The 57,671-nt window shown below is 62.8% G+C and carries 46 protein-coding genes and 1 pseudogene; 32 read left to right on the forward strand and 15 right to left on the reverse strand.

Annotated features, from left to right (window positions below; all coding sequences use genetic code 11):
- Positions 1-5 precede the first annotated feature (5 nt).
- The 5 genes from ABCR88_RS07880 to ABCR88_RS07900 all read left to right on the forward strand — a co-directional run bounded on the left by ABCR88_RS07880 (position 6) and on the right by ABCR88_RS07900 (position 4,614).
- Positions 6-515 carry a phage major tail tube protein gene (locus tag ABCR88_RS07880; protein ID WP_350404360.1) on the forward strand — a complete coding sequence of 170 codons (510 nt, stop codon included), beginning with the start codon at positions 6-8 and terminating at the stop codon, positions 513-515.
- An 11-nt stretch (positions 516-526) separates the two neighbouring features.
- On the forward strand, positions 527-829 hold the full coding sequence (locus ABCR88_RS07885) for a phage tail assembly protein (RefSeq protein WP_058435501.1): 303 nt from the start codon (positions 527-529) through the stop codon (positions 827-829).
- A 136-nt stretch (positions 830-965) separates the two neighbouring features.
- Positions 966-3,578, forward strand: a complete 2,613-nt coding sequence (locus tag ABCR88_RS07890) for a phage tail tape measure protein (protein WP_350404361.1) — start codon at positions 966-968, stop codon at positions 3,576-3,578.
- Between the two features lie 9 nt (positions 3,579-3,587).
- The gene (locus ABCR88_RS07895) at positions 3,588-4,433 is read left to right on the forward strand and encodes a phage tail protein (protein ID WP_058435499.1); all 846 of its coding nucleotides are present in this window, start codon (positions 3,588-3,590) and stop codon (positions 4,431-4,433) included.
- Complete coding sequence (locus tag ABCR88_RS07900) at positions 4,408-4,614, forward strand: tail protein X (protein ID WP_058435498.1); 207 nt, start codon at positions 4,408-4,410, stop codon at positions 4,612-4,614. Before ABCR88_RS07895 ends, ABCR88_RS07900 begins: the two co-directional genes overlap by 26 nt.
- Here the strand turns inward: ABCR88_RS07900 and ABCR88_RS07905 are convergent.
- Complete coding sequence (locus tag ABCR88_RS07905; RefSeq protein ID WP_058435497.1) at positions 4,611-5,081, reverse strand: hypothetical protein; 471 nt, start codon at positions 5,079-5,081, stop codon at positions 4,611-4,613. The genes ABCR88_RS07900 and ABCR88_RS07905 overlap by 4 nt on opposite strands.
- Positions 5,082-5,161: 80 nt before the next feature.
- Here ABCR88_RS07905 and ABCR88_RS07910 point away from each other — a divergent pair, with 80 nt between their 5' ends.
- The 3 genes from ABCR88_RS07910 to ABCR88_RS07920 are packed head-to-tail and all read left to right on the forward strand — an operon-like array spanning position 5,162 to position 7,323.
- Positions 5,162-6,205 (forward strand): contractile injection system protein, VgrG/Pvc8 family, encoded by a 1,044-nt coding sequence (locus ABCR88_RS07910; protein WP_350404363.1) that lies wholly within the window; start codon positions 5,162-5,164, stop codon positions 6,203-6,205.
- 27 nt (positions 6,206-6,232) lie between these two features.
- On the forward strand, positions 6,233-6,784 hold the full coding sequence (locus ABCR88_RS07915; protein WP_350404364.1) for a glycoside hydrolase family 19 protein: 552 nt from the start codon (positions 6,233-6,235) through the stop codon (positions 6,782-6,784).
- On the forward strand, positions 6,781-7,323 hold the full coding sequence (locus tag ABCR88_RS07920; protein WP_350404365.1) for a lysis system i-spanin subunit Rz: 543 nt from the start codon (positions 6,781-6,783) through the stop codon (positions 7,321-7,323). The genes ABCR88_RS07915 and ABCR88_RS07920 overlap by 4 nt, the downstream gene beginning before the upstream one ends.
- A gap of 28 nt (positions 7,324-7,351) precedes the next feature.
- Here the strand turns inward: ABCR88_RS07920 and ABCR88_RS07925 are convergent, their stop codons facing one another.
- Together ABCR88_RS07925 and ABCR88_RS07930 are read right to left on the reverse strand one after the other, a co-directional pair.
- On the reverse strand, positions 7,352-8,518 hold the full coding sequence (locus ABCR88_RS07925) for a Shedu anti-phage system protein SduA domain-containing protein (protein WP_350404366.1): 1,167 nt from the start codon (positions 8,516-8,518) through the stop codon (positions 7,352-7,354).
- A 192-nt stretch (positions 8,519-8,710) separates the two neighbouring features.
- On the reverse strand, positions 8,711-9,349 hold the full coding sequence (locus ABCR88_RS07930) for a hypothetical protein (RefSeq protein ID WP_350404367.1): 639 nt from the start codon (positions 9,347-9,349) through the stop codon (positions 8,711-8,713).
- 878 nt (positions 9,350-10,227) lie between these two features.
- Between ABCR88_RS07930 and ABCR88_RS07935 the strand changes: the two genes are divergently transcribed.
- The 10 genes and pseudogenes from ABCR88_RS07935 to ABCR88_RS07980 all read left to right on the forward strand — a co-directional run bounded on the left by ABCR88_RS07935 (position 10,228) and on the right by ABCR88_RS07980 (position 29,781).
- The gene (locus ABCR88_RS07935) at positions 10,228-10,794 is read left to right on the forward strand and encodes a fimbrial protein (RefSeq protein WP_015634520.1); all 567 of its coding nucleotides are present in this window, start codon (positions 10,228-10,230) and stop codon (positions 10,792-10,794) included.
- A 27-nt stretch (positions 10,795-10,821) separates the two neighbouring features.
- On the forward strand, positions 10,822-11,565 hold the full coding sequence (locus ABCR88_RS07940) for a fimbria/pilus periplasmic chaperone (RefSeq protein WP_350404369.1): 744 nt from the start codon (positions 10,822-10,824) through the stop codon (positions 11,563-11,565).
- 175 nt (positions 11,566-11,740) lie between these two features.
- A complete protein-coding gene (locus tag ABCR88_RS07945) occupies positions 11,741-14,323 on the forward strand; it encodes a fimbria/pilus outer membrane usher protein (protein WP_350404370.1) in 2,583 nt (860 codons plus the stop codon).
- A complete protein-coding gene (locus ABCR88_RS07950; RefSeq protein WP_350404371.1) occupies positions 14,323-15,081 on the forward strand; it encodes a fimbria/pilus periplasmic chaperone in 759 nt (252 codons plus the stop codon). Before ABCR88_RS07945 ends, ABCR88_RS07950 begins: the two co-directional genes overlap by 1 nt.
- Before the next feature lie 94 nt (positions 15,082-15,175).
- A complete protein-coding gene (locus tag ABCR88_RS07955) occupies positions 15,176-16,807 on the forward strand; it encodes a ShlB/FhaC/HecB family hemolysin secretion/activation protein (protein ID WP_350404892.1) in 1,632 nt (543 codons plus the stop codon).
- A gap of 75 nt (positions 16,808-16,882) precedes the next feature.
- Positions 16,883-19,942 (forward strand): GLUG motif-containing protein, encoded by a 3,060-nt coding sequence (locus tag ABCR88_RS07960; protein WP_350404372.1) that lies wholly within the window; start codon positions 16,883-16,885, stop codon positions 19,940-19,942.
- Between the two features lie 229 nt (positions 19,943-20,171).
- Complete coding sequence (locus ABCR88_RS07965) at positions 20,172-21,314, forward strand: fimbrial protein (RefSeq protein WP_350404373.1); 1,143 nt, start codon at positions 20,172-20,174, stop codon at positions 21,312-21,314.
- A gap of 144 nt (positions 21,315-21,458) precedes the next feature.
- Complete coding sequence (locus ABCR88_RS07970) at positions 21,459-24,344, forward strand: GLUG motif-containing protein (RefSeq protein WP_350404374.1); 2,886 nt, start codon at positions 21,459-21,461, stop codon at positions 24,342-24,344.
- Between the two features lie 412 nt (positions 24,345-24,756).
- Positions 24,757-27,160 (forward strand): annotated as a pseudogene (locus ABCR88_RS07975) (GLUG motif-containing protein); the annotation flags it as partial.
- A gap of 464 nt (positions 27,161-27,624) precedes the next feature.
- Positions 27,625-29,781: a filamentous hemagglutinin N-terminal domain-containing protein gene (locus ABCR88_RS07980; RefSeq protein ID WP_015634530.1), complete on the forward strand. Its 2,157-nt coding sequence runs from the start codon at positions 27,625-27,627 to the stop codon at positions 29,779-29,781.
- Between the two features lie 126 nt (positions 29,782-29,907).
- Here ABCR88_RS07980 and ABCR88_RS07985 read toward each other — a convergent pair whose 3' ends face one another.
- Both ABCR88_RS07985 and ABCR88_RS07990 read right to left on the reverse strand, forming a co-directional pair.
- Positions 29,908-30,696, reverse strand: a complete 789-nt coding sequence (locus ABCR88_RS07985) for an IclR family transcriptional regulator (RefSeq protein WP_015634531.1) — start codon at positions 30,694-30,696, stop codon at positions 29,908-29,910.
- Between the two features lie 158 nt (positions 30,697-30,854).
- Positions 30,855-31,304, reverse strand: a complete 450-nt coding sequence (locus ABCR88_RS07990; protein WP_015634532.1) for a PaaI family thioesterase — start codon at positions 31,302-31,304, stop codon at positions 30,855-30,857.
- 322 nt (positions 31,305-31,626) lie between these two features.
- Here ABCR88_RS07990 and ABCR88_RS07995 point away from each other — a divergent pair, with 322 nt between their 5' ends.
- The 3 genes from ABCR88_RS07995 to ABCR88_RS08005 are packed head-to-tail and all read left to right on the forward strand — an operon-like array spanning position 31,627 to position 35,734.
- Entirely contained in the window at positions 31,627-33,330 is a 1,704-nt protein-coding gene (locus ABCR88_RS07995) for a long-chain fatty acid--CoA ligase (protein ID WP_350404375.1), read from the forward strand.
- A gap of 48 nt (positions 33,331-33,378) precedes the next feature.
- Positions 33,379-34,734 (forward strand): MFS transporter, encoded by a 1,356-nt coding sequence (locus tag ABCR88_RS08000; protein WP_236202943.1) that lies wholly within the window; start codon positions 33,379-33,381, stop codon positions 34,732-34,734.
- Positions 34,735-34,765: 31 nt separating this feature from the next.
- Positions 34,766-35,734, forward strand: a complete 969-nt coding sequence (locus ABCR88_RS08005) for a nitronate monooxygenase family protein (protein ID WP_350404376.1) — start codon at positions 34,766-34,768, stop codon at positions 35,732-35,734.
- A 312-nt stretch (positions 35,735-36,046) separates the two neighbouring features.
- On the opposite strand, the gene ABCR88_RS08010 is transcribed toward ABCR88_RS08005, so the two are convergent.
- From ABCR88_RS08010 to ABCR88_RS08025, 4 genes are read right to left on the reverse strand one after another with little or no spacing between them, the layout of a single operon-like run.
- Positions 36,047-37,180, reverse strand: a complete 1,134-nt coding sequence (locus ABCR88_RS08010; protein ID WP_315868901.1) for an acyl-CoA dehydrogenase family protein — start codon at positions 37,178-37,180, stop codon at positions 36,047-36,049.
- Between the two features lie 10 nt (positions 37,181-37,190).
- A complete protein-coding gene (locus ABCR88_RS08015) occupies positions 37,191-38,378 on the reverse strand; it encodes an acyl-CoA dehydrogenase family protein (RefSeq protein ID WP_041116513.1) in 1,188 nt (395 codons plus the stop codon).
- Positions 38,379-38,388: 10 nt separating this feature from the next.
- Entirely contained in the window at positions 38,389-39,570 is a 1,182-nt protein-coding gene (locus ABCR88_RS08020; RefSeq protein WP_350404377.1) for an acetyl-CoA C-acyltransferase, read from the reverse strand.
- A 17-nt stretch (positions 39,571-39,587) separates the two neighbouring features.
- Complete coding sequence (locus ABCR88_RS08025) at positions 39,588-41,708, reverse strand: 3-hydroxyacyl-CoA dehydrogenase NAD-binding domain-containing protein (protein WP_350404379.1); 2,121 nt, start codon at positions 41,706-41,708, stop codon at positions 39,588-39,590.
- A gap of 297 nt (positions 41,709-42,005) precedes the next feature.
- On the opposite strand from ABCR88_RS08025, the gene ABCR88_RS08030 reads away from it, so the two are divergent.
- From ABCR88_RS08030 to ABCR88_RS08060, 7 genes are all read left to right on the forward strand, one after another.
- Complete coding sequence (locus tag ABCR88_RS08030) at positions 42,006-42,722, forward strand: GntR family transcriptional regulator (protein ID WP_350404380.1); 717 nt, start codon at positions 42,006-42,008, stop codon at positions 42,720-42,722.
- Positions 42,719-43,507: an SDR family oxidoreductase gene (locus ABCR88_RS08035; protein WP_011059819.1), complete on the forward strand. Its 789-nt coding sequence runs from the start codon at positions 42,719-42,721 to the stop codon at positions 43,505-43,507. Before ABCR88_RS08030 ends, ABCR88_RS08035 begins: the two co-directional genes overlap by 4 nt.
- 99 nt (positions 43,508-43,606) lie before the next feature.
- On the forward strand, positions 43,607-44,539 hold the full coding sequence (locus ABCR88_RS08040) for a 3-keto-5-aminohexanoate cleavage protein (RefSeq protein ID WP_350404381.1): 933 nt from the start codon (positions 43,607-43,609) through the stop codon (positions 44,537-44,539).
- A gap of 66 nt (positions 44,540-44,605) precedes the next feature.
- Positions 44,606-45,940, forward strand: a complete 1,335-nt coding sequence (locus ABCR88_RS08045) for an MFS transporter (RefSeq protein ID WP_337154042.1) — start codon at positions 44,606-44,608, stop codon at positions 45,938-45,940.
- Between the two features lie 99 nt (positions 45,941-46,039).
- Complete coding sequence (locus ABCR88_RS08050) at positions 46,040-46,960, forward strand: LysR substrate-binding domain-containing protein (RefSeq protein WP_011059822.1); 921 nt, start codon at positions 46,040-46,042, stop codon at positions 46,958-46,960.
- A gap of 229 nt (positions 46,961-47,189) precedes the next feature.
- Positions 47,190-48,377 (forward strand): low temperature requirement protein A, encoded by a 1,188-nt coding sequence (locus ABCR88_RS08055; RefSeq protein ID WP_015634542.1) that lies wholly within the window; start codon positions 47,190-47,192, stop codon positions 48,375-48,377.
- A gap of 82 nt (positions 48,378-48,459) precedes the next feature.
- Entirely contained in the window at positions 48,460-48,825 is a 366-nt protein-coding gene (locus ABCR88_RS08060; RefSeq protein WP_041116521.1) for a 5-carboxymethyl-2-hydroxymuconate Delta-isomerase, read from the forward strand.
- A 3-nt stretch (positions 48,826-48,828) separates the two neighbouring features.
- Here ABCR88_RS08060 and ABCR88_RS08065 read toward each other — a convergent pair whose 3' ends face one another.
- The 5 genes from ABCR88_RS08065 to ABCR88_RS08085 form a co-directional block, all read right to left on the reverse strand.
- Positions 48,829-49,767, reverse strand: a complete 939-nt coding sequence (locus ABCR88_RS08065; protein ID WP_350023722.1) for a LysR family transcriptional regulator — start codon at positions 49,765-49,767, stop codon at positions 48,829-48,831.
- 180 nt (positions 49,768-49,947) lie between these two features.
- The gene (locus tag ABCR88_RS08070) at positions 49,948-50,856 is read right to left on the reverse strand and encodes a DMT family transporter (RefSeq protein ID WP_350023723.1); all 909 of its coding nucleotides are present in this window, start codon (positions 50,854-50,856) and stop codon (positions 49,948-49,950) included.
- A gap of 16 nt (positions 50,857-50,872) precedes the next feature.
- The gene (locus ABCR88_RS08075; RefSeq protein WP_350023724.1) at positions 50,873-52,057 is read right to left on the reverse strand and encodes a cyanate transporter; all 1,185 of its coding nucleotides are present in this window, start codon (positions 52,055-52,057) and stop codon (positions 50,873-50,875) included.
- Positions 52,058-52,265: 208 nt separating this feature from the next.
- Positions 52,266-52,736, reverse strand: coding sequence for a cyanase (gene cynS, locus ABCR88_RS08080; RefSeq protein ID WP_011059828.1), 471 nt, complete (start codon positions 52,734-52,736; stop codon positions 52,266-52,268).
- 36 nt (positions 52,737-52,772) lie between these two features.
- Entirely contained in the window at positions 52,773-53,432 is a 660-nt protein-coding gene (locus ABCR88_RS08085) for a carbonic anhydrase (protein ID WP_011059829.1), read from the reverse strand.
- A 109-nt stretch (positions 53,433-53,541) separates the two neighbouring features.
- Between ABCR88_RS08085 and cynR the strand changes: the two genes are divergently transcribed.
- Complete coding sequence (gene cynR / locus ABCR88_RS08090) at positions 53,542-54,432, forward strand: transcriptional regulator CynR (protein WP_011059830.1); 891 nt, start codon at positions 53,542-53,544, stop codon at positions 54,430-54,432.
- Here cynR and ABCR88_RS08095 read toward each other — a convergent pair.
- Positions 54,405-55,193 carry a transporter substrate-binding domain-containing protein gene (locus ABCR88_RS08095; protein ID WP_019093311.1) on the reverse strand — a complete coding sequence of 263 codons (789 nt, stop codon included), beginning with the start codon at positions 55,191-55,193 and terminating at the stop codon, positions 54,405-54,407. The two genes, cynR and ABCR88_RS08095, sit on opposite strands and share 28 nt — an antisense overlap.
- Before the next feature lie 162 nt (positions 55,194-55,355).
- Here ABCR88_RS08095 and ABCR88_RS08100 point away from each other — a divergent pair, with 162 nt between their 5' ends.
- From ABCR88_RS08100 to ABCR88_RS08110, 3 genes are all read left to right on the forward strand, one after another.
- Positions 55,356-56,018: a class I SAM-dependent methyltransferase gene (locus tag ABCR88_RS08100; protein ID WP_350404383.1), complete on the forward strand. Its 663-nt coding sequence runs from the start codon at positions 55,356-55,358 to the stop codon at positions 56,016-56,018.
- A 122-nt stretch (positions 56,019-56,140) separates the two neighbouring features.
- Entirely contained in the window at positions 56,141-57,274 is a 1,134-nt protein-coding gene (gene rnd, locus ABCR88_RS08105; RefSeq protein ID WP_011059833.1) for a ribonuclease D, read from the forward strand.
- Positions 57,271-57,564: a YcgL domain-containing protein gene (locus ABCR88_RS08110; RefSeq protein ID WP_011059834.1), complete on the forward strand. Its 294-nt coding sequence runs from the start codon at positions 57,271-57,273 to the stop codon at positions 57,562-57,564. Before rnd ends, ABCR88_RS08110 begins: the two co-directional genes overlap by 4 nt.
- Positions 57,565-57,671: the final 107 nt, after the last annotated feature.

The raw sequence follows: 57,671 nt of genomic DNA on the forward strand, positions 1-57,671 counted from the left end.
CAGCAATGGCAATGATTCCCGAAACCCTGGCGAACATGAATTTGTTTGTCGACGGCATCAGCTTTCAAGGCGACGTGCCGAGCCTGACCCTGCCCAAGCTCACCCTCAAGACCGAGGAACACCGGGTCGGCGGCATGGATCTGCCGGTGGAACTGGACATGGGCATGGAGAAGCAAGAAGCCGGCTTCACCACCACCGGCGTGCGCCGTGAGTCGCTGCGCATGTTCGGTCTGTCAGACGGGACCGCGTTCAATGGTGTGTTCCGTGGTGCCTTCAAGGGCCTCAAGGGCAAGACCACGGCGGTGATCGTGACCCTTCGCGGCATGCTGAAAGAGATCGACATGGGCGACTGGAAGGCGGGCGACAAGGCCGAGATCAAGCACAACGTGGCCTTGACCTACTACAAGCTGGAGGTCGACGGGCGCCTGATCTACGAGATCGATGTCCTCGGCATGAAGCGTGTGATTAACGGCGTCGACCAGCTCGCCGCTCAACGTTCGGCCCTGGGCCTGTAAGGAAAACCCTCATGACTCAAGCAAAGAAAACCCCGGCCTGGATGACCCTGACCCCCGATAGCGTGGTGGTGACTCTGACCAAGGCAGTCGAGCTGAACGGCGTGCAGTGCGACAAGGTCACTCTGCGGGCCCCAACCGTGCGAGACGTGCGCGCAGCGAACACCGCCGCTGGTGGTGATGATGAGCAGCGCGAACTGGCGCTGTTCGCCAGTCTGGCCCAGGTCGGCAGCAAGGACCTGGAGGGCATGACCCTCAAGGACTACCAGCGTGTGCAGGCCGGTTATTTTCGCCTGGTGCAAGACGACGAACTTTGACCTGGCCGTGTTGAAGATGGCGGCAAAGCGGCTCGCCAGCGAGCTGCATTTTTCCGCCGAGGAGATCATGACCATGCGCTTTAGCGACATGGTCTGGTGGCTCACGGATTGAGCCTCCCTGAGCATAGGAGGTCAGATGGCACGCAATATTGCGTTGGGGCTTGTGATCGGTGGCGCCGTTAGCGCCACAGTCGGCGCGGCCTTCAAGACCGTTGAAAATCGCATCAAGAAGCTGGAAGAGCAGAGCAGCAAAGCCAAGGTGCTGAAAAGCACCATCGGCGAAACCATGCGCCTGCGGGACGAATGGAAGCGAGCCCACGACAGCGGGGCGGCTTCGGCTGCCGGCCTGCTGAGCAAGCTGGAGCGCAACCTTTCCAGCTTGCAGAAACAAGGCATCCAGGTTGGCAAGCTGCGCCAGGAGTACCAGGCCCTTGGCCGGGTGGCCAAGGGCGCAGATTTGCAGCTCAAGGGGCACCAGCAGATCCAGCAAGGCAAGGAAGGATTCAAGTCGAGCATTGGCCAGGCCGTGGCCGGGACTGCGGCTGTAGCGATTCCGACCACAATCAGTGCGGGTTACCAGGCGATCATTCGGGACATCGCGATCAAAGGGAACGTGGCGAATGCCCCCGAAGAAGCCGAGATGACTCGCACGGTCATTCAGACCTCGAAAGACACCGGCATGGCGCGCAACGATGTGGCCGAGTTGGTCAACCAGCTGGTAGGCGCCGGCATGGAGCTGGACAAGGCGCTGTCCTATGCGCCGGTAGCGGCGAAGTTCGCAATTGGCCAAGGCTCGGGCGGTGAAGACACGGCAAAAATGATCCAGGCCCTGGAGCAGAACGCCAAGATCACCGACCCCAAGGTCATGGAACAGGCGCTGGAGGCCGTCGCGTTGCAAGGTCAGGCCGGTAGCTTTGAAGCTTCGGACATGGCCCGCTGGTTTCCGCAACTGCTCGCGGGGATGGGCAAGATGGAAATCACCGGCATGGACGCGGTGACTCAGTTGGGCTCGATGCTGCAAGTGCAGATGAAGACGGCAGGCGGTTCCGACGAAGCGGCCAACAACCTGAAAAACTGGATGGAGAAAATCGGCTCCGGGGAGGTGGTCAAGGCTTACAAGGACGTTGGCATTGACTATCAGGCGTCGATGGCCACGGGGATTCAAAATAAAAAGTCGACCCTGGAATCCAGTTTTGAGCTGGCTATGCGTTACATCAAGGCGACCGACCCAGCCAAGGCCGCGAAGATGGCCGAAGCCCAAGCGAAGATCAGCAAGGAGGCGGACCCCGCCAAGGCCAAGGCGATGCTGAATGCCTTGGAGCAGTCCCTGCGCACGGGCGACCTGTTCGCAGACATGCAGGTCAAGGCGGCGCTTATGGCGTACTCACAAAACCGTGAACTGTACGAACAGCTCAAGAAAGATTCGCTCAATGCCAAGGGCATCCTCGACAAGAACCTGGCCGAACGACGCGAGACGTCTGCCCAGCTCTGGGCTGAAACAGGGCAGTCGATCAACGATGGCATGCGTGCGGTGGGTGACGCATTGCGACCGGCAACGGACGCGGTGGCCAAGGGCATCAAGACGGTAGCGGGGTCGTTGACCCAGCTCACAGAAAAGATGCCGGGTATGGTTGCCGGCGTCACTGCCCTGGGCGCTGGGCTGGTCGCGCTGAAAAGCGTGGCCTCGGCCTTCAGGATCGGTAAGGGGCTGCTGAACGTGGCCCGGGGCTCACTGATGGGCAACCCTAATGTGATCCAGCGGGTGTTCGTCACCAACGCCGGCGGCCTGGGCGGTGATTATGACTTCGATGGAGGCCGCGACAAGAAGGGCAGTAAAGGCGCCAGGGGCGGCAAGGGCACTGGCGGTGTACGTGGCCGGCTCGGTCGGGCCGGGCGTGCGTTGCGCTCTGCGATCCGGCCGGGCGTTCTGGGTCGCACGGCTAGGTTGGGTGGCGCGGCATTGAAGGGCGCCACCAGCCTGGGCGTCTCGGCCTTGAAAAGTGTCGGTGGCCTGGTCAAAGGGATGTCTCCGTGGGTGAAAGGTGGCGGCGTGCTGTCGGCGCTGGGGGCCGGGTTTAAGGTCGCGGACACCTACCAGAACGCCAAGACCCAGGACGAAAAAGCCGAAGGCTACGGCGGTGCTGCTGGTGGTCTGGCGGGTGCAATGCTCGGCACCAAGGCGGGGCTGGCGGCTGGGGCTGCTATTGGCTCGATTGTGCCGGGGCTCGGCACGGCCATCGGCGGAGCTGTAGGGGCTGCCGTGGGTGGTGCCCTCGGCTATTGGGGCGGTGACGTCCTGGGCGCAAAAGCTGGTAAGGCGCTGTTCGGTTCTGACGACTCGCTTAAGCGGCTGCCGGACGCCGGCCCACTGATGATGCGCGATGCTGGTAAGAACGTTCCGCCTGTGCTGGGCGATATCGCCAAGTCCTTCAAGACCGGCCCTGCGCCGCTGATGCTCAAGGCGCCGGAGTCAGCCAAGCCGCTGGGCCTGGTGGTGCGCTCGATGGCGGGGACAGAGTCGCCAGTCTCAACGCCCGCGATGCTCAAGGCACCGGAATTGGTGAAGCCGGCCCCACCGAAGGTCGATCAGCAGTTTTCTTTCGCACCCAACCTGCAAGTTCAGGTGCAAGGGGACGTCAAGGACCCGGCCCAGCTGGCGCGGGAGGTGGAGCCGCACCTGCGGCGGATGTTCGATGAATACAGCCGGCAGGCGGCTGCTCGGCAACTGTCGGATGAACCACACGTATAAGGAGGCCCTATGGCTTATATGGAACAGCTGCAATCGGGGTTCCAGTCCCTGGTTGCCGCCGGGGAGGCCGGGCGCACCAGCGCAGACGGCATGTTGACCCCGTTGAACGGGGCTATCGGCGATATCACCGGTGCGGCGTCCGAACTTGAAAGTGTGCCGTTCGTAGGGCCGGAGATTGGCGCGAAGCTGCAACGAACCTTGCGCGGTATTACGGCTGCGCAGTCAGTGGTGGGCCAGGTCGCCGCTGGCTACAGCCAAGCCGTGTCGGCGGCGGGGCAGATCCAGCAGCGATTGGGGTCCTTGCAGGAGCAGACGGCCCGCGCGGGGGCTGCGATCAACCGCATCGGTGGCCAGGTCAGCCCCTCCCTTGGCAGCATCTTCCCGAGTGGTGCCTTGGGAGGCCTGGGCATGCCGGCGGCGGCAGCGGTGAAGCCGTTCCCGCACCTGCTGATCATTCATCCGCTGCGCCCTGGTGCGCAGCCCTACTACTTCAACCTGGACACGGCGGCCTTCGACGAACTGCGCCGGCAGACGGCGTTTCGTTGGGCGGGGCAGGAGCGCCTCACGCGCAGCATTGCCCAGCAGGCGGTGGGGCAGGGGGACGACAAGATCACCCTCAAGGGCGCGGTATTCCCAGGGTTCAAGGGCGGGCTCGGGCAGTTACAGAAATTGCGCAGTATCGGCCGGCGGCTCCAGCCGCTGAGCCTCACCACGGGGTATGGCGAAGTCCTGGGCAGCTGGTGTCTGACCAGCCTGGAAGAAGAACAGAGCCACCTGCTGGCTGGCGGCGTGCCGCGTAAACAGGGCTTTTCATTGGAGTTCGTGAGCTATGGCGACGACCTGCAGAACGTCTAGTGGGGATCTGCTCGACACCATTTGCTATCAGTTCTACGGCCACCTGAATGGCAGTGTGGAGGCGGTGTTGGATGCCAACCACGGGCTGGGCGATGAACCCCAGCCATTCCGGGCTGGGGTGCTGATCGTGTTGCCGGATTTGCCGGCGGCGGTCGATGCCCAGGTGCTGCTCTGGGATTAGCCCGCAGCCTGCGCGCATTCCTTGGCGTTGGCCTGGTAGGAGGTGTTGTTTTCGGAATACTGGCGGACGTCTTGGGAGATCATGCCCTGCCACGACATGGCGGCATCAATCGCAGCAGCGCGGCATTTTGCGAAGGGGGCGAACAGTGAGCCGAACTGGTCGCTTTCGTCTTGCAGCTTGCGAAGGGCAATCGCCTGTTCCCGAGCTTGTTTGCCGTCCATGCTCCCCGACAATGCTAGGTTTTGGCCGTGCTCCACCGCCTTATTCAGGCGCTTGAGGAAATCGCGTGCCACCTCGGGCTTGATCTTCTTAGCAGCTTCCTGGGCCGCAATGGCCTGCCTTCCACGTTCTGCGGCTTCGGCGCTGACCGGCGTGTCCTCGCCGAGGTCGATAACTCGTAGTTTCTGCTCGGCATGGGCCATCGATGCGGCCAGTAGGCAAAGCGTTAATCCAACAATCCTTTTCATTCCTTCAACTCCTGTAGGGGCAATGGTCGCCGGATTCTATGCAGTCCAGGCGGCTCCGTCACTTCGGGGAGGCTTATTGCATGACACCCATTTTCCGAATTGTCGCCGATGGCCGCGACATCACAGCGCTGATCAATGACCGTCTGGTGACCCTACGCACCTCGGACAAGCCGGGCATGGAGTCGGACGAGTTCGAATTGCGCATCGATGACCGCGCCCAAGCGGTGGCGCTGCCCAGCCGGGGCGCCAGTATCGAGGTGTTCATGGGCTACGAAGGCCGAGCCCTGGCCCGGCTGGGGCGCTACACGGTGGATGAAGTGGTGGTCACCGGCCCTCCCGACACCATCGAGATACGCGGTAAGGCCTGCGACATGCGCGGCAGTGGCAAGACCACTCGCAGCGGTAGCTGGGAGGATGTGCCGTTGCAACAGATCGTGCGCGATATCGCCGCCCGTAATGGCTGGCAGTCGGTGTGCCCGGTCACGACCAAGGTGCCCCGGGTCGACCAGCTCAATGAATCGGACTTCAACTTCATCACCCGCCTGGCCAAGCAGTACGACTGTACGGCCAAGGTGGCCGACGGCAAGCTGCTGGTGCTGCCCCGACAGGTCGGGCAAAGCGCGAGCGGCAAAGCCCTCGGCACCGTCACCATCACCCGTCGCGACGTGAGCCGCTATCAGTTTCGCCTGGGTGACAAGAGCACCCACAAGGCGGTGCAGACCAAGCACCAGGACAAGAAGAGCGGAAAGCTGCGGGTCGTCGACCTGGGCAACGAGGACTCGCCGGACGGCCTGCCGCCAGTGCACACCGACCGGCATATCTATCCGAACAAGTCCGCCGCTGAGCAGGCCGCCAAGGCCCGTTTGGCGGCATTCAACCGCAGCACCGCCGGTGTGCGCCTGGAGATGCCAGGCCGAACCGATCTATTCGCTGAACGCATGATCAATGCCCAGGGCTTCAAGGTCGGCCTCGATGGCGAGTACCTGGTGGACTCGGTCGAGCAGGTGTTTACCCAGTCCGGGTGGAGCACCACGGTCGAGTGCAACGGCGGCAAGAAGGGCAAGGCGAAAGCCAAGGGCAAGAAAAAGAAAGCAACCAAGCCGCTCAGGGTCGAGCAGCTTTAACCCTCATCATCACTGGAGATATCAGGCATGACGATTACCGCGCAGCAGCTGCTGCAGATCCTCCCCAACGCCGGCGCTAAAGCCGGCGTTTTTGTTCCTGCTCTCAACGCGGCCATGAGTAAGTACGCAATCATCACCCGCCTGCGCATGGCGGCGTTCATCGCGCAGATCGGCCATGAGTCTGGCCAGCTTCAGTACGTGCGCGAGCTGGGTGGCGATCAGTACCTGAGCAAGTACGACACCGGCAGCCTGGCCAAGCGCCTGGGCAACACACCCGAAGTGGATGGCGACGGCCAGAAGTACCGGGGCCGGGGGCTGATTCAAGTCACGGGCCGGACGAACTATGAAGCCTGTAGCGAAGCGCTGTTCAGCGATGCTCGACTGCTCAATACCCCTGAACTTCTGGAAACCCCGGTCTATGCTGCGCTGTCGGCGGGTTGGTTTTGGCAGAAGGCCGGCCTGAATACCTTGGCCGATAAGGGCGACTTTCTCACGATCACCAAGCGCATCAACGGCGGAACCAACGGCCTGGCTGATCGCGAGGCGCTGTATGAGCGTGCATTGAAGGTGCTGCCTTGAAGGCCCCGGGTTGGTTGTTACCAGCTCTTGCACTGGTGCTGGGGCTTGCCCTGGGCGGCTGGGGCGCATGGACATGGCAGGCCAACGCCTACGGTAAGGCACTGGCTGAGCAGGCCGAGGCGTACAGCACCGACCGGGAGCAGGTCGCGACGGCAGTGATCAATTGGCAGGGCGAGCAGCAAGACGCCCGTCGAGCGCTGGAGGATCGCCTGCAAGCAAGCGATGAAACCCACTACAAGGAATTGCGCGATGAACAAGCGAAACAGGCTCGCCTGCGTGGCCAGCTGGCTACTGCTGATGTCCGGCTGTCAGTCCTACTCAACGCTACCGCCTCGGGTAGTAGCTGTGTGGTGCCAGCCACCGCCGGCGCCGGCGGCCTGGTTCATGGAGCGGCGAGAGCCGAACTTGACCCAGCGGCTGCTCAACGAATTGTCGGAATCACCAGCGACGGTGATCAGGGACTGATCGCCCTGGGAGCATGCCAAGAGTACGTAATGGAAGTTTCATCGGCGTCAGGGAATATCGTAAATGATAAGTAAGTGCTCGAGCTAGTAGGGGTTGAAGCTTTTATTCGGAGTTAATGTAGAGCTGGGATATGGTGTCGTAGTCTATTACTTCTAGATTCTCGTATTGCCGGCAAGCTTGAGCTACTTCTTGTTCGTTGAAGTTGTCCCAGTTGCCCACGACCAAGATAAGTCGTGGGTTTTTTATTTCAACTCCATATTTTTCTTTCGCTAGTGCGGCATTCTTAGGGTATTGGAAATACTCCCTGTAGTTTGCAAGTTGGGCGACTCCTTCGGATACATAATCAATGAATCTCCTGCGGCTACGGTCTGCCTTAGTGATTCTGTTTTTTTCAAGTTTAGCTGTTTTTAGGTCGCAAATATCATAGTATCCATCTTTTCTTTTTATTAGTAAGTCAGGGTTTATTTCATTGTCAGTGCAGAAGCCGTCGTGTTCGACCCACTTAAGCGATGGCTCATACTCGAAATGTTCTGTGTCAAAAGCTTTTTTTATTATTTCTGGATGGAGTTTGAGGAACTCACCTATTGTTGTTTCGCGTAATCCAGGGAGTAAATATAAATTCTGTAGCTGGCTAGCGAGAATGATGCGGCGATCCTTGTCGCTCACGGCTTGTACACCCACTACTGATTCTTTCTCGGTTGTCCATTCAAATATTTTTTCTAGTTCTGCGTTTGTTATCGAATTCTTAACCAATATTGCTGAAAGAATTGTTTTGCTTCTGTAAATGGTTTCTTTTTTGTTTAAGAAAGTGCAGTTATTTATTAAGCATGAGACGAAGTCTTCTCCGAAGGTAATGGTGCTGCCGTAGGTGTTCTCCATAGTTAGTATGGATTTTTGAAGTTTTAGATAGGGAAAGCGCTCAGCTATTTCGTCGAGGTTTTTAGTGTGGCTTAAACAAAGGGAGTCAAGGCCGTTGCAGTCGCCATTCATATGGATTATTGGGCTTGATTGTGCGCTATCAAACTGCCCGAGGTACCTAAGTATTGAGCTTTCTTTATGTCTTTTTATTATGAGAGGGTTCAATTTCTCGGAGGCGCCAGTCAGCTCTGCTATGTGATAGCCTTTGCACTGTGAAATAATTAACATCGTTGGATAAAGGATTTTATTATTTTTTGTTTCTAATCTCCCTTCTTTGTGCGCTATAGAGATATTTGTTAGATATGAAGTCCACATTTGTTTTGTTTTTTGTTCGAATTTTTCAAATAACATTTGGTCTCTCGGCAATCGATTTTAGTGTTGGTGAGCTATAGACGAGATTAGACTAATACCCTGGTTTTTTACATGGCCAAATTTTTTACCTAATCTCACTCGAAATTATCTGTTCGGAGACGTAGCTTTTTCGCAATTTCTTCTGCACGTTTTGTGGGTAAACGTGGATAAAGGATCAGAACTCAGCGATCTCTAAACTGTAGACGTGACCCCGTCTCTGGCAAAAAATCCGCGCCCATTACAGGCGTGGCAGTCTTCCCGCAGGGTGAACCGGTCCAGACACACGGCGCACTTTTTGAATGCCGCAGCGAGAAGAAGAGGGCGAGCACGGCGGTAGGTTTCGAAGTCGTGATTTTCCAGAGCAATCAATGCTTGATCCGCGAGGGCTCGGTATGCGTCCGGGTCATCGATGTTCGTATACTCGCGTCCGTTGATGCGTTGGCCAGTGATCACCAGGTCATAAAGGCTGCCGTCGGCCGTTGTGATCGTCAGGCCGTCCATTGACCACACATCCGAATTGATTCGGAACACGAGCCGACGACTTTCTTTCTCATCGATCACCTGGGCTGCCCATTCCACCGAGCCTTCCGGGTAATAGGTCCTTCCCCAGAGCTTGCCCAGCCGCGGCCCGCCGCCTCGAGGAACCAGGTCGTAGAAGGCGGACGATATGAATTCAGGTTCGCAATCGATCAGCGTCTCAACGGCGTGCCAGTACGCAGCGTTTGCGAGCTCATCCAGGTCGAACTTCTGAGCCTGATCGATGACCTCGGCGTCGACCATATCTTTGCTGACGGCCAGGCAGCCTTGACGGTAAGCCTCGGGGTAACTCATACGGAGTTCGTGGTCGTCCAGGTGCCGGCGCCAGTGGGCAAGCCACTCGGCTTTAGAGGGGATACTCATGAGATCAGACTGCTATAACTGATGCTGTATGCTTATACAGTAAATGACTCGTATCTGTTGTGCGACTCGGGCCGACGAGCTGCTGATTGTTGGTCGTGGTTTAGGGCAAATTTAGGGCATAACCGGGGCCGCCGTAGGCCGCAATGAGCCTTTCAATGCTTTCGGTTTTGCCGTAATTGCTGGCCTAAAGCGGCCTGAGTGGAGATAGGAAGGGGTTCGAATCCCTATCTCTCCGCCATACAAATGAAAGCCCCGGAAATCATCGATTTCCGGGGCTTTTTTGTTGCCCGCAATCGGCTGCCCCGGGCCGTGCCCCCCCCTCCTCATTTTCCAGCAACGCCTTCTGCCGAACTGTTAGCGCCGGCGGAATCAGTGCGTCCTGAGCCCGGTCGCTTCGGCGGTGCGTGGCCAAATATCAATAGTCCACAATACTCGATGCTGTTATCGGCTATTGGATTGATACTCCAGAAAGTTGTTATTAGCGAATAATTTTAGTTTGTTTGTTGTTTAAGTCGGTTTTCCCTTCCGAGAAATTTCCTGTTTCTCTGCGCGAGCATTCCCGGAAATCATGCTGTAGTGATCTTGATCCAAATAAATCGACTCTTCTATATGCTTGGTCGCTGCTGGCAGACCCGATCCGAACTTGTAGTTCAAGCCGGCCGGGGTGCCGGGAACAAGCAGCATTAATTAACTTTTATAAGGTCAGGCAAATCCGCTCTTCCAGGCTGGCGGCAGTATTATTGTCGGTTGCTTTCGGAGGGAAGTGTTTTGTTGTTGCTTCCTTATAATCATTTGGAAAAGGAAATCAGATGAAACGCAAGACTCTCTTGTCCATGGCAACTTCCGGGTTGATGCTGGCAGCATTGATTCCATCCTTTGCCCAGGCTACCGATGGCGTGGTGAAGTTCAGTGGCAGCATCTCTGACACTACCTGCGATATCAACGGCAAGGCACCGGGCGAAGGTAATGAAACCAACGTTGAACTTGGCACTATCAAGCCTACTGTGTTTGACAAGATCGGTGCGAGGTCTCCACTGGTACCGTTCGTACTGCAACTCTCGGGGGCCAACTGCACCGCCGGTAAGAAGGTTTCCATCGAGTTCGATCAGCTCGGTAACGTCGACCCTGCCTCCGGCAACCTCAAGCTGATCGGGAGCAAGCCTGCAACGGGCGTGCAGATCGAGGTCTATAACGACCATGACACCACGCCACAGAAAATCGTCCTGGGCCAAGCCGAAGCATCCCCGCAGATCGCTACGATCTCCACCGACAAGGCGGCAACCCTGAAGTACAAGGCCGCTTACGTATCTACTGAAGCCACCGTCGGTGCAGGTTCGGGCGTGTCCTACATCCGCTACACCCTTGCGTACCAATAACAGCAGTTAGTTATTAAGGGGCAGGTCATGACGCCGACTGCGCGTTTTGTTCATTCTCTCGTTATCGGTGTCATGTTCCTGGGGATACTGTCGGGGGCCGCGCATGCCGGGATAGTACTGGAAGGTACGCGCCTGGTTTATCCAGCAGATGCTCGTGAAGTTACATTGAAGTTGAGTAACACCGGCTCTGTGGCCTTATTGGCGCAAAGTTGGATCGACGAAGGCGATGCCAACAAGTCTCCTGAGGAAATCAAGGTTCCTTTTCTTCTGGCTCCTGCAGTCAGTCGGGTGGAAGCGGGAGGCTCGGCGATATTGCGTGTGTCTTATTCAAAAGAACCCTTGGCAAAAGATCGCGAATCATTGTTCTGGCTGAATGTACTGGAAACGCCACCACGGCGAAAACAGGACGAAAACGTATTGCAGTTTGCATTCAGGACTCGGATCAAGATTTTCTTTCGCCCTGACAACTTGATTGGCAATGCGGGCATGGCTGGCGAAAAGCTCAAGTGGGAATTAAGTCGAGCAAGCGCTTCGCAAGTGCCGGTTATCAAAGTGTACAACCCGACACCTTATTACGTGTCCTTCGGACGCATGGAAGTTGCTGTGTCAGGCCGTCGAATCGATTTGAAGCCAGGCATGGTCGCACCCTTCGGATATGAGTCTTTCTCCTGGCCAGCGGGCGCTCCGTCACAGCCGGCCAAGGCATCAATTGAATATGAGGTGATCGATGATTTCGGCGGCCGAGGCCTGCTGAAAAAGTCGCTTCTTTGACGGGGTTCCTCATCACTTCTGTGGGCTTTTCAGTGGCTTGGTTTTCTTGAGGGGCAGGGGCTTCGTTATGTCGCGTATTCCGTGCCATCGGCATTTGCGTGCGAGCTGTTCTGGGCCTTCATCCGGCCGCAGACGGGTTCCGGCGACGCAGTCACTGTGTCTGGCGGCGGTGCTGATGAGCAATTCCATGGTGCTGGTGGCCGACCAGGACGGCATCGCGCCGGCGACGGCAGAGGCCGCGGATACGGGCTCCAGCCAGGATGTGTTGTTCGACAGCCAGATGCTATTTCAAGGTAAGGGCACTCCCATCGATACCTCGCGCTTTCAACAAGTGGGCTATGTCGCGCCCGGCACTTACTTGCTTGATGTGCTGGTGAGCAGTCAGTGGCGGGCGTTGCAGGAAATCCAGTTCCGCGCCAGCGATGACCCCCAGGGCAGCCAGCCGTGCTACGACCGTTCGTTGTTGCAGCAGTTGGGTATCGACTTGAAAAAGACCGATGCGAGCCTGGGCACCCATTCCTCTCACCCTCTCATGGGCGATGGGCTGTTTTGCGGCGACCTGGGCAGCTACATCCCTGGCGCGACCACCCGCGTCAAAATTGCGGAACAGAAGATCGAGTTGTCGGTGCCGCAGCTTTTCCTGCAGCAGAACCTGTCGAAAACCTACGTCGATCCGGCGAGCTGGGATTACGGCGTGTCCGCGGCCACGCTCAACTACAACACCAGCCTGTTCAGTTCCCAGAGCAATGGGCGAAGCCAGACCGACGGCTATGCCGGGCTCAACCTGGGGGTCAACCTGGGTGACTGGCGTCTGCGTCACAGCGGCACCGCCACCTGGTCGCCTGAGGTGGGCGGCCATTATCAGCGCGGTTACATCTATGCCCAGACCGACCTGCCGGCCTGGCACTCGCAGTTGCTGGTGGGAGAGAGCGCGACCGAAGCCGATCTGTTCGACTCGGTATCGTTTCGCGGTGTCCGGCTGGCCAGCGACCCGCGCATGCTGCCCGAGAGCCAGCGCTACTACGCACCGCAGATCCGCGGCACGGCCAGCACCAATGCCAAGGTCTCGGTCTATCAGCGCGGCTACATGATCTATGAAACCTCCGTTGCACCGGGGCCGTTCGAGATTTCCGATCTGCAAGCGGCGAGCTTTGGCGGCGATCTGGACGTGACGGTCACCGAGGCCAACGGCCAGACCAGCCGCTTTACCGTACCTTTTGCCACCACCGTGCAAACCCTGCGCCCCGGCACCTCACGCTATAGCCTGACGGCGGGCAAGGTGGCGAATCCCGGGCTCGGTGGCAGCGAGCAATATGTGGCCCAGGGCACCCTGCACTACGGCCTGGATAACCAATTGACCGGTTATGCCGGCACGGCACTCACCGGCAGCTACATGTCGGCGCTGATCGGCAGCGCACTGAATACTTCCCTCGGGGCTTTTGGCCTCGACCTGACCCAGGCCCGAACCGAGCTGCCCCGGGGCGGCAGCATGCAGGGCCAAAGCGTGCGCCTGTCCTACAGCAAGAACCTGCCCAACAGCGGGACCAACTTCTCGTTGCTGGCCTACCGCTATTCCACCAGCGGTTACCTGGGCCTGCATGACGCCATCACCCTGCAGGATCACGTCAACCAGGGCGAGAGCGTCGACTCGTTCGCCCGGGTCCGTGACCGCCTGGATATCAACATCAACCAGCAACTGGGCGACGGCGCAGGGCAGCTCTATGCCACGGGCTCCAGCCTCCAGTACTGGAATCGCCAGGGCCAGACCCTGAACTTCGCCATGGGCTACAGCAACCAGTGGCGCGGTAACAGCTACTCCTTCATGGCTCAGCGCATGCGTGCTTCCAGCAGTGGTTCACGGGCAGGCGCGGGGGCGGACAACACGTTTTTCAGCTTCAGCCTGTCGATTCCCCTGGGGCGGGAAGGGCGCCGGGGTACCACGATCAACAGCTACGCCAGCCATGACAAGCGTTCTGGCGCGCACTACACCAGCGGCATCTCCGGCGTACTGGACAAGGATGGCGACGCCACCTATGCGTTGTCCGCCGCCCATGACCAGCGCCAGGGCGAAACCTCGACCAACGCCAGCCTCAACTATTTCCTGCCCGAGGTTTCCCTGAGTTCGAGCTTTTCCCAGGGCCGTGACTATCGCCAGCAGTCTCTGGGTGCTTCCGGGGGCATGGTGCTGCATTCGGGTGGCTTGACCTTCGCCCAGACCCTGAGTGAAACCACGGGCCTGGTGCATGCTCCCGATGCCAAGGGCGCCCGGGTCGGCTATGCCGATACGCGGGTGGATGGAAGCGGTTATGCCGTGGTCTCCAGCTTGAGCCCCTATCAATTGAACACCGTGGACATCGACCCCACTGGCGTTGCCGACGACGTAGAGCTGCTGCTCAGCTCACGCCATGTGGCGCCGGTGGCGGGGGCGGTGGTGATGCTTTCGTACCCGACCCGCAGGGCGCGTGCGGTGCTGATCGACAGCCAGCAACCCGATGGCCAGCAGTTGCCGTTTGCTGCCGTGGCCGTCGATGCCCAGGACGGCGCCGAGCTGGGGGCGGTGGGCCAGGGCAGCCGCCTGGTGCTGCGTACCGAGCAGGACCAGGGCACGATTCGCGTGGAATGGGGCCAGGAGCCGGATCAGCAGTGCCTGATCGACTACCGGTTGCCGCCCCGCGATACGGCCTCCGCCACGGGCTATGTGGTGCTTCAGCGTCCCTGCCGGGCGATGCCGGCAGGTTCCGTAGAGGAGCGGCCTTGATGGGCCATCAAGGCGGATATGGCCGTCTTTGCTCCCTGCGTGGTTGCCGCTGGCTGCTGGGGCTGCTGGCGTTGTCCAGCGGCTGGGCCCAGGCCGACCTGTCGATTGTCGGCACACGGTTCATCTATCCCGCCGGCAAGCCGGCCATCAGCATCCGGGTCGGCAATAGCGGCCGTGCGCCGATCCTATTGCAGGCCTGGCTGGACAAGGGCGACGCCGAGGTCGACCCCAGCGCGCTGGTGGTGCCATTCGTGCTGTCGCCACCCATCTCCCGGCTCGAGCCAAGGCAGAACGCAGCCCTGGTCCTGCGCTATAGCGGCGAGCCATTACCCGGCGATCGGGAGTCGGTGTTCTGGATCAACTTTCTCGAAGTACCGCCCCTGGCGGCCGCGAAGGACGACTTGCTGCGGCTGACATCGCGCATGCGCATGAAGCTGCTGTACCGCCCCCAGGGCTTGTCCGGCAAGGCTGACGAAGCGGTCGGCCAGTTGCGCTGGCGCCTTGTGGCGCCGGGGCAGGCTGGCGCTGCGCTGCTGGCCGGCAACCCGACCCCGTACTACGTGTCCTTCGCTGAGGTGGCGCTGGGCAGCGGCAATCGATCAATCACATTGCAGGGGATCACCGTGGAGCCCTTCGGCTCGGCGCGGATTCCCCTGCCCGATATGCAGGGAATTACCCCGGATCAAGCGGTGGTTCATTACCAAGTGGCAACTGACAGCGGGGAGACGCTGAGTGGAAGTGCGCGGATACAAGACTGAAGTTGCCTTGGGCAAGTCATCGAACAGCCCGCTTGCGGGGCGCCTTGAACGGCGCTGGCAGCGATTGTCCGGGGGCTGCCTGGGCTTGCTGCTGATGTTGCCCGCAGTGGCGGCTGCCGCGGTGTATGTGCCCAACGCCGGGCAGGCGATGCGCGACATCCAGGCCACGCAACCGGCCTTGCCGGAGCAGCCGGCACCGGAGCTGGACCTGCCGGCGCAGCCGCCGAGCGCCCCTGCCCAGGCTCCGGACACCTCCGGCATCCGCTTGCAGGTCAACGACTTCGTGATCGTCGGCAACCAGGTGTTCAGCAACGAGACGCTGCAAGCCCTGCTGGCGGACCTCAAGGGCCAGGAGCTGGACCTGAACCAGCTGCGCGCGGCCGCCGAGCGCCTGACGACCTATTACCAGAACCAGGGCTACATGCTGGCCCGGGCCTTCCTGCCGGCCCAGGACATCGAGGACGGCGTGGTGCGTATCGAGGTCATGGAAGGTCGCTACGGTCGTATTCAAGTGAACAACCAGTCCCGGGCCCTGAATTCGGTGATCACAGGCCCGCTGTCGTCACTGCACAGCGATACCGCGGTCCGCAGTGAAGATCTTGAACGCAGCCTGCTGCTGTTGAGCGACCTTCCCGGGGTCCGGGTCAAGGGCACTCTCAGTGCCGGCGAGCAGCGCGGCACCACCGACCTGCTGGTCAATGCGCAGCCCGGGCCCTGGGCCAGCGGCACCCTGGAAGCCGACAACTTCGGCGGCTACTACACCGGCGAATACCGCCTCGGGGGCAGCCTCAACCTCAACAACCCCTTGCGCCTGGGCGATCAGTTCAACCTGCGCCTGCTCGGCAGCGATGAGGACCAGCGTTACTACCGCGCCGCCTACAAGCTTCCCCTGGGCCCCTGGTCCACCAGTGTGGGCGTGGCCTATTCGCGGATGAACTACGAGTTGAGCCGGGACTTCGAGGTGCTGGAGGCCCACGGCCAGGCGAGCATCGGCAGTGTCTTCATCACTCAGCCGCTGATCCGCAGCCGCACCTTCGATCTCAGCGCCCAGTTGCAGTACGAGGACAAGCGCCTGCGCGACGACATCGACCTGTTCGAAGTCAGCAGCCAGAAGCATGTGGAACTGTGGAGCCTGAGCCTCAACGGCAACTCCCAGGACAGCCTGCTCGGCGGCGGGCAGAACTTCTTCTACCTCACCTACGGCAGTGGCCGGTTGAGCATCGACGACCCGATGGACCAGTGGCGCGACCATTTCACGGCCGGCACCAACGGTGGCTTTCAGAAGCTCAACCTCAATGCCGCGCGCCTGCAGTACCTGAGCCCGCGCTTTCAGCTCTATGGCCAGTTCAACGGCCAATGGTCCTCGACCAACCTGGACAGCTCGGAAAAATTCGGCATCGGCGGCCCCTTCGATGTGCGCGCCTATCCCCAGGGGACCGGCAGTGGCGACCAGGGCTGGCAGGCCAGCCTGGAGCTGCGCTTTCTCCTGGCCCCGCGCTGGCAGCTCAAGGCGTTTGTCGATCACGGCGCGGTGCAGGTCAACAAGAGCCCCTGGATCCACGACGAGAACCGCCGCCAGCTGTCGGGCGCCGGTGTGGGTGCCAGTTGGAGCGGTCCTTCGCAACAGATCAGCGTGACCAGTGCCTGGGCCCTGGACAACAACCAGGAAGGCAGCGGGCCCGAGCGCACGCCGCGGATCTGGGCCAGCGCGACACAGTATTTCTGAAGGCCAGCGTGTGCTTCGGAGGTGGTGCCGTCCTGCATAGGTTGCAGGGCGTTAATAAGTAGATAAGGAGTCAACGTGAATAAGGTTTATGCATTGGTGTGGAATCAGGCCCAGGGCTGCTGGAGTGTGACCGACGAGGGCGCGCGCCGTCGTCGTCGCTCCGGAACACGCAAGGGCCTGGTGGTGATGGTGGCCGGGCTGCTGGGCATTGGTGTTCTGCCTATGGCCTTCGCGTTGCCGACCGGCGACACGATAGTCTCCGGATCTGCGGACATCCTGACGTTCGACAATGGCAAGCAGATGTCGATCAACCAGCACTCCGACAAGCTGATCACCAACTGGAACGACTTCAGCGTGAACCGTGGCCAGACGGTGACCTTCAGCCAGCCGACCAAGACCTCGGTCGCCCTGAACCGGGTGATCGGCGTCAACGGCAGTAACATCCAGGGGCAGATCAATGCCAACGGCCGGGTGTTCCTGATCAACCCCAACGGCGTGGTATTCGGCAACAACGCTCAGGTCAACGTCGGTGGCCTGGTGGTCTCGACCAAGAACATCAGCGATGACAACTTCAAGGCCGGCAACTACAAGTTTGCCGGGACCTCACAAGCTGAAATCGTCAACAACGGCGTGATTACTACCACCGATGGTGGCAGCGTGGCCCTGCTCGGCAAGACCGTGCGCAACGAAGGCGACATCAAGGCGCAAAAGGGCCGTGTGGCCCTGGGTGGCGGCGACGAGTTCACCGTCAGCTTCGACAGCAACAACCTGCTGGACCTGAAAGTCGATGCCGCGGCGATCAATGCGCTGGTCAGCAACGGCGGCCTGCTCAAGGCCGATGGCGGGCAGGTGTTGATGACCGCACGCAGTGCCGGCTCGATGCTGCAGACCGTGGTCAACAACCAGGGCGCCATCGAAGCCAACACTCTGTCGCGCAAGGCCGGCAAGATCACCCTGGACGGCGGTGATGTCGGCGTGGTCAACGTCGGTGGCTCGATGAGCGCCAACGCACTGACTTCGATCGGTGATGGCGGTGTCGTGGAGACCAAGGGCGCCGACACCAAGGTGCAACTGGCCGCCCGGGTCAACACCTTGGCCACCAATGGCAAGGCCGGTACCTGGAAGATCAGTTCCACCGATATCAATGTCAGCCCAACCTCCACCCCCGGCAGCAACAACGTGTATGCCGATACCCTGTCGTTTAACCTGGCTTCCACCAACGTCGAGTTGAGCAGCAAGTCCGGCGACGTTTCGATCGACGGTGATATCAACTGGAGCAGCGGCAATCACTTGAACGTCGCTTCGGCCCAGGACATCAACCTCAATAAAAACCTGAAGGCCAGCGGTACAGGCGCTCGTGTTGAGCTCCAGGCCGATCGGGACATCAAGCTCAATGGTGCGGTAGCGCTGACCGGTGCCAACAGCAGCCTCGGCCTGGTCTACGGCAACAGCTATGTCCTGGGCGATCGCGGCCAGGTCACCCTGTCCGGCAGCGGCGCTTCGTTCGACGTCAATGATGACCTGTACACAGTGATCCAGAACTCCGCGCAGTTGCAGGCGATCGGCACCAACCTCGGTGGCCTGTATGTGCTGGGCAATGACATCAAGGGCACCGGCATCATCAAGACCATTGGTGGCAACAGACAGTTCAACGGAATCTTCGAGGGCCTGGGCAATACCATCAGTGGTTTCACCGTCAATACCGATGGGCCTTACGGTGGTCTGTTCGGCCGATCGTCCGGCAGCATCAGCAACCTCAAGCTGGCGTCGATGAGAATCAACGGTACTACCTCCAACTCGGGCTTCGGAAAAATCGGTGGCTTGGTGGGCGAGAACACCGGCCGCATCGAAAACGTCAGTGGCACCAACCTGGTCGTGAACGCCAACAGCAATCAGACCAACACCGTCGGTGGCCTGGTCGGCGTCAACGCCGGCGGCAGCATCAACCGTGGATCGGTGACCGGTACGGTGACCGGTAACAACAACACCTTGGCAATGGGCGGCCTGGTCGGCGAAAACAATGTTGGCCGCGCCGGTGTGGGGAGTATTACCAATAGCTCCACCAACGTGCAGGTGTTGGGCACCGTACAGCTCAGTGAGGTGGGTGGCATGGGCGGCCTGGTGGGGATCAACAAGGGCGGGGAAATCAAGGGTTCTTCGAGTGCCGGTACGATCGGAACGGGTTTCCGTCCACCCGTTAACCCACCCGTTCGCCCACCTTACATCGACCCGAACCTGGGTGGTTTGGTGGGCTACAACCAAGGCGGCCTGATTGAGAACGCCAGTTCCTCGGTCAATGTCTGGGGTTATGCCGCCAGCCGCATCGGTGGTCTGGTGGGGACCAACAAAAATGGCACCATCATCGACTCCAGCGCCAGTGGTGCGGTTGCGGGTACAGCGTCCTTGGCCGCAGGTGGCTTGGTGGGCTTCAACCAGAACAGCGAGCTGAAGAACGTCAAGGCCACTGGCACGGTGACTGACTCCACCGGCACCAACATTGGCGGTCTGGTGGGCAAGAACGAGGACAGCCAGATCCACACGGCGGAAGCGACCGGCAATGTGACAGGTGGTGCCAACAGTAATGTCGGTGGCCTGATCGGACACAACTTTGGCGGTAACACCGAATATGTCGTGGCTCGTGGCAATGCCAGCGGCGGCAACATCAGCAACGTCGGCGGGTTGGTGGGTTACAACGACGGTGACCTGAGTTCGGCCGAAGCCAGCGGTGACGTCCGCGGCGGCGTCACCAGCTTCGTCGGCGGCCTGGTGGGTACCAATGGCGACCTTGTCGATCACCGCATCAATAGCGCATCGGCCAAAGGCGACGTAGTGGGCGGTGATCGGAGTGCGGTTGGCGGCCTGGTCGGTCAGAACAATTCGTTCATCACCAACTCCCTGGCCGATGGCCAGGTGAGCGGCGGCGTCTCTGCCCTCCTGGGCGGACTGGTCGGCTTGAACACGGGCGATCTGCGTAACTCTTCGGCCTCCGGCAAGATCAACTTCGTTGCGCGCAACGCCCAGACCTACGGTGGCCTGGTCGGGGTCAACTACGGCGACATGCGCTACAACAGGGCGGAGGAGCTGGCGGCGCAAGTGCCAGCGGTCGGCCTGAACGAGGGCGATATCCGCAACTGATGACCGGTACCCACTGATCTGAGGAAGGGCAGTTCCCCGGTGCACCTGGCTGATGCCTGGCGTACCGGGTGCTGACTGATGACGGGTACCTGCTTGTCTCGTTCCTTGATGATCTTTCTTAAGGGTGGCCGGAAGCAGCCGGCCACTGTTGGACAACCCATCTCGTTTGTGCAGGGCATGGCCGTTCACACAGGCGGTGCTCCAACAGTGCAGACAGGGAGAAAGACAGATGATTCGCCAATGGCTGAGGCTTGCAACCGAGCGTAGACCGCTGTCCCTGTGGGTTCATGGCGTCGTGCTTGCAGCGATGCTTTGCGGCTGGGTCGGCACGCAAGCGCGCGCAGCCTCGGTGAACGGTTATGCCAGGGGCTGCGACGTCACCAGCAACGCCGTTACGCAATGGCGGCTGATCAACCCGTTGAACACCAATACCGCGGTAGGAACCGTGTTATGGCAGCGTACGCTGACCTTGCATACCAGTTTCAACCTGGCTGTCTCCGGCAGACCTCGGGAACTGGTGACTGCGGGGCATTGGACCCCCGGTACGCCGCAGTACGATGGTGCCGCGCCTACCGATGTCGCCGGCATTGGCTTGCGACTGGAGGTTGTTCCTCAAGGGGGCAAGAAAATACGGGTGGCCCAGGTCACCTACCCGATTGCCTTGGAAAAAAATGACGACCTGGTCTTTGAGAGCGGTTTACCCAAGCAGACCATGGTCACCCAGATTATTCAGTCACTGATCCTGACCGTGCCACCGGATCAGTTGCCCACGGGCACCCTCAAAGTGACTCAGGTAACAGGCTCTTCCTACCTGCAGTTGTATGCGTACGACCTGGAAAAAAACGAGTCGACCCTGGGGGCCCAATTGAGCCAGCTCAGCGCACCGCTGACCGGCAGTTGCCGCACGAGCCTGGTCATGGGCGGCATGGACTTCAACATCAACATCGAGCTGCCCAAGACCTGCGTGGTGGAAGCCTACAAAGAGATCGGGGTGCGCTTGGGACGCTTCGCCCTGTCGGACTTTCCCCAGGTCAACGCTACCTCGCCTGCGGTTCCTTTCAGTATCGGCTTGAGCCGTTGTTCGATGCAGGCCAAGCCTCGCATCAGCTTTATCGACAAGTCCGGGGGCTCGTCGGTCCCGGGCGTACTGGGTCTGATCAATTCCAGTACCCGGGGGTTCGGCATTGTCATGACCAATGGGCTGACTTCGGAACGCATCGAGTACAGCGGCCAGAGCTACGAGATGCAGCGCATCGGCGATGGCGCAAGCATTCCCCTGCGGGCCAGCTACATCCGCATTGGCAATGACCAGGAAGTCGAGGCCGGCGGGGAGGCCAACGGGGCCGCAGAGTTCACTTTTACCTTCCCATGATCGCGACCGCTCATTGAGCCGGTTCGTCCGTGGGCGAGTTCTACCCAACACCGTCGTTCAATTTTGAAGGCCTAGCAGGCGCTTCAGCGGCAGTGCCGTGCTGCAAAGGTTTGTAGTACGTAGATAAATCGATATGGAGTTTTCATGAACAAGATCTATGCGTTGGTATGGAACCAGGCCCAAGGCTGCTGGAACGTCACTCACGAAGGCGCCCGGCGTCGGCGTACCGGTTCCGGCAAGGGCCTGGTGGTGGCGGTCGCCAGTCTCCTGGCATTGACCGGGTTGCCCTCGGCGTTTGCCTTGCCCACCGGCGGGGAGGTGGTGTCCGGCAGTGCCGACATCCTGACCCAGGGCCCGAACATGTCGATCAATCAGCATACGGACAAGTTGATCACGAACTGGAATGACTTCAGTGTTCAGGCCAATCAATCGGTGACCTTCAATCAGCCCACCAGCACTTCGATTGCCCTGAACCGGGTCGTCGGCGTCAATGGCAGCCAGATTCATGGGCAGATCAACGCCAATGGCCGGGTGTTCCTGATCAACCCCAACGGGGTGGTGTTCGGCAATAAAGCTCAGGTCAATGTCGGTGGCCTGGTGGCTACGACCCGCGACATCAGCGATGCCGATTTCAAGGCCGGCCGCTACACGTTCTCCGGGACTGCGGCGACTGAAGTCGCCAACCTCGGTTCTATTACCGCGGCGGACGGTGGCAGTGTGGCTCTGCTGGGGGCGAAGGTTCGCAACGAAGGCACGATCAAGGCCCAGAACGGGCGCGTGGCCCTGGCTGCGGGCAACAGTTTCACCGTCAGCTTCGACAGCAACCAGTTGCTGGACTTGCACGTCGACAGCGCGGCGCTCAATGCACTGGTGAGTAACGGCGGCCTGCTCAAGGCCGACGGCGGCCAAGTGCTGATGACCGCCAAGAGCGCAGGTTCGATGCTGCAGACCGTGGTCAACAACCAGGGCACCATCGAAGCCAATACCCTGTCGCAAAAAGCCGGTCGGATCACCCTGGACGGCGGCGATGTGGGCGTGGTCAGCGTCGATGGTTCGCTGCAGGCCAACGCGCTAGGCGGCAAGGGCGATGGCGGGTTGATCGAGACCCGGGGCGCCACCACCCGCGTACAGCTGCCGACCAAGGTCGGCACTCAGTCCAGGGATGGCCGCACGGGCACCTGGAAGATCGCCAGCAACGAAGTCAAGGTGGGCTCCTTCTTCAACGCCAACAGCAACACCGTCCATGCCGACACCCTGTCGCGCAACCTGGCCACGACCAATATCGAACTGGCCAGTGGCAAGGGCGATGTAGCGGTGGAAAACGGGATGCGCTGGTCCAGCGGTAACCAGTTGACCCTCTCTTCGGCCAAAGACATTCGCCTGAATGATCGCCTGTCTGCCTCTGGCGCCAATGCCCGGGTCGAACTCAACGCCCAGGGTGGTATCAAGCTCAACCGTCAACTGACGCTGAGCGGCAGCAACAGCAGCCTCGGGCTGAACCACGGTAGTGGGTTTGTCATGGGCCAGAATGGCGGCGTCACGCTGTCCGGCAACGGAGCGCGTTTCGACGCCAACGGCGAAGCCTACCGGGTCATTCAAGACACCACGCAGTTGCAGGCAATCGACCAGGATCTGGCCGGTCGCTACGTCCTCGGCAACTCCATCAACAGCAGCGCGCGCCTGACCTCCATCGGTGGCCAGCAGGCCTTCAGTGGCATCTTCGATGGCCTGGGCAACACCCTCAGCGGTTTGACGATCAACAGCAACGGCACCGATGGCGGACTGTTCGCCAGCTCGTCCGGCAGCATCGGCAACCTCAAGCTGGCCTCGTTGACCATCAACGGTGCCAAGCCCACCTCCGGTTCCAGTGCACTCGGTGGCCTGGTCGGACGCAACAGCGGGCGCATTGCCAACGTCAGCGCCAGCGATCTGCAGGTGAATGCCCAGAGCCGGCAGGACAACCTGGTCGGCGGGCTGGTGGGGATCAACTCCGGCGGTTCCATCGATAATGCGTCGATCACCGGTGTGGTGCTGGGCAATACCCTCACTTCGGCAGCCGGTGGCCTGGTGGGCCTGAACACGGGCTCGGTGAGCCGGAGCAGCGCCGATGTCGATGTCAGGGGCACCATGAACAGCCATGCTCTGGTGGGTATAGGCGGATTGGTGGGGATCAACCAGAGCGGCTCGATCGCTAACTCTGCAAGCTCGGGAGCGCTTGGGTTGGGCAGCATTCATGACTACGCCTACCGCAACCTGGGTGGCCTGGTGGGTATCAACCAGAACGGCACCATAGTGGGCTCCAACGCCTCGGGCTTGGTGTTTGGCGGGGCTGGCAACAACGTAGGAGGGTTGGTAGGTCTCAACAACTCCAGTTTGATCACTGACTCGTCAGCCAGCGGAATGGTGATTGGTCTAGTGCTTGATACCGCTGGTGGTCTGGTGGGGCTCAACCAGAACAGCGTTCTGCGCAACGTCAAGGCCAGTGGTGAGAACTATGGACAAAAGAGCTTCAACGTCGGCGGCCTGGTCGGCAAGAACGTGAACAGTGAAATCAGCGGTGCCGAAGCCTCGGGCATGGTAGCTGCCGTGGATTCCACCCATGTTGGCGGACTCATTGGGCACAACACTGGCGGTATCACCCAATACGCCGAGGCACAAGGCGATGTATACGGCGGCTCCAACAGCCATGTGGGCGGTCTGGTCGGCTACAACGCGGGTGATCTGCGCTCGGTCTCGGCCAGCGGACGCGTCCGGGGCGAGAGTAACAGTGCTGTCGGCGGTCTGGTTGGCACCCATGCCAGTGGTCTCATCGATACGGCATCGGCCAAAGGCAGCGTCTATGGAGGCTTGCGTAGCAAGGTGGGTGGCCTGGTAGGCGAAAACAAATCCCGGCTCGTCAACTCACTCACCAGCAGTCACGTAAGTGGTGGTAGCTATGCCGTCCTTGGTGGTTTGGCGGGGGTCGACCGGGGAGAGATACGTCAGTCTTCGTCCTTCGGCAACATCAAGAGCGTGGCCGGTAACAGATGAGGAGCCCCCGCTAGTACCGGGTATGTGCAGGTTTCAGGGGCGTCAGGCCAATCCCTGACGTCCCCGGGATCTGTAGCTTCAACGCTGCTATCGACCCACAGGCCCCGCCCTGCGGGCAAGCTCGAACCGTCAAGGAACAACGCCGCTTTCTCTGCACGAGAAAGCGGCGTTGCCGAAGCGTTTGGTCTGATCCGGGGCCGCTATGGGGCCTGTTCTCTTTTCTGACGGCTGGCGGCAGTCAGCCGTTGCTGCATGGCATTTTTTTCTGAGTGATCCGCTGCAACGGGCGCAATGCATGGCCCGAGGTTGCATGGGTGCTTGGCCGTTTTCTGCCGGGGCGGCTGTGCCCCTGCAGATGTTGTGTCGCCTTGCAAAGGTTTGCAGGGTTTTGATAAATCGATAAGGAATCTTCATGAACAAAATTTACGCGTTGGTATGGAACCAGGCCCAAGGGTGCTGGAATGTGGCTCACGAAGGCGCTCGCCGCCGTCGTCGTTCGGGCTCCGGAAAAAGCTTGATTGTGGCGGCAGCCAGTGTCCTTGCCTTGGCGTGCATGCCATCGGCTTTCGCCTTGCCGACAGGGGGCGTGGTGGTGTCCGGGAGCGCGGATATTTCGACTCAGGGCAATCACATGTCCGTTAACCAGAACACCGATAAGCTGATCACCAACTGGAAGGATTTCAATGTCCAGACCGGTCAATCGGTGACCTTCAATCAGCCCACCAATACTTCGATTGCCTTGAACCGGGTGATCGGTGTCAATGGCAGCATGATCATGGGGACGATCAACGCCAACGGCCAGGTGTTCCTGGTCAACCCCAACGGGGTGGTGTTCGGCAATAACGCTCAAGTGAATGTTGGCGGCCTGGTGGTCTCGACACAGGGCATCGGCAACGAGCAGTTCAATGCCGGCAACTATCAGTTCTCCGGCACCTCCAAGGCAAGAGTCGTCAACCTCGGCAAGATCACCGCCGCTGATGGTGGCAGTGTTGCACTCTTGGCGGCAGACGTTCTCAACAACGGCACCATCACGGCGCAAAACGGCCGTGTGGCATTGGGTGCGGGTGAGGCGTTCACCGTCAGCTTTGACGGCAACAACCTGCTGGATCTGCAAATTGATTCCGCTGCGCTCAATGCTCTGGTAGCCAACGGAGGTCTGCTCAAGGCCGATGGCGGTCACGTTCTGATGACCGCCAAGAGCGCCGGCGCGATGACGCAGACGGTGGTCAACAACACCGGCACGATCGAGGCCAATACCTTGTCGCAAAAGGCCGGTCGCATCACCCTGGACGGCGGTGATGTGGGCATGGTCAACGTCGACGGTGCATTGTTGGCCAATGCCTCGGACGAAGGTAACGGTGGTGTGATCGAAACCCGCGGCGGGATGACTTGGGTGCAAAAAAATGCTCGTGTCTCCACCCAGGCCAACAATGGTCAGACGGGAACCTGGAAGATCGAATCTGAGCAGGTCGCGATTGGCGGGCCCTTAGCCTACTTCGGGATCAATCATGGCGATACCCTGTCGCGGAATCTGGCGACGACCAATATCGAGTTGGCTAGCAGCAAGGGTGATGTCGTGGTGGACGGAGCGATCAACTGGAGCAACGGCAATCAGTTGACCCTCTCTGCGGCCAAGGACATTCAGCTCAATGGCAATCTGACAGCCAATGGGGCCAAGGCCCGGGCCGAACTCAATGCCAATGGGCGCATTGAGCTCAAGGGTAAAGTGCAACTCACCGGGAGCGACAGCAGCCTGGGCCTGAACCACGGTGCTGACCTCACCTTGGGTAAAAACAGCCAGGTGACCCTGTCCGGCAGCGGTGCCGGGTTCGACGCCAACGGGGCCAAGTACGAGGTCATTCAGAACGCTGCGCAGTTGCAGGCAATCGATAAGCGCCTTGATGGCCGCTACGTCTTGGGCGCTGCCCTCAACGGCTCCGGCAGCCTCACCTCGATTGGTGGTGCCGACACGTTCACCGGTGTCTTCAACGGCCTGGGCAACACTATTAGCGGTTTCACCGTCAACAGTAATGGCGGTAATGGCGGTCTGTTCGCCAGTTCCTCGGGCAGCATCAGCAACCTCAAGCTCGCCTCGCTCACCGTCAAGGGGCCAGCCAATAACGAGGGTGCTAGCGCAGTCGGCGGCCTGGTTGGAAGCAACACCGGGAGTATCAGCAACGTCCAAGCCAGCAATCTCCAGGTACGTGCCCTTGACGATCAGGACAACCAGATCGGCGCACTGGTGGGGATCAACCACGGCGGCTCCATCGAGGGTTCATCGGTGAGTGGTTCGGTGGCTGGCAATACCTCCACTTCGGCAGCCGGTGGCCTGGTGGGCCTGAACACGGGCTCCGTGAGCAATAGCCACGCCAATGTTCGGGTCGGGGGCTCCATGGGCGGTCAGGCACCGGTAGGTATGGGCGGCTTGGTGGGGATCAACCAGGGCGGCTCGATCGCTGACTCTTCGAGCTCGGGAATGATCGGGCTGGATAGTAACGCTTACGCTGCCTCCCGAAACCTGGGTGGCCTGGTGGGCTACAACCAGAACGGCAGCATCCTGCGCTCCAGCGCCTCGGGCACCGTAGTGGGGTATTACAGCAACAACGCAGGGGGATTGGTCGGCTTCAACCACTCTGGTCGGATCACTGACTCGTCAGCCAGCGCAATGGTGGTTGGTTTAGGGATGGACACCGCCGGTGGTCTGGTGGGGCTCAACCAGAATGGTGTACTGAGCAACGTCAAGGCCACTGGCGTGGTGCACACACAGTTTGTCTCGAGCGTCGGCAGCGTGGTCGGTAAGAACGTAAAGTGAAATTCGCGTTGCCGGTTCATCCTGCTCCAACACTAAGACCTTGATGAGTAACCGATGAGGAACCCCCGCTAATACCGGGTGTATGCAGGTTCCAGGAGTGTTAGGCCAACCCCTGACGTTCCTGGTATCTGTAGCTTCAAGGCTGCTATCGGCCAACAGGCGCCGCCCTGCGGGCAAACTCAAACCGTCAAGGAACAACGCCGCTTTCTCAGCACGAGAAAGCGGCGTTACCGAAGCGTTCGGCCTGATCAAGGGGCGCTATGGGGCCTGTTCTCTTTTCTGATGGCTGGCGGCAGTCAGCCGTTGCTGCATGGCAGTTTTTTCTGAGTGATTTGATGCGACGGGCGCAGTGCCTTGTCAGGGGGGGCTTGGGCGCTTAGCCGTATTCCTGTCGGGGCTGTGCCCCTGCGGATGTTGTGTCGCCTTGCGAAGGTTTGCAGGGTCTTGATGAGTCGATAAGGAATCTTCATGAACAAGATTTACGCGTTGGTGTGGAACCAGGCCCAAGGGTGCTGGAATGTGGCTCACGAGGGCGTGCGTCGCCGTCGTCGCTCAGGTTCCGGCAAGGGGTTGATCGTGGCGGCGGCCAGCCTCCTGGCATTGGCCGGGTTGCCCTCTGCTTTTGCCTTGCCCACCGGGGGGGTGGTGGTGTCCGGCACTGCCGACATCCTTGCCCAGGGCCAGAACATGTTTGTCGATCAGTACACGGACAAACTGATCACCAACTGGAATGACTTCAGTGTTCAGTCCAATCAAGTGGTGAACTTCAATCAGCCCTCCAGTACCTCGATTGCCTTGAACCGGGTCGTCGGCGTCAACGGCAGCAACATCCAGGGGCAGATCAATGCCAACGGCCAAGTGTTCCTGATCAACCCTAATGGAGTGGTCTTCGGCCAGGGCGCGCAAGTGAATGTTGGCGGTCTGATAGCCTCGACCCAGAACATCACTGATAACAACTTCAACGCCGGCCACTACAAGTTTACGGGCGCTTCAACGGCTGAGGTCCTCAACCAGGGTTCCATCACAGTGCCTGACGGTAGAAGCATCACGCTGCTGGGGGCGAAGGTTCGCAACGAAGGCATGATCAAGGCGCAGGAAGGGAACGTGGCGTTGGGAGCAGGCAACAGTTTCACTGTTAGCCTTGACGCTAACAACCTGCTGGATCTTCAAGTGGATGCCGCAGCGATCAACGCTCTGGTGAGCAACACGGGTCTGCTCAAGGCCGATGGTGGACAGGTACTGATGACTGCCGATGCCGGAATGGTGTTTCAGACGGTGGTCAATAACCAGGGCTCCATCGAGGCCAATACCCTGTCGCAAAAAGCCGGCCGGATCATTCTGGATGGCCGCGTCTCGGGCATAGTCAACGTTGGCGGTTCATTGTCGGCCCATGCCCTGGGGACCGAAGGTAATGGCGGCGTAGTCGAGACCCGAGGGACTTTTACCATAGTGCATGAGGATACCCGGGTGAATACTCAGGCCAGCAATGGGCAAACGGGAACCTGGAAGGTCGGTAGCCTGGAGGTCAAGGTTGGCGGGGGCCCTGCAAGTTACTGGAACGCCATTCAGGACTATACCTTGGCAAGTAACCTGGACACGACCAATGTCGAGCTGGCCAGCACCGGAGGGAGTCTGGTGCTGACCGGGCCGGTTTCCTGGAACAGTGGCAACCAATTGACCCTCTCATCGGTCAAGGACATTCAAATCAATGGCAGCCTCAGGGGCGAGGGCGCCAATACCCGGGTCGAGTTGAACGCCAAGGGCAACATCAAGCTTGACGGTCATGTCGAACTGACCGGGCGCAACAGCGGTCTCGGGCTGAACCACGCTGGTGATTTCTCCACGGGCAAGGATGGCAAGGTCACCCTGTCCGGTAGCGATGCCCGGTTCAACGACAACGGTGCAGCGTACAAGGTCATTCAGAACGCCGCGCATTTGCAGGGGATCAACAACGGTTTGAGTGGTCGCTATGTGCTGGGTAATACCATCAACGGCAGTGACAGCTTCACGTCCATTGGCGGCAGTCAGGCGTTTACCGGAGTCTTCGATGGCCTGGGTAACACCATCAGCGGTTTCACGGTCAACAGCAATGGCCCCCATGGAGGACTGTTCGCCAGTTCGTCCGGCAGTATCAGCAATCTCAAGCTCGCCTCGATGAACATCTACGGTCCAACTTATACCTCCGGCTCCAGTGCCATCGGCGGTTTGGTCGGGCTCAACAGCGGAAAGATTGCCAACGTCAGCACCAGCAATCTTCAGGTGAGCATCAGAAGTGGTAACCCCTATGCCCTCGGAGCGCAGGGCGGTGTAGGCGGGCTGGTTGGCGTCAACAAAGGGCGCATTACCGATTCTTCAAGTGCGGGCTCCGTTGACAGTGGTAGAGAGGGTTACTCCAAAAGTCTGAATCTGGGCGGGTTGGTGGGCAATAACCAGGGCGGCAGCATTGAGCGCTCCAACTCTTCGGCAATCGTAGTCGGTTATGCACAAACCAATGTAGGGGGGCTGGTTGGCGTCAATCAGTCTGGCGTTATCAAGGACTCGTCGGCCAGCGGCCAGGTAGTCGGTTTAGGACCTGCCACCGTGGGTAGTGTGGTAGGTGTCAACCGGAAGAAGCTGGCTTTTTAACCGGGTTGCCCCCTTGTCTCTGTGCGCTTGACTCATGACCCCTGTGTCCCTTGTGGATCAGGGGTCTTTTCGTTGTGCCTGAACATCTCCCGGGCCTGATCCCGGGATTCAACGGTGCAGACTGCCTCAGACGCCGAGGCTTTCCAGATCCCGGGCCAGCATCACCAGTTGGTGGGCCAGGGAGCTTTCGAGTTTTTCGCTGGACAGCTGGAAGCTCGGGGCGCCGCAGGTCAGGGCCATGATGCTGCCGTCGGCCAGGCGCAGTGGCACGCCGGCACCGTTGACGTTGCGGTCCCACTCGCCCAGTGACAGGCAGAAGCCGAACTCTTCGTATTCACGGAAGGAGTCTTCCAGGGATTTTTCCAGGGCAGGCCATTCATCACCGAGCTTTTTCGCCACTTCCCCCAACAGATGGTCACGCTCGATTTTCGGCGTGGCGGCCAGGTAGGCGCGCCCGGCGGCGCTGGTGGCCAGGGGCAGGCGCAGCCCGGGCTCCATGCGCAGGCTGGCGACTTCCGGCGGGCGGCTGCTGTCGACGTGGATCATCGACAGGCGATCGCGGCAAGTCAGGCTGACGGTGGTGTTGGTGCGGCGCGAGAACTCGTCCATGAACGGCTTGCCCAGCTGGCGCACCCGCAGGCTGGCGGAGTAGGCGTAGCCCAGGGCCAGTACCGCTGAATCCAGCTGGTACTTCTCCAGGTCCTGGTTGTACTTGAGGTAGCCCAGTTGCGTCAGGGTGTAGGTCAGGCGCGACACCGTGGGCTTGGGCAGGCCGGTGATGCGCGCGATGTCCTGGTTGCCGCGTACCGCGTGACCGTGGGTAAAGGCCCGCAGGACTTCCAGGCCTCGGGCCAGGGCTTCGACGAACTTACGGTCTTTGGGCGCTTGTTCCGGGGAGTCGTTCGGGTCTTGCATGGGGTCTTCCGGTAGGGGCTGGTGCCGGGCGCAATGCCGGTTGACCACGCAGCGGATTCGTGGAAACAAAGGAAAAATGTTATCCCGGAACCGCCGCAATTGAAATCTGCGATTCCCTGACGAAACCCGATTCCGTTCCTGACGCCATCACCGGCCAATCAAGGGCACGCCACAACCTCAGTGGCTGCCGCGCGCAGGCGGCCGCGCTTGAACACCCCTTCGGCGCTGGCCAGCAGGCGGTCCTGGGCATCCAGCAGGTCGCAGCTGGCCATGAAGATCTTGGCCCCGCCGCCACGCAGACGGGCCACGGCCCGGACCTCGGTGGCCGGTGGGATCGCGGCCATGTAGTTGATGTTCAGGGACAGGGTCAGGGCCAGCCGCCACTGGGCGGGGTCGGCATGCCAGGTGCCGCTCATGCCCATGGCGGTGTCGGCCAGGGAGGCGATGACACCGCCGTGCAGATTCCCGGCCTGGTTGAGGTGATGAGGTTGGACGGTGACCGCGATGACGGTTTGCGCCTGCTGGTATTCCCGCAGGTTCAACCCGAGATGGGCCGCGAATCCGCTGAACAGGCCTTGCAGCATCGAAACTTCGGGTACGGCACTCATGGGCGATGGCTCTTGGGTCAGTCCCGGTCGGGTGTCCTGGAGGGCAGGTGTTCCCCGTGGCCAGGCAGCAGTGATTGTTCTGATTGTGTTTCGCAGGGCAAATGGCTCGTTGAAATGCAGGATGTCAGCGAATATTCTACTGGTCAATATGGAATGTTATTTCGCACAGCGGAATATAAGTGGTTGAAAATCACGCCCCGCATGGGGCAGGATCGATCCGGGGCGGTGGCCCATCAACGTGCGGCCTGGCTGGCCAGCCGGCACCGGATGACGCTGTCCATGGCTGTTCCCTCGATCATTCCCGGGCTTGAAGGAGTCTTCCATGTCCACCGCTCGTACCCAGCGCCCCCATCACCGTGTCTGGCCCAAGCGCCTGCCCCTGGCCTTGTCGGTGCCGGCCACCTCGCTCTGGTTCAACCTGGAGGTGGCGGCCCGGCGTTACCCGGACAAGGTCGCCTACCGGTTTTTCGGCCACACGCTGAGCTTTGCCCAGTTGCAGGCCGAGGCCCTGGCGCTGGCCGGCTGGTTGCAGGGCGAAGGGGTCGAGCCCGGTGACCGGGTGGCGCTGTACCTGCAGAACTGCCCGCAATTCATCGTCGCCTGCTACGCCATCCTGCGGGCCAATGCGGTGCTGGTGCCGGTCAACCCGATGAACAAGGTGCAAGAGCTGAGCTACCAGCTCGGCGATGCCCAGGCGCGGGTACTGATCTGCGCCGCGGACCTGGCGCCCATCGCCCAGGCGGCGAATGCCAGCCTCGAACCCGAGCAGCGACTGCACCGGGTCCTGGTGACCCGCTACAGCGATGCCATGCCGGCGCCGGCGGACATGCACCCGGCGGAGGTCGCCAGCGCCGAGATCGATGCCTGGCTGCGCAGCGAGCCAGCGCTGCCCGAGGGCTATCAGCGCTGGAACGAGGCCCTGGCACAGGCCTGCTGCCCCGGCCCGCACACTGCCCAGGCCGATGACCTGGCGCTGCTGCAATACACCTCGGGCACCACCGGCCATCCCAAGGGCTGCATGCACACCCATCGCAGCCTGATGAGCAACGCGGTCAGCGGCAGCTGGACCCAATCCACCGTGGAGTCGGTGGGCCTTGGGGTCGTGCCGTTCTTCCACATCACCGGCCTGGTGTGCTTTGTCCTGCGGGCGGTGTTCGATGCCACCAGTACGGTGATCATGCCGCGCTGGGATCGGGAGCTGGCCGGGCGGCTGATCTCGCGGTACCGGGTGACCCACTGGACCTGCATCCCGACCATGGTCATCGACCTGTTCGCCAGCCCCCATTACCAGGACTTCGAATTGTCGAGCCTGGTGCATATCAACGGTGGCGGGGCGGCGATGCCCGAGGCGGTGGCGCAGCGCCTGCGCCAGGAGTTCGGCCTGACTTTTCTCGAAGGCTACGGCCTCACCGAAACCGCCGCCGCCAGCCATGGCAACCCCCCTGAGCGGGCCAAGCTGCAATGCCTGGGCATGCCGTTCTTTGGCGTCGATTCACGGGTCGTGGACCCGCGCACCCTGGAGGAACTTGCACCCGGCGAGGTGGGGGAAATCATCACCTTTGGCCCGATGCTGTTCAAAGGCTACTGGCGCAACCCTGAAGCTACCGAGGCGGCGTTCGTCGAGTTCGAGGGCAAGCGTTTCCTGCGCACCGGCGATCTGGGGCACATGGATGAGGAGGGCTATTTCTTTCTCACCGACCGCCTCAAGCGAATGATCAACAGCAGCGGCTTCAAGGTCTGGCCGGCGGAAGTGGAGGCGCTGCTGTTCAAGCACCCGGCGGTGCACGAAGCCTGTGTCATCGCCACCCGGGACGCCTACCGCGGGGAAAGCGTCAAGGCCCTGGTGGTGCTGCGCAGCGAGGCCCGGGGCCACACCGCCAGCGAAGAGATCATCGCCTGGGCGCGCGAGCACATGGCCGCCTACAAGGTGCCGCGTGTGCTCGAGTTCGTCGACAGCCTGCCCAAGTCCGGCTCCGGCAAGGTGATGTGGCGCGTGCTCCAGGATCGCGAGGCGACCCATAGCTGAAGAGTGATTTCCCAGGCGGGCCAACCCGCGACTGCGTCGGAGACGACAATGACTACAACAACAATAACGGTCCAGGATCCCCACGCCTCACCCGAGCATGCCCGGCAGCTCGACACGCTGTACGCCAGGATCCGCTGGCGCCTGCTGCCGCTGTTGATGCTGTGCTACATGGTGGCCTTTCTGGACCGGGTGAACATCGGCTACGCCCAGTTGCAGATGAAGCAGACCCTGCCGTTCGGCGATGCGGTGTATGGCCTGGGGGCGGGGATCTTCTTCATCGGCTACTTCATCTTCGAAGTGCCCAGCAACCTGATGCTCAAGCGCAGCGGCGTGCGCAAGACCCTGTTGCGGATCATGTTCTGCTGGGGCCTGGTGGCCGCGGCGATGATGTTCGTCAGCACCCCGATGCAGTTCTACGTTCTGCGTTTTCTTTTGGGGGCCTTCGAGGCCGGGTTCTTCCCCGGGGTGATCCTGTATTTCACCTACTGGTTCCCGGCGCCGCGCCGGGGGCAGGTGATCGCCATCTTCATGACCGCCGCCGCGGTCGCCGGGCTGATCGCCGGGCCGGTCTCGGGCAGCATCCTCAAGTACCTGGACGGCGCGGTCGGCCTGCACGGCTGGCAATGGATGTTCATGATCCAGGGGCTGCCGGCCAGTGTCCTGGGGGTAGTGGCTTTTTTCTATCTGCAGGACAGCCCGGCCCGGGCCCGCTGGCTCAGCCCCGGGGAAAAGCGCCTGCTGGACGCCGACATGGCCCAGGATCTGGCGAACGCCCGGGACAAATCCCAGGACAGTCTGGCGCAGATGTTTCGCGACCCCAGGATCTACCTGCTGTCCACGGCCTATTTCATGTTCCTGGGCGCCACCTACATGCTGGTGTTCTGGATGCCGAGCCTGATCCAGGGCTGGGGCAGCAAGGACCTGTTGCAGGTCGGGCTGATCACCGCGATCCCCAATATCGTCGGGATCGTCGGCATGGTGCTGATCGGGCAGCACTCCGACAAGCACCGGGAGCGGCGCTGGCACTTCGTCGGCTGCATGGCCATCGCGGTGTTCGGCCTGGCGGTCACCACCTTGCTCAACGGCCACCTGCTGCTGTCGGTTACGGCCCTGGGTTTTGCCTACGTGGGGATCAAGGCCGGCACGCCGATCTTCTTCGCCCTGGTCAGCGAGTACCTGTCGGTGGCGGCCACCGCCGGGGGCATTGCCTTCATCAGCAGCCTGGGCAACCTCGGCCCGGCGGTCACACCCTGGCTCAACGGGGTGATCAACAGCCATACCGGCGGCCACGTGTCGAGCATGTACCTGGGGATTGTCATGTACCTGCTGGCGGGCGGGCTGGTACTGGTGACCGCGCGCATCGCCCGGGTGCCCAAGGTCGCTGCGGTCGTCGCCGAATCATGAACTACCCATTGGATTGCCCAGGAGCCCGAACATGAGCCTGCCGAAGATTCTCACCCAGCATTTGCGCCTGCCAGTGGTGGCCGCGCCGCTATTCATCATTTCCACTCCCGAGCTGGTGATCGCCCAGTGCAAGGCCGGGATCGTCGGTTCCTTTCCTGCGTTGAACGCACGGCCGGCCGAGCGCCTGGGGGAGTGGATCGAGCAGATCACCCAGGCCCTGGCCGAGCACGACCGGCTGCACCCGCAGCGGCCCGCCGCGCCGTTTGCGGTGAACCAGATCGTCCACCGCTCCAATGACCGGCTGGAGCAGGACATGGCGGTCTGCGTGCAGCACAAGGTGCCGATCATCATCACCTCCCTGGGCGCGCGCCCCGAGATCAACCAGGCGGTGCACAGCTACGGCGGCATCGTGCTGCACGACGTGATCAACAATCGTTTTGCGCGCAAGGCCATCGACAAGGGCGCCGACGGCCTGATTGCCGTGGCGGCCGGCGCCGGAGGGCATGCGGGCACCCAGTCGCCGTTTGCCCTGGTGCAGGAAATCCGCCAATGGTTCGATGGCCCGCTGCTGCTTTCCGGGGCCATTGCCTCGGGGCGTTCGATCCTCGCGGCCCAGGCCCTGGGGGCGGACCTGGCCTACATCGGCTCGGCCTTTATCGCCACCCAGGAGGCCAACGCGGTGGCGGGCTACAAGCAGATGATCAGCCAGTCGACGGCCGAGGATATCGTCTACACCAACCTGATCACCGGGGTGCACGGCAATTACCTGAAGGCCTCGCTGGTGGCCGCGGGGCTGGACCCCGATGACCTGCCCAGCAGCGATCCCTCGCAGATGAACTTCGGCGCAGACAGGCACAAGCCCAAGGCCTGGAAGGAGATCTGGGGCTGTGGCCAGGGGATTGGCGTGGTTGACGGCGTACCGAGCGCCGGAGACTTGGTGGCGCGCCTGGGCAGGGAGTATCAGCAGGCCTGCCAGGGGTTGCGCACCCGGTTGCTGTAACGCGCAAGTGGGAAGGGGAGGCTGCCGGCAATGGCCGGCAGCGTCGTTTTCGCGATCTACCAGATCTTGTGGATGAGGCTCAGGGCGTGGCCGCGGTAGGCCAGGGTCTCCATGACCTCCAGGTAGCGGTTGTCGACCTCGGACACGCCCTTGCCGGGCGCCGCGCTGATGCGGCGCCAGGCTTTGCTTGGGTTCAGCAGGGGGATTGAGCGCAGCGTCGGGCAGCGCGCTGCGCACCGGGCAAGGAAGGCGGCGACACCTGCTGCCCTTGCGACAGGCTCAGGTGGCCGCCCGGGCCGCAATTCATGGGGCCTATTGCTTGCCGAGGGCGATGTAGCGTTGCAGGTGGTGATCCTCGTCCCCCAACTGATGGTCGATCATCACCAGCCGCTTGGCGTAATGGGCCAGGGGCAGCTCCCAGGTCATGCCGATGCCGCCGTGCAACTGGATGCATTCTTGCGCCACCAGGGTGCCGATGCGGCCGATGCTGACCTTGGCCGCTGACAGCGCGCGCTCGCGGTCCAGGCGATCGGCCTCCAGGGCCGAGGCGGCATTGATCACCGCCGAGCGCGCTTGTTCGATCTCCAGCAGCAGCACCGCCATGCGATGTTGCAGTGCCTGGAAACTGCCGATCGGGCGGCCGAACTGCTGGCGGGTGCGCAGGTAATCCAGGGTCGCCACTTTGGCCACTTCCATGGCGCCCAGGGCTTCGGCGCACAACGCCAGCACGCCGCGGCCAATGGCCCGCTCCAGGGTGGCATGGCCCTGGTGCAAGGTGCCCAGCAGGGCAGAGCCCGGCACAAGCAGTTGGTTCAGGCGCACCTGCGCCACGGGGCCGCCATCGAGGGTGGCGCTGCCGCGGATCTCCAGGCCCGGGGTATCCCTGGGCACCAGGAACAGCGAAATGCCCTGGCTGTCGTCAATGGCCCCGGCGGTGCGGGCCGACACCACCAGCAACCCGGCCTGCTCGCCGTGCAGCACCAGGCTCTTGGTGCCATCCAGGCGCCAGCCGTCGGCCTGGGGTTCGGCGCGGCAGGCGACCCGGTTGAGTTCGTAGTGGCTGTCGGGTTCGTCATGGGCCAGGGCGGCGATCAGGCTGCCGTCGATGATCTGCGCCAGCTCGATCTTCTGCGTTTCGCTACCGGCGCTGGCGATGGCGTCCCCGGCCAGCACCGCGCTGCCCAGCAGCGGTTCCACCAGCAGCCCGCGGCCCACGGCCTCGAAGACCAGGGCCAGGTCGAAACCACCGCCGCCGTAGCCACCGTCGGCTTCGCTGAACAGGGCGCCGATCACCCCCATCTCTGCCAGCTGCTGCCAGATCCCGGAGTTGAAACCCTGGCTTGACTGCAGGCTCTGCTGGCGTTTTTCCAGGTTGTAGTGCTGGGCGATAAAGCGGTTCAAGCTGTCGCCGAGCATGCGCCGTTCTGCGCTGTGTTCGAAGTTCATGTGCGCACCCTCAGAGCCCGAGAATCATTTTCGAAATGATGTTTTTCTGGATTTCATTGGAGCCGCCGAAGATCGACAGCTTGCGATTGTTGAAGTACTGCGCCGCCGCGCTGCTGGCGAAGGCCGGGCCCAGGTCCATCGCCCCGGTGTCGCCTTCGTCCTGCATGACCCGGGCGGCGGGGCCCATGGCCCGGCGCAGCAGAGCGGTGAGCTCCTGGCGGATTTCCGTGCCGCAGATCTTCAGCATCGAGCTTTCCGCGCCGGGCGCGCCGCCACCGGCCACCGCTGCGATCACCCGCAGGTTGGTGGTCTTCATGTTCTCAAGGTCGATCTCGACCCGGGCCAGGCGTGCAGCGAACTGCGGGTCTTCCAGCAGCGGCCGGCCATTGCGGGTGCGCTGTGCTGCCACGCGCTTGAGGCGTTGCAGCGCGGCCATGGACAAGCCGACCCCGGCAATGTTGGTGCGCTCGTAGGTCAACAGGTACTTGGCACAGGTCCAGCCCTTGTTTTCCTCGCCCACCAGGTTGGCCACCGGCACCCGCACGTCGGTGAAAAACACCTCGTTGATCTCGTGGTCGCCTTCCAGGGTGATGATCGGACGCACCTCGACCCCGGGGCTGGCCATGTCGATCAGCAGGAAGCTGATGCCTTCCTGGGGCTTGGCCTCGCGGTCGGTGCGTACCAGGCAGAAAATCATGTTGGCGTGCTGGCCCAGGGTGGTCCAGGTCTTCTGGCCGTTGACCACATAGTGATCGCCGTCGCGCACGGCCGTGGTCTTGACCGCCGCCAGGTCCGAGCCGGCACCGGGTTCCGAATAGCCCTGGCACCACCAGTGGCGGCCGTCGAGGATGCGCGGCAGCCAGTAGTCTTGCTGCTGTGGGGTGCCGTACTTGATCAGCACCGGGCCCAGCATGTTGACCCCGAACGGCACGATGCGCGGCGCGTTGGCCAGGCCGCATTCGAGTTCGAAGATGAATTTCTCCACGGCGCTCCAGCCCGGCCCGCCAAAGGCCTCGGGCCAGTGGTTGGCCAGCCAGCCGCGGGTGTTGAGGGTCGAATGCCAATGCTCCATGTCGGCCTTGGACAGGCGTTCGCCATTGGCCACCTTGTCACTCAGTTCGCTGGGCAAGTGTTCGGCGAGGAAGGCCTGCACCTGATTGCGGAAGGCTTCTTCTTGGGGGGTGAAACTCAGGTCCATGTCGGCGTCCTCAATAGATTTCGAACAGCGCGGCGGCGCCCATGCCGCCGGCAATGCACATGCTGACCACGGCGTACTTGACCCCGCGGCGCCGACCTTCGAGCAGCACATGGCCGGCCAGGCGCGCACCGGTCATGCCGAACGGGTGGCCGAGGGCGATGGCCCCGCCGTTGACGTTCAGGCATTCATCGGCGACGCCCAGCCGCTGCTGGCAATAGAGCGCCTGGGAGGCGAAGGCTTCGTTGAGTTCCCAGAGGCCGATGTCGTCCACCTTGAGGCCGTGCCGGGCCAGCAGCCGGGGTACGGCGAACACCGGGCCGATGCCCATTTCGTCGGGTTCGCAACCGGCCACCGCCATGCCACGGAACACACCCAGCGGTTGCAGGTTGGCGCGGGCCGCTTCACGGGCCTCCATCAGTACGCAGGCCGAGGCGCCGTCGGACAGTTGCGAGGCGTTGCCGGCGCTGATGAAGCGCTGCGGGCCCAGCACCGGTTCCAGTTTGGCCAGGGCCTCGTAAGTGCTCCCCGGGCGGTTGCAGGTGTCGGCGTCCACCGTGACCTGGTGCTGGCTGACCTCGCCGCTCTGCTTGTCGGTCACGGCCATGGTGGTGGTGCAGGGAATGATTTCCTCGCGGTAGTGCCCGGCCCGTTGCGCCGCTTCGGTCTTGTGCTGGCTGCGCAGCGAGAAACGGTCCTGGGCCTCGCGGCTGATGCCGTAGCGCGCGGCGACGATGTCCGCGGTCTCGATCATCGGCAGGAACAGCTCCGGCTTGTGCTGCACAAGCCAGGGATCGAGATCCGGGTCGTCGCTGCCGCGGCCGCGGATCTGCGAGATGCTTTCCACGCCACCGGCAATGATGGCGGGGGCGCCATCGACCACGATACGTCCGGCGGCCATGGCGATGGCCTGCAAGCCGGAGGCGCAGAAGCGGTTCACCGTGGTGCCGGCGATGCCGATGGGCAGGCCGGCGCGGACCACCGCCAGGCGCGCGACGTTGCGCCCGGTGGTGCCTTCGCCGTAGCCACAACCGAGGATGGCGTCCTCGATCAGCCCCGGGTCGATGCCGGCCCGTTCCACGGCGGCGCGTACCGCGAAAGCGGCGAGGGTCGGGCCGGGAGTGATGTTGAATTCGCCGCGGTGGGCCTTGGTCAGGGGCGTGCGTGCGGTGGATACGATGACGGCTTCGCGCATGGCGCGTGCTCCTTGAGTCAATGGCTGTGGTTGAGGCTGTCGAAGTTCTCGCCGCGCTCCACCAACTGCTCCAGCAGTGGCGAGGCTTTCCAGAACAGCGGGTCTTGTTCGGCGAATTCGCGGATGTCCGCCAGCACCTGGGGCAGGCCGTACTGGTCGGCGTACTTGAGCGGGCCACCGCGATAGCGCGGGAAGCCGTAGCCATGGATAAAGGTGATGTCCACATCCAGGGGGCGCAGGGCGATGCCTTCGTGCACCACGTTGGCGCCTTCGTTGATCATCGCCGCCATGTAGCGCCGCAGGATCTCCGGGTTGCCGAAGGGGCGGGGCGTGATGCCGGCCCGGGCCCGCTCGGCGTCGATGATGGCCAGGACTTCCGGGTCCTGGGTGGCGCTGCGCGGGCCCTGGGCATAGAGGTAGTAGCCACGGCCGGTCTTTTGTCCGAACCAGCCGCGCTCGCACAGGCGGTCGGCAATCTGCACGTAGCGCGCGTTGGGATTGCGGGTGGCGGCCTTGCGTTTGCGCGTCGCCCAGCCGATGTCGCCGCCGGCCAGGTCGGCCACCTGGAAGGGCCCCATGGGGAAGCCGAAGTCGCGCAGGGCCTGGTCGATCTGATAGGGCGAAGCGCCGTCTTCCATCATGTAGTCCGCCGCCTGGCGGTAGACCGCGAGGATCCGGTTGCCGATGAAACCATCGCAGACCCCGGCACGCACCGGCACCTTGCGCAGTTTCTTCGCCAGTTCGAAGGCCGTGGCCACCACGTCCGGTGCGACCTTGGCCGGGACCACGATCTCCAGCAGCTTCATGATGTTGGCGGGGGAGAAGAAGTGCAGCCCGATGACATCGGCAGGCCGCGAGACGCTGTCGGCGATGGCGTTGAGGTCCAGGTAGGAGGTGTTGCTGGCCAGCACCGCGCCAGGTTTGCATACCCGGTCCAGTTCCTTGAACACCGCCTGCTTGGCGGCCATGTCCTCGAACACCGCTTCGATCACCAGGTCGGCCCGGGCCAGGTCCTGGTAGTCCAGGCTGGTGCGGAAGCGGGCCAGGGTCGCGGCCTTGCCGGCGGCGTCCAGGCGGCCTTTTTCGATCAGCCCGTCATAGACCTTCTCGACGTTGCCCCGGCCGCGGTCCAGGGCCTGCTGGTCGCGCTCGATCATGGTGACCTGCAGGCCGGCGTCGAGGGCCGAGACAGCGATGCCGGCGCCCATGGTGCCGCCGCCGACCACGGCCACCTGTTCGATGGGGCGGGGCTGGGCGATACGGGTTTCCGGGGCCTTGAGCACTTCGCGCTCGGCGAAAAAGGCGTGTACCAGCCCGGCACGCTGCGGGCTGTCGAGGCATTCCTGGAACAGCCGGCGTTCTTCCTCCAGGCCTTGATCGAAGGGCCGGTCAAGGGCCACCTCGACCGCACGAATGATGTTCTGCGGCGACAGCAGGCCCTTGGCCTTGTGCGTGAGCTGTTCGCGGGCGGCGTTGATCTGTTCGCGTTGCAGATGCTGATCGCCCAGGGCCCGGGCGTCCCGGGTGCGCCGCACGCCGGCATGGCTGTCCACCAGCTCGCGGGCATAGGCCAGGCCGGCAGCCAGGGCATCCTCACCCTCCGCCAGGCGGTCCACCACCCCCAGGTCGAGGGCCTCCCGGGCATTCAGGTGACGGCCGCTGAGCATCAGTTCCAGGGCCGCCCGGGCACCGATCAGGCGTGGCAGGCGCTGAGTGCCACCGGCCCCGGGCAGCAGGCCGAGCAGCACTTCCGGCAGGCCGAGGCGGGCGCTGCCCAGGGCCAGGCGGTAGTGGGCCGCCAGGGCCACTTCCAGGCCGCCTCCCAGTGCCACGCCCTGGATGGCCGCCACCACCGGTTTGGCGCTGTCCTCGATGCGCTTGACCACCGCTGGCAATGCCGGGGCCTGGGGCGTCTGGCCGAATTCGCGAATATCGGCGCCGCCACAGAAGTGGCGCCCGGCGCCGACCAGCAGGATGGCGGCCACCGTCGGATCGTCGGCGGCGCTGTCCATGGCGGCCAGCAGCCCGCGCCTGACCTCCACGCCAAGGGCGTTCACCGGCGGGTTGTCGAGGGTCAGGACCAGGATGTTGCCGTGCAGGGCGGATGCCACAGAGGGCTGGGCGGTGTCGCGACTCATTGCAGCAGTCTCCGGAGGAAAGGGCAGCGTGAGGCCGATGGTTGCCCAGAGGGCTCCGGGCGCTGAACGGAAATCAGGATTGGATTCCGCTGTTTGAATCGGCTGGTGAAAATAATCCTGTCATCAATAAATTAGTGGGTCAATACGGAATAGTATTTCGCAGTGCGGAATAGAAAGATTCTTTTTACTTGATTTAAGCCCTTGATTGCTTCAGAGACGTGAGGATGAATATTTGACATATTTGATTTGTGATCACATATTGCTGCCCACAAGAATCACAACACAGGTGTCACCCCCATGTCCGAAGGTCCTATCCCCCTGCCTACCTTGCGTCAGGTTTCTCGCGATACCTTGCAGGAACAGGTGTATCGACAGATTCGCGAAGCCTTGATGAGTGGCCGATTCCAGCCCGGCCAGAAACTGACCATTCGTGGCCTGGCCGAAGCCCTGGGTTCCAGCCCGATGCCGGTGCGCGAAGCCTTGCAGCGCTTGAGTGCGGAAAATGCCTTCGAGGTCACGGAAACCTCCCGCCTGCGGGTACGCATGATGACGGTGGAGCGCCTGCGGGAAATCCGTGATGCACGGGTGGCCCTGGAGGGGCTGCTGGCGGAAAAGGCCGTGCAGCATCTGCACAAGGCCGATATGCAGGAGATCGCCGATCTCTGCCGGCAGATGCAGAAGGCCGCCGACGAGGTGGATGTCTCCCGCTACCTGTGGACCAACTTCGCTTTCCACCGGCGCATCTATGCGGTGGCCCGGGCCGAACTGACCATGGCCGCCGTGGAGAACTTCTGGCTGCACATGGGCCCCTGCTTCGCCCTGGTGGCGCCGGACAAGGCCCACCTGCAACGTTCCATGGAAGCCCACAACCGAATCGTCGACGCCCTGGTCGCCGGCGATGGCCCGGCGGCGCGAGCGGCGGTCACCGACGACATCATGCAGGCGGCGGATTCCCTGGGCCGCCTGCTGGCCAAGAGCGACGGTGCAGCACAGCGTAAAGGAGGCCGGGCATGAGCATCCTTCAGCGTTTGCAGCCTTATCCGGGCTTGCGGGTGATGATTTCCGGTGGCGCGGCGGGCATCGGTGAAGTGCTGGCCGCTGCCTACCTTGAAGCCGGCGCCCAGGTGCATGTGTGCGATGTCAGTGAAGCGGCCCTGGCGGCCTTTCGCGATCGCTACCCCGAGGCCCTGGCAACCCGTACCGATGTCGCCGACCCGGCGCAGATCGAAGCCTTGTTCAAGCTTCAGGTGCAGCACTTCGGTGGCCTCGATGTGCTGGTCAACAACGCCGGCATTGCCGGGCCGACCGCGGGCATCGATGCCGTCAGCGATGCCGACTGGCAGCGCACCATCGATATCAACCTGACCGCGCAATACCGCTTCGCCCACCACGCGGTGCCCCTGCTCAAGGCCTCGGACAAGGCCCACCTGCTGCACATCGCCTCCGTGGCCGGGCGCCTGGGCTACGCCTGGCGCACGCCTTATGCCGCTACCAAATGGGCGATTGTCGGGTTGATGAAGTCTTTGGCGGCGGAGCTGGGTGCCAGCGATATCCGGGTCAACGCGCTGTTGCCGGGGATAGTCGAGGGGCCGCGGATGGAGGCGGTGATCCAGGCCCGGGCCGAACAGACCGGGGTACCGGTGGCGCAGATGCGCGAGCAGTACCTGGAGAAGATCTCCCTCAAGCGCATGGTCAGTGCCGAGGACGTGGCGGCCATGGCGCTGTTCCTCTGTTCGCCGGCGGCATGCAACGTCACCGGCCAGGCGATCAGCGTCGACGGCAACGTCGAATACCTCTAGCCCCCGCCGGCTGGCCGCGCCTGCGAGGACCGCCGGCGCTGAAACCTGTAGCGACACCCTGGGATTTTTTTCATCAAGAATAAAAGTCGGAGTACCGTCATGCCTGGAAAAACACCCGTCATCATCACTTGCGCCGTTACCGGTGCCATTCATACCCCGTCCATGTCGCCCCACCTGCCGATCACGGCCGGGGAGATCGCCGCCGAGGCCATCGCCGCCGCGGAAGCCGGGGCGGCCATCGTCCACCTGCACGCCCGGGACCCGGAGGACGGCCGGCCGAGCCAGGACCCCGAGCTGTTCCGGCGCTTCCTGCCGCAGATCAAGGCCGCCTGCGACGTGGTGATCAACCTCACCACCGGCGGCGCGCCGACCATGGGTGTCGAGGAGCGCCTGCAACCGGTGCTGGAGTTCAAGCCGGAACTGGCCTCGCTGAACATGGGCTCGATGAACTTCGGCCTGTACGAAATGCTCAACCGCTTCACCGAGTTCAAGCACGACTGGGAGCGGCCGTACCTGGAGGAAAGCGACGACCGGATTTTCCGCAATACCTTCCGCGATATCGCCCATATCCTCAGCGCCTGTGCCGAGAACCGCACGCGCTTCGAGATCGAGTGCTACGACATCGGCCACCTCTACACCGCTGCGCATTTCCTGGAGCGCGGCCTGCTCAAGGCGCCACTGTTCATCCAGTCGGTGTTCGGCCTGCGGGGCGGCATCGGCGGCCACCCCGAGGACCTGGCACACATGCGCCGCACCGCTGACCGGCTGTTCGGCGATGCCTATCACTGGTCGATCCTCGGCGCCGGGCGCAACCAGATTCCCCTGGCGACCATGGGCCTGGCCATGGGCAGCCATGCCCGGGTCGGCCTGGAGGACTCGCTGTGGGACGGCCCCGGCAAGCTGGCGGCGAGCAACGCCGACCAGGTACGACGCATCCGCAGCGTCATCGAGGCCCTGGGCGGCCGGGTGGCGACGGCGGACGAAGCCCGCACCCTGCTCGGGCTCAAGGGGCGCGACCAGGTCGCGTTCTAAGCCCTGCTGGCCTGCTGCCGGCGCCTTCCGGGCGCTGGCGATCCCGCATAACAATTACAAAGGGATATGCCCATGAACACTGCAACCGCCGCGTCGCCCCGGGACCCGCAACAACTGACCCGGCTGATGTTCCTCAAGCTGATGCCGCTGCTGATCGCGGCCTATGTCCTGAGTTTTCTCGACCGCACCAATATCGCCCTGGCCAAGCATCAGCTGGATGTGGACCTGGGGATTTCCGCCGCGGCCTACGGGCTGGGGGCCGGACTGTTCTTCCTCACCTATGCGCTGTCCGAAGTGCCGAGCAACCTGATCATGCACAAGGTCGGCGCGCGCTTCTGGATCGCCCGGATCATGGTGACCTGGGGGCTGATCTCCGCCGCCATGGCTTTCGTCCAGGGCGAGACCTCCTTCTATGTGCTGCGCCTGCTGCTGGGGATCGCCGAGGCCGGGCTGTTTCCCGGGGTCATGCTGTACCTGACCTACTGGTTCGACCGCCAGCAGCGGGCCCGGGCCACCGGCTATTTCCTGCTGGGGGTGTGCCTGGCCAATATCATTGGCGGCCCGCTGGGCGCGGCGCTGATGAAGATGGACGGCCTTTTGGGCTGGCACGGCTGGCAGTGGATGTTCCTGCTCGAAGGCCTGCCGGCGGTGTTCTTCGCCTGGGTGGTATGGCGGCGCCTGCCGGACCGCCCGAGCCGTGCTCCCTGGCTGAGCGCCGAGGAAGCGGCGGCCATCGAACAGCGCCTGGCCCGGGAAGCCGACGAGGGCGCGGGGCAGGGAGGGCACTCGTTCCGGCAATGCTTCACGCCACAGATCCTGCTGGCGATCTTTGTCTACTTCTGCCATCAGATCACCATCTACACCGTGATCTTTTTCCTCCCCAGCATCATCGGCAAGTACGGCAACCTGAGCATCATGAGCGTTGGCCTTTTGACCTCGCTGCCCTGGATCGCCGCAGCCGTCGGGGCTATCGCCTTGCCCCGGCTGGCCAACAGCCCGCAACGCTCGCGGCGCCTGCTGGTCTGTGGCTTGCTGGTGATGGCGGCGGGGCTGTCGATCGCGGCGTTTTCCGGGCCGGTGTTCAGCCTGCTGGGGTTCTGCGTGGCGGCGCTGATGTTCTTCGTGGTGCAGTCGATCATCTTCCTGTACCCGGCTTCACGGCTCAAAGGCGCGGCGTTGGCGGGTGGCCTGGGCTTCGTCAATTCCTGCGGGCTGCTGGGCGGTTTTGTCGGCCCTTCGGTGATGGGCGCGATCGAGATGAGCACCGGCAATGCCATGAATGGCCTCAAGGTGATTGCCCTGGTGCTGCTGGTGGCGGCATTGGCGGCCCTGCGTTTGCGCCAGGGCCAGGAGGACCGCAGTGAGCAAAGGGCGAGTGGGCTGGCGAGAAACTCCGCCTGAGGTCTGCCCGGGGGCGGCGTCGCTTGGCAGATCTTGCCTGGACGCCAGCCCTCCGGCCTTTCTACACTGCTTCCCGTCTGGGGACCGGGGGCAACATCAATGAATCGCAATGAACTGCGCAAGGCCGATATCAACCTGATGGTGGTGTTCGAGGCGCTGATGCTCGAGCGCAATGTCACCCGGGTGGCGGAGAAGCTGTTCCTCGGCCAGCCCACCATCAGTTCCGCGCTCAACCGCCTGCGGGCGATGTTCAACGACCCGCTGTTCATTCGCGTCGGCCATCGCATGGAGCCCACGGCTCGTGCCGAGCAGATCATCCAACACCTGTCGCCGGCCCTGGACGCACTGTCCTCGGCCCTGAGCCTGACCCACGATTTCGATCCCGCCAGCAGCACCATGACCTTTCGCATCGGCCTGTCCGACGACGTCGAGTTCGGCCTGCTGCCCCCCCTGCTGCGGGCCCTGCGCCAGGAAGCGCCGCAAGTGGTGGTCGTGGTGCAGCACGTGGACTACTGGCGGATTCCCGACCTCCTGGCGTCCGGCGATATCACCGTGGGCATCAGCCAGACCCGCGGCCTGCCGGCCAACGCCAAGCGCAAGCTGCTGCGGCATATCCAGCCCAGCGTGCTGCGGGCAGATGCCAGCGACACACCGCTGACCCTCGACGAGTACTGCGCGCGGCCCCATGTGCTGGTGTCCCACACCGCCAATGTCGCCGGCTTCGCCGATGAGTGGCTGGCGGAGATCGGCCGCACCCGCCAGGTCGTGTTGTCGGTGCCCCAGTACAGCTCGCTGCCGGCCCTGCTCGCCGGCACCAAGCTGATCGCCAGCCTGCCCGACTATGCCGCCGCCGCCATGGCCGCCTCGGGGCAGCTGTACTGCGAGCCGTTTCCGTTCAAGACCCCGACCCTGGACCTGTCCATGGTCTGGCTCAGCCATGTGGACACCGACCCCGCCGAACGCTGGCTGCGCTCGCGGCTGGAAGCCTTCATGAGCGAGCGGGCGCCCCTCGCGAGCTAATCGCGCCTGGTAGCCGCTGCCGCAGGCTGCGATGGACCGCGCAGCGGGGCCCCAAAGCTGCCCATGCGGTCTGCCTGGCGGATCGGGTGGGGGCCTTGCCAGTCCTGCGGACCGGGTCGCAGCCTGTGACAGCGGCGCAGTGAACGGAGGCCGCCAGCTTGGCATAGGCACAGGGGGCTGCTTTGCTGTGTGGATCGTCTGTTGAAACATTGATCGGTGGAGTGTGCCCATGAGTCGTTCCCGTTCCCTGTTGCGTGGGCGTGGCAGCCACGACAGCGGCAAGGTTGGCATGGTCGAGCTGTTCTTCGACCTGGTGTTCGTGTTTGCCGTGACCCAGCTGTCCCACTCCCTGCTGGCTCATCTGTCCCTGGGCGGAGCGCTGCAGGTGGCGTTGCTGATGGTGGCGGTGTGGTGGGTGTGGATCTTCACCTCGTGGATCACCAACTGGCTGGACCCGGAAGCCCTGCCGATCCGCCTCGGCCTGTTCGTGCTGATGGTGGCCGGGTTGCTGCTGTCGTCGTCGATTCCCCAGGCCTTCGGCGAGCGTGGGCTGCTGTTCGCCGGCGCCTATGTGTTCATGCAGGTGGGGCGCACCGCCTATTCGCTGTGGGCGGTGCGCGGCGAGCCGCTGAACATGACCCGCAACTTCCAGCGGATCCTCTTGTGGCTGATGTTCTCGGGTGTTTTCTGGATCACCGGTGGCCTGCTCGAAGGCCCGCAGCGCCTGGCGTGCTGGGGGCTGGCCCTGGCCATCGAGGTGCTGTCGCCGTCGCTGTATTTCTGGGTGCCGGGGCTCGGCCGCTCGACCCTGGAAGACTGGAATGTCGAAGGCAACCACATGGCCGAGCGCTGCGCTCTGTTCGTGATCATCGCCCTGGGTGAATCCCTGCTGGTCACCGGCGCAACCTTCGCCGAGCTGGCCACCAGTGCCGAAGGGGTACTGGCTTTCGTGGTGGCGGTGCTGGGCAGCATTGCCATGTGGTGGGTGTATTTCGACAGCGGCGCCGAGCGTGCCCATCACCGCATCGCCCACTCCAGCGACCCGGGGCGCCAGGCGCGTATTGCCTACACCTACCTGCATGTGCTGATCGTCGCCGGGATCATCGTCAGTGCGGTGGCCGACGAACTGGTGCTGGTGCACCCGCAGCATGCCAGCCAGGCCGCGGTGCTGGTGATCGTCGGCGGGCCCTGGCTGTTCCTGCTCGGTTGCGCGCTGTTCAAGTGGGTGATGAACGAGCGGCCGTTGCCGCCGCTGTCGCACCTGGCCGGGCTCGCGGCCTTGCTGCTGTTGTTGCCCGCGGCCTGGAACCAGTGGTTTTCCGCCCTGGCGCTGGGCAGCCTGACCACCCTGGTGATGCTGCTGGTGGCGGCCTGGGAAACCCTGGCCCTGCGGGAAAGGGCGGCGTCCAGGCAATGAGGCTAACGGCTACTGCGGCGGCGTGGGGCGGGTTGTGTAGTATGGAGCGCCTTTTTACCCCTGACTGACCGGGAGCTTTGCCATGCCGCACCTGCATATGGAATACACCGCCAACCTGCCGCAACTGGACGTCGACAAGGCGCTGCTGCGACTCAATCATGGGCTGGTGGCGTCCGGGCAGTTCTCCGACGAGTTCGACATCAAGAGCCGCGCAGTCAAGGTGGAAGCGTTTCGGGTCGGCACCGGGATTGGCGAGCGCGGCTTTGTCCACGTCAAGCTGGCCTTGCTCAGCGGCCGTTCGCCAGAGGTCAAGAAGCAGTTGTCCGAGGGCCTGCTGGCGGTGTTGCAGGATCTGGCGCCATGGCCGGCGGATGTCCAGGTGCAACTGTGCGTGGAGATCGTCGATATCGACCGCGCGTCCTACAGCAAGGCCGCCGTCGGCCGCTGAGGATCAGGCCAGCCCCTGCTCGGCGCAGACCTTGACTATCTGTTCACGGAACCAGGTCTGCGCGCTGTCCTGATCGGTGTGCTGGCTCCACTGCATGTCCAGGCTGAATCCCGGCAGGCCGCTGGGGGCCTCGCAATGGTTGAACACTGCCTCGTTGGCCAGCAGTGCCTGGATGCGCCGGGGCAGGGTGAGGAGGAAGTCGGTGCCGGTGATCATCTTCAGTGCTGCACTGTAGCTGTTGGAGCGGGCGACGATCTGCCGCTTGTGGGCCTGGCGCGCCAGCCAGCCGTCCACCATGTTGCTGTCCGACGTCCAGGGCGTGGGAAACACGTGCCGCCGCTCGACGAACGACTGCAGGCTGAAGCGCGGTTCCCTGGGCGGGGTCGCACGTTTGTCGAAGACACACACCAGGTCGTCCTCCAGCAGCATCTGCGACTTGAAGTCGGCGTGGCTACGATGGAAGTCGGGCCCGAAACAGATCACCAGGTCGACGCTGCCATCGCGCAGGTCCTCGGCGGGAATATCACTTTCCAGCTTCTGCACGTTGACTGTCACCGGCAGGTCGGCGTAGTCGAAGCCCTTGAGCAGGCGCGGCAGGATCAGCAGCTCGAAGTATTCCGGGGCACAGAGGTTGAAGGTCACGGCCTGGCGGCTCGGGTCGAAGGCCGGCACACCGCTGTGGCACAGGTTGATGCTCTCCAGGATCCTCAGCACGTGGTTGTACATGCTGGTGGCCTTGTAGGTCGGGCGCATGCCGGTGCGGGTGTTGATGAACAGTTCGTCCTCGAAGCCGTTGCGCAGTTTCTTCAGGCAGTAGCTGACGGTCGACTGGCTGACGCAGAGGGTTTCCGAAACCCCGGTGACACTGCTTTGCTCGTACACCGCGATAAAGACCATGAGGTCCTGCATGTCGAGTTTTCTGAGCACATTGCTGATGAGCATCCGTTCCATCCCGCTGAGCACCTGGCGCCGGTGGCGCGCAAACCGGATCGATGCTAGCGGAACGATCGTCCTAATTAAATGCCCGGGGCGGGGATTCGCGGACAGCATCGGGACATAAATGTCCGATAACACGACCTGCGCAGTTTCGCGCACTGCAATGGTGCTTGTCCCGGGGAAATTTCAGGCCGCCGCGGCTGTCGGGCGGCTGCCGCGCACCAGGCCGAGCATGCCCAGGGCCACCAGCAGGGCGCCGAGCATTTCTGTCAACTGTGGCCCCTGGCCCAGCCACAACCAGTGGAACAGCGTGAGGAACAGGGTGCTCAGGTAGATGTAGGAAATCACCGTGGACGGGGCGATGACGCCGATTGCCCGATGCAGCAGCCAGAAGGTTGCCAGGGTGGCGAACAGCGCCAGGTACAGCAGCCACAGCAGGTCGTTGCCGCGCAGTAGCGCGGCACTGCGCCAGCCGCCACTGGCCAGGCTGGCGACAAACAGGAACAGCGATCCGAACAGCATGTTCCAGAAGGTCATGGCCGCCGGGCTGCGCCCTTGCAGGCTGCCGGCCTTGAAGCGCTGGCTCAGCGGCGAGTAGGCGGCCATGGCCAGGCAGCCCAGGGCGTAGATACCCATGGCGTACAGCGACGGCAATTGCCCTGGCGCGCCGCCCTTGAGGATCAGCAGCAGCGCCCCGGCCCCCGCCACCAGCATCGGCAGCAGGCGGCACCGCTGGCCGCTTCCAGGCAGCAGCCAGGCTTCGAACACCAGGGTCAGGAGCGGCACCAGGGTGAACAGGGTCCCGGTGTTGACCGCCGAGGTATAGCGCAGGGCTTCGAACAGCGAACCGAAATACAGCGCCAGCAGCAGGCCCAGCAGCCCATGGGCGCGCAAGCCGGCCAGGGTCATGGGCGCCGAACCCTTGAGCCACAACAGAGGCACGAACATCAGCGCCGAGAACAACAGGCGCAGGGCGGTCAGCAGTACCGGGTCGATGGCCTGGCTGACCTCGGCGGCGGCAAAGAACGAAGCGGCAATCAGCACCGCCCACAGCAGCATGCCAAGGTTGGCCTGGGTGAAGTTCGCCGGGTTCATGATGGCCTCCCCCGGCTCAGCGGATGTGCTGGCGGTAATGCTTCGGATCGAAGCGCAGCGCCATGAGAATCATCACCAGCATCACCGCGGCCAGTGACCACCAGGCCCACTCGAAGCTGCCCAGCTGGTCGCGGATCATGCCCGCCAGCAACGGCGACAGCCCGGCAATCAGGTAGCCGATGCCCTGCACGAAAGCGGTCAGGCCACCGGCGCGGCGCGGGTCGCTGAGGTGGTCCAGGGAGACGATCAGGCTCATGGGAAACAGCCCGCCGATTCCCAGGCCCAGCAGGCACGGCCACAGCAGGCTGAGGTGTTTGGGGCTGAGGATCAGGCCGCAGAAGCCGGCGATGATCAGTACCAGCAGGGCCACCAGCACCAGGCGCCGGTCCTGGCTGCGGTTGGCGATGGCCGGGGTGACCAGCCCGGAAATCACTTCCATGGCGGTGAGAAAGCCCAGCAACAGGCCCGCGTTCTGCTCGCTCCAGCCGTTCTCCACGTAGTAGGGCGCCAGCCATGCCAGCACGCAGGTGTAGGAAGCGGTGCCGAGGCCGAAGAACACCGCCAGCAGCCAGGCCCGGCGATTACCGGCAAAGGATTCCCGTGCTCCACCTTTGCCTGGCAGCCTGGGCAGGGCCGCGCGCTGGGCGTACCAGAACACCAGGGCCAGCAGCGCCAGGGCGGCCCAGATCGCCAGGGCCAGGCGCCAACTGCCACTGTGGTTCATCACCAGGGGCGAGAACGACGCGGCCAGCGCTGCACCGCCCATGATCGAGGTGACGTACAGGCCCATGAACAACGAGACATTGTCGGCAAAGCGCGACTTGATCAGCGCCGGCAGCAGTGCCTGGATCAGGGCGATGCCGATGCCGGCCAGCACCGCGCTGAGAATCAGCTCGGCTGCCGAATCCATGAACAGCCGCAAGACCGTGGCCAGGCCGATGACCAGCAGCGACAGGACCACAGTGCGGTGCTCGCCCAGGCGCTGGCTGATGCCCATGCCGAAGAACATCGCCAGGCCCATGGCCATGACCGGCAGCATGGTCAGCAGGGAAGCCAGGCTGAAGTTCAAGGGGATATCGCCGCGAATGCCCGACAGCAGCGGGCCGACGGCGGCCATCGACGGACGCAGATTGAGCGCCACCAGAATCACACTGACCATCAGCCAGAGTGCGGGGCGGGAAGTTGCACGAACGTTTTCCATGGTCGGACCTTCAACAAACAAGGACCCGATTAGGCGGCTCGGTCTGGAGTGGGGGCAAATCAGAAAGTCCGCGGTGTTATTTAAAAACTAAATAACACCGCGGACCTGTAGCCGCTGCCGCAGGCTGCGATCCGCGCCGCAGGGCTGCAAACCGGACGATACGCACGCCCGGCAGGCACCTACCGCTGGAGCAACCTGCAACCCGGGATCAGAACGGCTTGGTCGGCAGGTACTTGCCGTCCAGGGTGATCACTGCGCGGGAACCGCCTTCCGGATCTTCGACCTTCTTGATGTCCAGCTTGAAGTTGATGGCGCTGATGATGCCGTCGCCGAACTGCTCGTGGACCAGGGCCTTGAGGGTCGAACCGTAGACCTGGAGCATTTCATAGAAGCGATACACGGTCGGGTCGGTGGGGATGCCGCCGGCGATGCTGCCGCGCAGGGGAATGCTCTGCAGCAGGCGGCTGGCGTCCTGGTCCAGGCCCAGCTTGTCGCACACCAGGTCGGCGGCGGTGGCCGGCAGGGCGTGCTGGCCCAGCAGGGCGGCGGTGACGAAAGCCAGGCTCAGCCCGGTGCCGTCGGTGAGGTCCTGCCACGACAGGTTCTTGCGCGCCTTGGCGTCGATGATGGTGTCGGCCAGGGCCAGGCGTGGAGCTTGGGCGAATTGGGATTGCAGCATGGGGTGACTCCTCTTGAGTGACGAAACGGGGGCTGCTCAGGCAGCGCTGGAAGCTTGGCTGGCCAGGGCACAGGTGTGCGGGTACTCGGCCAGGGAGACGAAACGCTGGGTGTTGCCGTCGAGGGCGACGATGGCGCCGCTCTCGATGTCATAGACCCAGCCATGCAGGTTGAGCCGGCCCTGTTCCAGGGCCAGGGCCACCGAAGGATGGGTCTTGAGGTTGGCCAGTTGGGCGATCACGTTGTCGCGCACCAGGGCGTCCAGGTGCTCGGCGGGCGAGGCGTGCTGGCGGGCGGCATTGATCACCTTGGCCGACTCGGCATGGCGCAGCCAGTTGGCCACGGCGGGCAGGTGGTCGAGGCACTTGCAGGTGGAAATGGCGGTCATCGCGCCGCAGTCGGAGTGGCCGCAGATGACGATGTCGCTCACCCCCAGCACTGCCACCGCGTATTCCACGGTGGCCGATACGCCACCCGGCTCGGGGCCGTAGCTGGGCACGATGTTGCCAGCGTTGCGGATCACGAACAGGTCGCCGGGCTCTTGCTGGGTCAGCAGTTCGGGCACCACCCGGCTGTCGGAGCAGGTGACGAACAGGGTGCCGGGGTTCTGGGTGCTGGCCAGTTGCTTGAACAGTTCACTGCGTTGGGGAAAGGCTTCGCGCTGGAACTTGAGGAAGCCGTCGATGATGTTCTGCATGGGGTTCTCCTTGCGTCGCTGATGGGGCAAGGATGGAAGTTTTCAGCTATAGCGTCCAAGACCGGCTTATTATGCTTTCCATAAGTACAGCCTATAGTTGGAATTCCCCATGCTGTTGCGTCACATCCGTTACCTGCTGGCCGTGGCCGAGCATTGCAACTTCACCCGGGCTGCCGAGGCGCTGCATGTGTCCCAGCCGACCCTGTCGCAACAGATCAAGCAGTTGGAGGAGGGCCTGGGGGCGCCGCTGTTCGACCGTTCCGGGCGCAGCGTGCGCCTCACCGATGCCGGCCAGGCCTATGTCGCCTATGCCCGCCGCGCCCTGCAGGACCTGGAGGCGGCCAGGCGGGCGATCCACGATGTGCAGGACCTGAGCCGCGGCTCGCTGCGCCTGGCACTGACCCCGACCTTTACCGCCTACCTGGCCGGGCCCTTGCTCAGCCGCTTTTACCGGCAGCACCCGGGAATCGGCCTGAGCATCGAGGAAATGACCCAGGACCGCCTGGAGGCGGCCCTGGCCGAAGACCGCCTGGACCTGGGTATCGCCTTCGCCGGCGAGCACCTGGCGGAGATCGAGAGTCAGGCGCTGTTCATCGAGACCCTGAGCCTGATGGTCGGCCCGCAGTATCCGCAGCCCGAGCGCCTGCCCCTGAGTGCCGAGGCCCTGGGCCGCCAGCCCCTGGTGCTGCTCAGCGCCGACTTCGCCACCCGCCGGCACATCGACCTGTATTGCCGGCAGCAGGGCATTGCCCCGCCGATCGCCGCCGAGGCCAATTCGGTCAGTGCGATTGTCGAGATGGTCCGGCGCGGGCAACTGGCGACCATCCTGCCCAGCTCCATTGCCCGGGAGCAGCCGGGGCTGCGCACCCTGGCCTTGCAGTCACCACCGGCGCCGCGCAGCGTGGTGCTGCTGGGGCGCAAGGGCGCCTATCGCAGCGCCGCCTGCCAGGCTTTCCGGCAGCTGCTGCTGGATCAGGACGAGGGCGCGGCCAGCCACTGATTGACCACCCGGTCGTAGGCGCCAGTGGCCTTGCTCAGGTGCAGCCATTGGTCGACGTAGCTTTTCCAGGCCACATCGTCCCGGGGCAGGAGAAAGGCCTTCTCGCTGTATTGCAGGTAGCGCTCGGGGTTGACTGCGCACAGCCCCGGCTTGTGCCGTTGCTGGAAGCGCGCCTCCGAGGCGTCGGTGATCATCACGTCGGCGCGGTGGGTCAGCAACTGATCGAAGATCGTCACGTTGTCGGCGAACAGGGTCAGGCTGGCCTTGGGCAGGTGGGCCCGAGCGAAGATTTCGTTGGTGCCGCCCGGTGGCTCGATCAGGCGCACCTCGGGCTGGTTGATCTGCTCCAGGGTCTGGTAGCGCTTGAGATCCTGGCAGCGCACCAGGGGGATCTTGCCGTCGATGCCCAGGGGCTGGCTGAAGAAGGCTTTTTTCTGCCGCTCCAGTGACACCGAAATACCGCCGACGGCGATGTCGCACTGTTGGCTCTGGAAGTCCGCCATCAGGCCTTTCCAGGTGGTGTTGACCCACTTCACCCGCACCCCGAGGCTCTCGGCCAGGGATTCGGCCAGGCTGATGTCGATGCCTTCGTAGTGGCCGTCGTCGCGCAGGTAGCTGTAGGGCTTGTAGTCGCCGGTGGTGCAGACCGTCAGGTGGCCGCGCTCGATCACCTGGTCCAGGTGTGAGGTGGGCTCCTGGGCGAAGCTCAGGGCTGGGGCGCTGAGGCCCAGCAGGGTACACAACAGCAGGCGCGGGAGCATGGAATCGTTCCTTGAGGGGCAGGGGGCGGAGCATTATTGGCGCCAGCCGCCGGCCAGGCAAGGCAAGTACCGGTGCTGGAAGGCGATGCGGGCTTTCGACCTTTTTTTCACGAATGGCACGTTAACCTGTGGCTCCTGGATTCCAAAAAGAGTTCGCCGTTCATGTCGTCCCTTCCCCCACCGTCCATCGAACTGGAGTTCGCTCGGCGCTACGACCAGGAGCACGCGCGCGTCTGCCGCGAGCCCCGGCCAGCCGGGATTGGCGCGCGCCTGGCCGCCTGGCGCACGGCACGCCTGGTGCGTCACGCCCTGAAGGAAGCCGGCGAGCCGGGGCTGATCCTGGATGTGGCCTGCGGCGCCGGGCGCTACTGGCCGGTGCTGGGCGAGCACGGCAACCGGGTGATTCTGGCGGCGGACCCTTCCCAGGACATGTTGAACCATGCCCAGACCCACCACCCGGCCAGCCTGCTGAAACGGGTCAAGACCTTTCACAGTTCGGCGTTCAATATCGGCCTGTCGGCCAATGCGGTGGACTGCATCATCTGCATGCAACTCTTTGCCCACGTGACCCGGGGCGAGGATCGCCTGGCCCTGCTGCGCGAGTTCTATCGGGTCAGCCGGGACACGGTGATCCTGGCCACGCGGATCGAACCGCTGTTGCAGATCGCCCGACCCGCTTCTGCCAGCTCCGGCATGCCGCCGCTGGCCAGCAAGGTGCAGCTGGAAGCGGAGTTCCGCGAAGCCGGTTTTGAAGTGCTCGACCATCGGGACCTGCTGCCCGGTTGGGCGCCTTCGCGAGTCTATGTGCTGAGAAAACAGGGTTAGCCCAGAGTCTCGGACTATTCTTGCCCTCCGGCAGATGGTTTCTCACTTGCTCTTGTCGGGTGAATGCTCGGAAATCGCCGGAGGCGATATATACTGCGCGCCATTCTTCAAGGGAGAGCCGTGTGGCCATCGATATACATTGGATTCGCGACAACGATAGCCTCGGTCAGCTTTGCGCCCAGTGGCAGCAGTTGCCATTCGTCGCCCTCGACACCGAATTCATGCGGGTCGACACTTTCTATCCCATTGCCGCCCTGTTGCAGATTGGCGATGGGCAGCGCGCCTACCTGATTGACCCTTTGACCATCGACAACTGGCAGCCACTGGCGGCCCTGCTGGAGAATCCGGCAGTGGTCAAGGTGGTGCACGCCTGCAGCGAGGACCTTGAAGTCCTGCTGCGCCTGACTGGCAGCCTGCCGGCGCCGTTGTTCGACACGCAGCTGGCGGCCGCCTACCTGAACCTGGGTTTCTCCATGGGCTATTCGCGCCTGGTGCAGGAAGTCCTGGGCATCGACCTGCCCAAGGGCGAGACCCGTTCCGACTGGCTGCAGCGCCCGCTGTCGGAAACCCAGGTCAGCTACGCCGCCGAAGACGCCGTGCACCTGGCCCAGGTGTTCACCGAACTGCGGCCCAGGTTGTCCGAGGACAAGTACCGCTGGGTGCTGGAAGACGGCGCCGAGCTGGTGGCCAACCTGCGTCGCGAAGTGGACCCCTACGAGGTCTACCGCGAAGCCAAGCTGGCCTGGAAACTGTCCCGCGCCCAGCTGGCGGTCTTGCGGGAGCTGTGTGCCTGGCGCGAGCGCGAGGCCCGTGCCCGCAACCTGCCGCGCAACCGTATCGTGCGCGAGCATGCCCTGTGGCCCCTGGCCAAGACCCAGCCGGACAACCTGTCGGCGCTGGCCAAGATCGAAGACATGCACCCGCGTACCGTGCGCCAGGACGGCGAGTTCCTCCTCGACCTGATCAAGCGCACCGCCAGCGTCGGCCCGGATCAATGGCCGCCGGCCGTGCCCGAACCCCTGCCGATCGAAGCCGCGGCCCTGCTCAAGCGCCTCAAGGCCGTGGGCCAGGCCCAGGCCGAGCGCCTGGGGATCGCCCCGGAAGTGATGCTGCGCAAGAAAACCCTGGAGAGCCTGCTCAAGAGCGGCTTCCCCAACGGGCCTTACCAATTGCCTGATTCGTTGCGTGGCTGGCGCCGCGAATTGATGGGCCAGGCGCTGCTGGACAGCCTGGCCACCGCCGGAGAACAGCCTTGAAACGTATCTGCTCCATCTACAAAAGCCCGCGCAAGAACGAGATGTACCTCTACGTGCTCAAAAGCGAGGCTCTGGAACGCGTGCCGGAAAACCTGCTGCTGGCCTTCGGCAAGCCGCAACATGCCTTCGACCTGGTGCTGAGCCCGGAGCGCAAGCTGTCCCGCGAGGACATCCACCAGGTGCTGGAAAACCTCGACAAGCAGGGCTACCACCTGCAGATGCCACCGGCAGAAGACGAGTACATCGAGCACTTGCCCGAAGAGCTGCTGCGTCGCAATGATCCGGTCTGACCTGTAGGCGCCCGGTCCCGGGCGTCCTTGTAAGTGCAACTGACTGACCTGGCAGCCGCCTTGATCGATGGAGCGATTCTCCGTCGGCGGCTGCCTGCACCGTTTTT

The organism is Pseudomonas sp. W17, assembly GCF_040268305.1.
Classification (GTDB): Bacteria; Pseudomonadota; Gammaproteobacteria; order Pseudomonadales; family Pseudomonadaceae; genus Aquipseudomonas; species Aquipseudomonas protegens.

Bases quoted from the DNA above. Each gene is read 5' to 3' on its own strand.
- ABCR88_RS07995 (WP_350404375.1), top strand. From the start codon at position 31,627: ATGTCCACCGCTCGTACCCAGCGCCCCCATCACCGTGTCTGGCCCAAG.
- ABCR88_RS08060 (WP_041116521.1), top strand. From the start codon at position 48,460: ATGCCGCACCTGCATATGGAATACACCGCCAACCTGCCGCAACTGGAC.
- ABCR88_RS07935 (WP_015634520.1), top strand. From the start codon at position 10,228: ATGAAACGCAAGACTCTCTTGTCCATGGCAACTTCCGGGTTGATGCTG.
- ABCR88_RS08045 (WP_337154042.1), top strand. From the start codon at position 44,606: ATGCCCATGAACACTGCAACCGCCGCGTCGCCCCGGGACCCGCAACAA.
- ABCR88_RS08035 (WP_011059819.1), top strand. From the start codon at position 42,719: ATGAGCATCCTTCAGCGTTTGCAGCCTTATCCGGGCTTGCGGGTGATG.
- ABCR88_RS08005 (WP_350404376.1), top strand. From the start codon at position 34,766: ATGAGCCTGCCGAAGATTCTCACCCAGCATTTGCGCCTGCCAGTGGTG.
- ABCR88_RS08065 (WP_350023722.1), bottom strand. From the start codon at position 49,767: ATGCTCATCAGCAATGTGCTCAGAAAACTCGACATGCAGGACCTCATG.
- ABCR88_RS08055 (WP_015634542.1), top strand. From the start codon at position 47,190: ATGAGTCGTTCCCGTTCCCTGTTGCGTGGGCGTGGCAGCCACGACAGC.
- ABCR88_RS07890 (WP_350404361.1), top strand. From the start codon at position 966: ATGGCACGCAATATTGCGTTGGGGCTTGTGATCGGTGGCGCCGTTAGC.
- ABCR88_RS07950 (WP_350404371.1), top strand. From the start codon at position 14,323: ATGGGCCATCAAGGCGGATATGGCCGTCTTTGCTCCCTGCGTGGTTGC.
- ABCR88_RS07915 (WP_350404364.1), top strand. From the start codon at position 6,233: ATGACGATTACCGCGCAGCAGCTGCTGCAGATCCTCCCCAACGCCGGC.
- ABCR88_RS07895 (WP_058435499.1), top strand. From the start codon at position 3,588: ATGGCTTATATGGAACAGCTGCAATCGGGGTTCCAGTCCCTGGTTGCC.
- ABCR88_RS07900 (WP_058435498.1), top strand. From the start codon at position 4,408: ATGGCGACGACCTGCAGAACGTCTAGTGGGGATCTGCTCGACACCATT.
- ABCR88_RS07980 (WP_015634530.1), top strand. From the start codon at position 27,625: ATGAACAAGATTTACGCGTTGGTGTGGAACCAGGCCCAAGGGTGCTGG.
- ABCR88_RS07945 (WP_350404370.1), top strand. From the start codon at position 11,741: ATGAGCAATTCCATGGTGCTGGTGGCCGACCAGGACGGCATCGCGCCG.
- ABCR88_RS08000 (WP_236202943.1), top strand. From the start codon at position 33,379: ATGACTACAACAACAATAACGGTCCAGGATCCCCACGCCTCACCCGAG.
- cynR (WP_011059830.1), top strand. From the start codon at position 53,542: ATGCTGTTGCGTCACATCCGTTACCTGCTGGCCGTGGCCGAGCATTGC.
- ABCR88_RS08020 (WP_350404377.1), bottom strand. From the start codon at position 39,570: ATGCGCGAAGCCGTCATCGTATCCACCGCACGCACGCCCCTGACCAAG.
- ABCR88_RS07970 (WP_350404374.1), top strand. From the start codon at position 21,459: ATGAACAAGATCTATGCGTTGGTATGGAACCAGGCCCAAGGCTGCTGG.
- ABCR88_RS08100 (WP_350404383.1), top strand. From the start codon at position 55,356: ATGTCGTCCCTTCCCCCACCGTCCATCGAACTGGAGTTCGCTCGGCGC.
- ABCR88_RS08025 (WP_350404379.1), bottom strand. From the start codon at position 41,708: ATGAGTCGCGACACCGCCCAGCCCTCTGTGGCATCCGCCCTGCACGGC.
- ABCR88_RS08075 (WP_350023724.1), bottom strand. From the start codon at position 52,057: ATGGAAAACGTTCGTGCAACTTCCCGCCCCGCACTCTGGCTGATGGTC.
- ABCR88_RS08095 (WP_019093311.1), bottom strand. From the start codon at position 55,193: ATGCTCCCGCGCCTGCTGTTGTGTACCCTGCTGGGCCTCAGCGCCCCA.
- ABCR88_RS07880 (WP_350404360.1), top strand. From the start codon at position 6: ATGGCAATGATTCCCGAAACCCTGGCGAACATGAATTTGTTTGTCGAC.
- ABCR88_RS07940 (WP_350404369.1), top strand. From the start codon at position 10,822: ATGACGCCGACTGCGCGTTTTGTTCATTCTCTCGTTATCGGTGTCATG.
- ABCR88_RS07930 (WP_350404367.1), bottom strand. From the start codon at position 9,349: ATGAGTTACCCCGAGGCTTACCGTCAAGGCTGCCTGGCCGTCAGCAAA.
- ABCR88_RS08030 (WP_350404380.1), top strand. From the start codon at position 42,006: ATGTCCGAAGGTCCTATCCCCCTGCCTACCTTGCGTCAGGTTTCTCGC.
- ABCR88_RS07990 (WP_015634532.1), bottom strand. From the start codon at position 31,304: ATGAGTGCCGTACCCGAAGTTTCGATGCTGCAAGGCCTGTTCAGCGGA.
- ABCR88_RS07925 (WP_350404366.1), bottom strand. From the start codon at position 8,518: ATGTTATTTGAAAAATTCGAACAAAAAACAAAACAAATGTGGACTTCA.
- ABCR88_RS08070 (WP_350023723.1), bottom strand. From the start codon at position 50,856: ATGAACCCGGCGAACTTCACCCAGGCCAACCTTGGCATGCTGCTGTGG.
- ABCR88_RS08050 (WP_011059822.1), top strand. From the start codon at position 46,040: ATGAATCGCAATGAACTGCGCAAGGCCGATATCAACCTGATGGTGGTG.
- ABCR88_RS07910 (WP_350404363.1), top strand. From the start codon at position 5,162: ATGACACCCATTTTCCGAATTGTCGCCGATGGCCGCGACATCACAGCG.
- ABCR88_RS07985 (WP_015634531.1), bottom strand. From the start codon at position 30,696: ATGCAAGACCCGAACGACTCCCCGGAACAAGCGCCCAAAGACCGTAAG.
- ABCR88_RS08040 (WP_350404381.1), top strand. From the start codon at position 43,607: ATGCCTGGAAAAACACCCGTCATCATCACTTGCGCCGTTACCGGTGCC.
- ABCR88_RS08010 (WP_315868901.1), bottom strand. From the start codon at position 37,180: ATGAACTTCGAACACAGCGCAGAACGGCGCATGCTCGGCGACAGCTTG.
- ABCR88_RS07885 (WP_058435501.1), top strand. From the start codon at position 527: ATGACTCAAGCAAAGAAAACCCCGGCCTGGATGACCCTGACCCCCGAT.
- cynS (WP_011059828.1), bottom strand. From the start codon at position 52,736: ATGCTGCAATCCCAATTCGCCCAAGCTCCACGCCTGGCCCTGGCCGAC.
- ABCR88_RS07965 (WP_350404373.1), top strand. From the start codon at position 20,172: ATGATTCGCCAATGGCTGAGGCTTGCAACCGAGCGTAGACCGCTGTCC.
- ABCR88_RS07955 (WP_350404892.1), top strand. From the start codon at position 15,176: ATGTTGCCCGCAGTGGCGGCTGCCGCGGTGTATGTGCCCAACGCCGGG.
- ABCR88_RS08015 (WP_041116513.1), bottom strand. From the start codon at position 38,378: ATGGACCTGAGTTTCACCCCCCAAGAAGAAGCCTTCCGCAATCAGGTG.
- ABCR88_RS07905 (WP_058435497.1), bottom strand. From the start codon at position 5,081: ATGAAAAGGATTGTTGGATTAACGCTTTGCCTACTGGCCGCATCGATG.
- ABCR88_RS08085 (WP_011059829.1), bottom strand. From the start codon at position 53,432: ATGCAGAACATCATCGACGGCTTCCTCAAGTTCCAGCGCGAAGCCTTT.